54 protein-coding genes (2 of these 54 cut by a window edge) are annotated in these 55,744 nt (G+C 73.5%); 35 read left to right on the plus strand and 19 right to left on the minus strand.

All coding sequences use genetic code 11. The annotated features are described in order from the left end of the window. The 9 genes from SCK26_RS29070 to SCK26_RS29110 form a co-directional block, all read left to right on the plus strand. Window positions 1-1,119, plus strand: partial view of a tetratricopeptide repeat protein gene (locus SCK26_RS29070; protein WP_318204296.1) — the 3' portion only. Its footprint begins 960 nt before the window's first position; 1,119 of the gene's 2,079 nt are visible here — the last part of the coding sequence; its start codon lies off the left edge, out of view; its stop codon occupies window positions 1,117-1,119. Between the two features lie 144 nt (window positions 1,120-1,263). Next, a complete protein-coding gene (gene ald / locus SCK26_RS29075) occupies window positions 1,264-2,379 on the plus strand; it encodes an alanine dehydrogenase (RefSeq protein WP_318206121.1) in 1,116 nt (371 codons plus the stop codon). Between the two features lie 426 nt (window positions 2,380-2,805). After that, complete coding sequence (locus tag SCK26_RS29080) at window positions 2,806-3,939, plus strand: ParA family protein (protein WP_318204297.1); 1,134 nt, start codon at window positions 2,806-2,808, stop codon at window positions 3,937-3,939. Further along, window positions 3,924-4,472, plus strand: a complete 549-nt coding sequence (locus SCK26_RS29085; protein ID WP_318204298.1) for a hypothetical protein — start codon at window positions 3,924-3,926, stop codon at window positions 4,470-4,472. The genes SCK26_RS29080 and SCK26_RS29085 overlap by 16 nt, the downstream gene beginning before the upstream one ends. Before the next feature lie 18 nt (window positions 4,473-4,490). Then, window positions 4,491-5,600, plus strand: a complete 1,110-nt coding sequence (locus tag SCK26_RS29090; RefSeq protein WP_318204299.1) for a segregation and condensation protein A — start codon at window positions 4,491-4,493, stop codon at window positions 5,598-5,600. Beyond that, window positions 5,597-6,247 (plus strand): SMC-Scp complex subunit ScpB, encoded by a 651-nt coding sequence (gene scpB / locus SCK26_RS29095; protein WP_318204300.1) that lies wholly within the window; start codon window positions 5,597-5,599, stop codon window positions 6,245-6,247. Before SCK26_RS29090 ends, scpB begins: the two co-directional genes overlap by 4 nt. Window positions 6,248-6,260: 13 nt before the next feature. Continuing rightward, window positions 6,261-7,322, plus strand: a complete 1,062-nt coding sequence (locus SCK26_RS29100; RefSeq protein WP_318204301.1) for a pseudouridine synthase — start codon at window positions 6,261-6,263, stop codon at window positions 7,320-7,322. 82 nt (window positions 7,323-7,404) lie between these two features. Further along, complete coding sequence (locus tag SCK26_RS29105; RefSeq protein WP_318204302.1) at window positions 7,405-8,412, plus strand: ADP-ribosylglycohydrolase family protein; 1,008 nt, start codon at window positions 7,405-7,407, stop codon at window positions 8,410-8,412. A 4-nt stretch (window positions 8,413-8,416) separates the two neighbouring features. After that, entirely contained in the window at window positions 8,417-9,166 is a 750-nt protein-coding gene (locus SCK26_RS29110) for a DNA polymerase beta superfamily protein (RefSeq protein ID WP_318204303.1), read from the plus strand. A gap of 69 nt (window positions 9,167-9,235) precedes the next feature. Here the strand turns inward: SCK26_RS29110 and SCK26_RS29115 are convergent, their stop codons facing one another. Beyond that, window positions 9,236-9,721 carry a Rieske (2Fe-2S) protein gene (locus SCK26_RS29115; protein ID WP_318204304.1) on the minus strand — a complete coding sequence of 162 codons (486 nt, stop codon included), beginning with the start codon at window positions 9,719-9,721 and terminating at the stop codon, window positions 9,236-9,238. Window positions 9,722-9,868: 147 nt separating this feature from the next. Between SCK26_RS29115 and aroH the strand changes: the two genes are divergently transcribed. The 5 genes from aroH to der all read left to right on the plus strand — a co-directional run bounded on the left by aroH (window position 9,869) and on the right by der (window position 14,358). Further along, window positions 9,869-10,231: a chorismate mutase gene (gene aroH, locus SCK26_RS29120; RefSeq protein WP_318204305.1), complete on the plus strand. Its 363-nt coding sequence runs from the start codon at window positions 9,869-9,871 to the stop codon at window positions 10,229-10,231. Further along, the gene (locus SCK26_RS29125; protein WP_318204306.1) at window positions 10,228-11,313 is read left to right on the plus strand and encodes a prephenate dehydrogenase; all 1,086 of its coding nucleotides are present in this window, start codon (window positions 10,228-10,230) and stop codon (window positions 11,311-11,313) included. The genes aroH and SCK26_RS29125 overlap by 4 nt, the downstream gene beginning before the upstream one ends. Before the next feature lie 140 nt (window positions 11,314-11,453). Beyond that, a complete protein-coding gene (gene cmk / locus SCK26_RS29130) occupies window positions 11,454-12,149 on the plus strand; it encodes a (d)CMP kinase (protein WP_318204307.1) in 696 nt (231 codons plus the stop codon). A 62-nt stretch (window positions 12,150-12,211) separates the two neighbouring features. After that, entirely contained in the window at window positions 12,212-12,799 is a 588-nt protein-coding gene (locus tag SCK26_RS29135; protein WP_397956886.1) for a lysophospholipid acyltransferase family protein, read from the plus strand. 77 nt (window positions 12,800-12,876) lie between these two features. Then, window positions 12,877-14,358 carry a ribosome biogenesis GTPase Der gene (der, locus tag SCK26_RS29140; protein ID WP_318204309.1) on the plus strand — a complete coding sequence of 494 codons (1,482 nt, stop codon included), beginning with the start codon at window positions 12,877-12,879 and terminating at the stop codon, window positions 14,356-14,358. 64 nt (window positions 14,359-14,422) lie between these two features. On the opposite strand, the gene SCK26_RS29145 is transcribed toward der, so the two are convergent. Next, entirely contained in the window at window positions 14,423-14,821 is a 399-nt protein-coding gene (locus tag SCK26_RS29145) for a hypothetical protein (protein ID WP_318204310.1), read from the minus strand. Window positions 14,822-14,898: 77 nt separating this feature from the next. Then, a complete protein-coding gene (locus SCK26_RS29150) occupies window positions 14,899-15,690 on the minus strand; it encodes a hypothetical protein (RefSeq protein ID WP_318204311.1) in 792 nt (263 codons plus the stop codon). A 543-nt stretch (window positions 15,691-16,233) separates the two neighbouring features. Between SCK26_RS29150 and SCK26_RS29155 the strand changes: the two genes are divergently transcribed. Then, window positions 16,234-16,929, plus strand: coding sequence for a transglycosylase family protein (locus tag SCK26_RS29155; RefSeq protein ID WP_318204312.1), 696 nt, complete (start codon window positions 16,234-16,236; stop codon window positions 16,927-16,929). A 73-nt stretch (window positions 16,930-17,002) separates the two neighbouring features. On the opposite strand, the gene ctaD is transcribed toward SCK26_RS29155, so the two are convergent. Continuing rightward, window positions 17,003-18,688 (minus strand): cytochrome c oxidase subunit I, encoded by a 1,686-nt coding sequence (gene ctaD / locus SCK26_RS29160; RefSeq protein ID WP_318204313.1) that lies wholly within the window; start codon window positions 18,686-18,688, stop codon window positions 17,003-17,005. Window positions 18,689-19,116: 428 nt separating this feature from the next. Between ctaD and SCK26_RS29165 the strand changes: the two genes are divergently transcribed. After that, entirely contained in the window at window positions 19,117-19,332 is a 216-nt protein-coding gene (locus SCK26_RS29165) for an I78 family peptidase inhibitor (RefSeq protein WP_318204314.1), read from the plus strand. A gap of 117 nt (window positions 19,333-19,449) precedes the next feature. On the opposite strand, the gene SCK26_RS29170 is transcribed toward SCK26_RS29165, so the two are convergent. Then, on the minus strand, window positions 19,450-20,460 hold the full coding sequence (locus tag SCK26_RS29170) for a phosphatase PAP2 family protein (RefSeq protein WP_318204315.1): 1,011 nt from the start codon (window positions 20,458-20,460) through the stop codon (window positions 19,450-19,452). A gap of 533 nt (window positions 20,461-20,993) precedes the next feature. On the opposite strand from SCK26_RS29170, the gene SCK26_RS29175 reads away from it, so the two are divergent. Both SCK26_RS29175 and SCK26_RS29180 read left to right on the plus strand, forming a co-directional pair. Further along, window positions 20,994-22,619, plus strand: coding sequence for an MFS transporter (locus tag SCK26_RS29175; protein ID WP_318204316.1), 1,626 nt, complete (start codon window positions 20,994-20,996; stop codon window positions 22,617-22,619). Window positions 22,620-22,870: 251 nt separating this feature from the next. Then, a complete protein-coding gene (locus tag SCK26_RS29180; protein WP_318204317.1) occupies window positions 22,871-24,061 on the plus strand; it encodes an acyl-CoA dehydrogenase family protein in 1,191 nt (396 codons plus the stop codon). 36 nt (window positions 24,062-24,097) lie between these two features. Here the strand turns inward: SCK26_RS29180 and SCK26_RS29185 are convergent, their stop codons facing one another. Next, the gene (locus SCK26_RS29185) at window positions 24,098-24,535 is read right to left on the minus strand and encodes a cell division protein SepF (RefSeq protein ID WP_318204318.1); all 438 of its coding nucleotides are present in this window, start codon (window positions 24,533-24,535) and stop codon (window positions 24,098-24,100) included. 287 nt (window positions 24,536-24,822) lie between these two features. Continuing rightward, window positions 24,823-25,770 (minus strand): ABC transporter substrate-binding protein, encoded by a 948-nt coding sequence (locus tag SCK26_RS29190; protein ID WP_318204319.1) that lies wholly within the window; start codon window positions 25,768-25,770, stop codon window positions 24,823-24,825. Window positions 25,771-26,182: 412 nt separating this feature from the next. On the opposite strand from SCK26_RS29190, the gene SCK26_RS29195 reads away from it, so the two are divergent. The 11 genes from SCK26_RS29195 to SCK26_RS29245 all read left to right on the plus strand — a co-directional run bounded on the left by SCK26_RS29195 (window position 26,183) and on the right by SCK26_RS29245 (window position 40,537). Beyond that, complete coding sequence (locus SCK26_RS29195) at window positions 26,183-27,040, plus strand: amino acid ABC transporter permease (protein ID WP_318204320.1); 858 nt, start codon at window positions 26,183-26,185, stop codon at window positions 27,038-27,040. Next, window positions 27,037-28,830, plus strand: coding sequence for an FAD/NAD(P)-binding protein (locus SCK26_RS29200; protein ID WP_318204321.1), 1,794 nt, complete (start codon window positions 27,037-27,039; stop codon window positions 28,828-28,830). Before SCK26_RS29195 ends, SCK26_RS29200 begins: the two co-directional genes overlap by 4 nt. Continuing rightward, window positions 28,827-29,588 carry an amino acid ABC transporter ATP-binding protein gene (locus tag SCK26_RS29205; protein ID WP_318204322.1) on the plus strand — a complete coding sequence of 254 codons (762 nt, stop codon included), beginning with the start codon at window positions 28,827-28,829 and terminating at the stop codon, window positions 29,586-29,588. Before SCK26_RS29200 ends, SCK26_RS29205 begins: the two co-directional genes overlap by 4 nt. A gap of 226 nt (window positions 29,589-29,814) precedes the next feature. After that, entirely contained in the window at window positions 29,815-30,933 is a 1,119-nt protein-coding gene (locus SCK26_RS29210) for an LLM class flavin-dependent oxidoreductase (protein ID WP_318204323.1), read from the plus strand. Then, complete coding sequence (locus SCK26_RS29215; RefSeq protein WP_318204324.1) at window positions 30,930-32,228, plus strand: NtaA/DmoA family FMN-dependent monooxygenase; 1,299 nt, start codon at window positions 30,930-30,932, stop codon at window positions 32,226-32,228. Before SCK26_RS29210 ends, SCK26_RS29215 begins: the two co-directional genes overlap by 4 nt. Window position 32,229: 1 nt before the next feature. Then, window positions 32,230-33,012 (plus strand): DUF1684 domain-containing protein, encoded by a 783-nt coding sequence (locus tag SCK26_RS29220; protein WP_318204325.1) that lies wholly within the window; start codon window positions 32,230-32,232, stop codon window positions 33,010-33,012. 239 nt (window positions 33,013-33,251) lie between these two features. Then, the gene (locus SCK26_RS29225; protein ID WP_318204326.1) at window positions 33,252-34,154 is read left to right on the plus strand and encodes a S1 family peptidase; all 903 of its coding nucleotides are present in this window, start codon (window positions 33,252-33,254) and stop codon (window positions 34,152-34,154) included. A gap of 202 nt (window positions 34,155-34,356) precedes the next feature. Then, entirely contained in the window at window positions 34,357-37,866 is a 3,510-nt protein-coding gene (locus tag SCK26_RS29230) for a DNA polymerase III subunit alpha (protein ID WP_318204327.1), read from the plus strand. Further along, on the plus strand, window positions 37,863-38,831 hold the full coding sequence (locus SCK26_RS29235; RefSeq protein WP_318204328.1) for a DNA polymerase thumb domain-containing protein: 969 nt from the start codon (window positions 37,863-37,865) through the stop codon (window positions 38,829-38,831). Before SCK26_RS29230 ends, SCK26_RS29235 begins: the two co-directional genes overlap by 4 nt. Window positions 38,832-38,993: 162 nt before the next feature. Beyond that, window positions 38,994-39,860: an esterase/lipase family protein gene (locus SCK26_RS29240; protein ID WP_318204329.1), complete on the plus strand. Its 867-nt coding sequence runs from the start codon at window positions 38,994-38,996 to the stop codon at window positions 39,858-39,860. A gap of 206 nt (window positions 39,861-40,066) precedes the next feature. Beyond that, on the plus strand, window positions 40,067-40,537 hold the full coding sequence (locus SCK26_RS29245; RefSeq protein ID WP_318204330.1) for a GNAT family N-acetyltransferase: 471 nt from the start codon (window positions 40,067-40,069) through the stop codon (window positions 40,535-40,537). Between the two features lie 13 nt (window positions 40,538-40,550). Here the strand turns inward: SCK26_RS29245 and SCK26_RS29250 are convergent, their stop codons facing one another. Next, window positions 40,551-40,688 (minus strand): hypothetical protein, encoded by a 138-nt coding sequence (locus SCK26_RS29250; protein ID WP_318204331.1) that lies wholly within the window; start codon window positions 40,686-40,688, stop codon window positions 40,551-40,553. A 139-nt stretch (window positions 40,689-40,827) separates the two neighbouring features. Between SCK26_RS29250 and SCK26_RS29255 the strand changes: the two genes are divergently transcribed. After that, on the plus strand, window positions 40,828-41,448 hold the full coding sequence (locus SCK26_RS29255) for a class I SAM-dependent methyltransferase (RefSeq protein ID WP_318204332.1): 621 nt from the start codon (window positions 40,828-40,830) through the stop codon (window positions 41,446-41,448). A 21-nt stretch (window positions 41,449-41,469) separates the two neighbouring features. Here the strand turns inward: SCK26_RS29255 and SCK26_RS29260 are convergent, their stop codons facing one another. Next, window positions 41,470-42,003: a DUF402 domain-containing protein gene (locus SCK26_RS29260; protein ID WP_318204333.1), complete on the minus strand. Its 534-nt coding sequence runs from the start codon at window positions 42,001-42,003 to the stop codon at window positions 41,470-41,472. Next, a complete protein-coding gene (locus SCK26_RS29265) occupies window positions 41,984-42,913 on the minus strand; it encodes a GNAT family N-acetyltransferase (protein ID WP_318204334.1) in 930 nt (309 codons plus the stop codon). Before SCK26_RS29265 ends, SCK26_RS29260 begins: the two co-directional genes overlap by 20 nt. A gap of 72 nt (window positions 42,914-42,985) precedes the next feature. Between SCK26_RS29265 and SCK26_RS29270 the strand changes: the two genes are divergently transcribed. Continuing rightward, entirely contained in the window at window positions 42,986-43,354 is a 369-nt protein-coding gene (locus tag SCK26_RS29270) for a GntR family transcriptional regulator (protein ID WP_318204335.1), read from the plus strand. Here the strand turns inward: SCK26_RS29270 and SCK26_RS29275 are convergent. The 3 genes from SCK26_RS29275 to SCK26_RS29285 all read right to left on the minus strand — a co-directional run bounded on the left by SCK26_RS29275 (window position 43,351) and on the right by SCK26_RS29285 (window position 45,886). Further along, window positions 43,351-44,145, minus strand: a complete 795-nt coding sequence (locus SCK26_RS29275; protein WP_318204336.1) for a DUF72 domain-containing protein — start codon at window positions 44,143-44,145, stop codon at window positions 43,351-43,353. The genes SCK26_RS29270 and SCK26_RS29275 overlap by 4 nt on opposite strands. A 46-nt stretch (window positions 44,146-44,191) precedes the next feature. Further along, window positions 44,192-45,286 (minus strand): DUF5925 domain-containing protein, encoded by a 1,095-nt coding sequence (locus tag SCK26_RS29280; protein WP_318204337.1) that lies wholly within the window; start codon window positions 45,284-45,286, stop codon window positions 44,192-44,194. Between the two features lie 168 nt (window positions 45,287-45,454). After that, window positions 45,455-45,886, minus strand: coding sequence for a hypothetical protein (locus tag SCK26_RS29285; RefSeq protein WP_318204338.1), 432 nt, complete (start codon window positions 45,884-45,886; stop codon window positions 45,455-45,457). Window positions 45,887-46,181: 295 nt separating this feature from the next. On the opposite strand from SCK26_RS29285, the gene SCK26_RS29290 reads away from it, so the two are divergent. Continuing rightward, window positions 46,182-46,988: an SGNH/GDSL hydrolase family protein gene (locus SCK26_RS29290; protein ID WP_318204339.1), complete on the plus strand. Its 807-nt coding sequence runs from the start codon at window positions 46,182-46,184 to the stop codon at window positions 46,986-46,988. Between the two features lie 74 nt (window positions 46,989-47,062). Here SCK26_RS29290 and SCK26_RS29295 read toward each other — a convergent pair whose 3' ends face one another. After that, a complete protein-coding gene (locus tag SCK26_RS29295) occupies window positions 47,063-48,706 on the minus strand; it encodes a serine/threonine-protein kinase (RefSeq protein WP_318204340.1) in 1,644 nt (547 codons plus the stop codon). Window positions 48,707-49,274: 568 nt separating this feature from the next. On the opposite strand from SCK26_RS29295, the gene SCK26_RS29305 reads away from it, so the two are divergent. Next, on the plus strand, window positions 49,275-49,544 hold the full coding sequence (locus SCK26_RS29305; protein ID WP_318204341.1) for a hypothetical protein: 270 nt from the start codon (window positions 49,275-49,277) through the stop codon (window positions 49,542-49,544). 41 nt (window positions 49,545-49,585) lie between these two features. Here SCK26_RS29305 and SCK26_RS29310 read toward each other — a convergent pair whose 3' ends face one another. Genes SCK26_RS29310 through SCK26_RS29320 form a run of 3 tightly spaced genes read right to left on the minus strand, consistent with a single transcriptional unit; the run spans window position 49,586 to window position 52,561 of the window. After that, window positions 49,586-50,782, minus strand: coding sequence for a CaiB/BaiF CoA-transferase family protein (locus SCK26_RS29310; RefSeq protein WP_318204342.1), 1,197 nt, complete (start codon window positions 50,780-50,782; stop codon window positions 49,586-49,588). A gap of 46 nt (window positions 50,783-50,828) precedes the next feature. Then, window positions 50,829-51,608: an ABC transporter permease gene (locus SCK26_RS29315; protein WP_318204343.1), complete on the minus strand. Its 780-nt coding sequence runs from the start codon at window positions 51,606-51,608 to the stop codon at window positions 50,829-50,831. Further along, complete coding sequence (locus tag SCK26_RS29320) at window positions 51,605-52,561, minus strand: ATP-binding cassette domain-containing protein (RefSeq protein WP_318204344.1); 957 nt, start codon at window positions 52,559-52,561, stop codon at window positions 51,605-51,607. The genes SCK26_RS29315 and SCK26_RS29320 overlap by 4 nt, the downstream gene beginning before the upstream one ends. Window positions 52,562-52,624: 63 nt before the next feature. Here SCK26_RS29320 and SCK26_RS29325 point away from each other — a divergent pair, with 63 nt between their 5' ends. Continuing rightward, a complete protein-coding gene (locus tag SCK26_RS29325) occupies window positions 52,625-53,344 on the plus strand; it encodes a TetR/AcrR family transcriptional regulator (protein ID WP_318204345.1) in 720 nt (239 codons plus the stop codon). Then, window positions 53,341-53,880, plus strand: a complete 540-nt coding sequence (locus tag SCK26_RS29330; protein ID WP_318204346.1) for a nucleotidyltransferase domain-containing protein — start codon at window positions 53,341-53,343, stop codon at window positions 53,878-53,880. The genes SCK26_RS29325 and SCK26_RS29330 overlap by 4 nt, the downstream gene beginning before the upstream one ends. Here the strand turns inward: SCK26_RS29330 and SCK26_RS29335 are convergent. Continuing rightward, window positions 53,877-55,031 carry a type ISP restriction/modification enzyme gene (locus SCK26_RS29335; RefSeq protein WP_318204347.1) on the minus strand — a complete coding sequence of 385 codons (1,155 nt, stop codon included), beginning with the start codon at window positions 55,029-55,031 and terminating at the stop codon, window positions 53,877-53,879. The genes SCK26_RS29330 and SCK26_RS29335 overlap by 4 nt on opposite strands. 24 nt (window positions 55,032-55,055) lie before the next feature. Further along, window positions 55,056-55,744, minus strand: partial view of a GntR family transcriptional regulator gene (locus tag SCK26_RS29340; protein ID WP_318204348.1) — the 3' portion only. Its footprint extends 61 nt past the window's final position; only the last 689 of its 750 coding nucleotides appear in the window; its start codon lies beyond the right edge, outside the window — the gene reads right to left on this strand; the stop codon is at window positions 55,056-55,058.

Here is a 55,744-nt window from a genome sequence, read left to right on the forward strand (position 1 = left end):
CTGCGCGCGGTGGACTCCCCGCTGCCCCAGTACGAGGTCCCCGGCCGGCTGTACCCGCTGCTGCGCGCCCTGGCCGAGAGCCAGGAGCGGCCCGCCGAGCTGCAGCTCGCCCGGGCCCGGATGCTGGAGCGGACGGTGCGGCTGCTCCAGTCCTGCCGGGCGATCACCGAGACGGACAGCCCGCAGGCCCGGGAGAAGCTGAACGGCATGCCGCCCGCGCTGCGCTTCCCGAACCCGCGGGCCGCCGCCGACTGGCTGCGCATCCGGCGGCCCGCGCTGCTGGCGTCGGCGCGCCTGGCGGTGGCCGACGGGGAGCTGGACACCCTCGCCCGCCGGCTGATGTCCCAGCTGGTGCGGGCCATGGCGGCACATGTCGGCACCCAGGCCGCCGCCCCCGACCTGTACGGGGTGCACGGCCTCGTCCTGGACGTCGCCGAGCGGCGCGGGCTGCCCAGGGAGAAGGCGGCGGCGCTGCTGAACCTGGGCGATCTGGACGCGCAGACCGGCCGCACCCGGGAGGCGCTGGCGCGTTACCGGGCCGCGCTGGACGCCGGGCGGGAGGCGAACGACCCGTACGCCACCGGCCGCGCGATGGAATCCGTAGGCGGCGCCTACCAGGAGCTGGGCGATCACGACCGGGCCGCCGACTGGTTCGGCCGGGCGCTGGCCGAGCGGCTGGCTCGCGACGAGGCGCCGGAGGCCGCCCGGCTGTACGGCAGGATCGCCACCGCCCACACCTACGCAGGCCGCTACGGCGAGGCGCTCCGGAACTGGCGGGCCGCCCTGGCCGGCTACCGCAGGAGCGGCGATGTCGCCGCCAGTGCACGGGCGTTGAGCGAGATCGCCCGGGTGCAGGAGTACGCGGGACGGCCCGAGGACTCGCTGCGCACCTGCCAGGAGGCGGTGGAGTGGGCCCGGCGCGCGGAAGACGCCCGGCTCCAGGCCGCGGTGCAGCTGCGGCTGGCCGACACCCTGGACCGCCTGGGCGACCCGGCGGCGGCCCGGCTGCACCGGGCGGCGGCCGAGCGCATGCTGGGTGAGGAGCGACCAGAGGACGACGCAAGGCCGGAACATGACGCTAACGCCTGCGAAATCCGCAGCACATCCAGCGAAGATTGATGCAATGAAAGGCTAGACAGCCGGAACACCTTCATTAGACTGGCTCTGCCGCACACTCCTGCGGCGTCTCCCGGTATGCCCCCGCATGTCTGGGTACGTCTGTATTGCACCCCCATACCCTCTGAGCCAAGGACCGTGATCGACGTGAAGGTCGGCATCCCCCGCGAGGTCAAGAACAACGAGTTCCGGGTGGCGATCACCCCCGCCGGCGTGCACGAGCTGGTGCGCAACGGCCACCAGGTCGTCGTCGAGCGGGGCGCCGGCCTCGGCTCCTCGATCACGGACGAGGAGTACGTCTCCGCCGGTGCCGCCATCCTGGACACCGCGGACGAGGTCTGGGCCGCCGCCGACCTGCTGCTGAAGGTCAAGGAGCCGATCGCGGAGGAGTACCACCGCCTCCGCAAGGACCAGACCCTCTTCACCTACCTGCACCTGGCCGCGTCCAAGGAGTGCACCGACGCGCTGCTGGCGTCCGGCACCACGGCCATCGCCTACGAGACCGTCGAGCTGGCGAACCGCGCCCTGCCGCTGCTCGCCCCGATGTCCGAGGTCGCGGGCCGGCTGGCCCCGCAGGTCGGCGCCTACCACCTGATGCGCGCGGCCGGCGGCCGCGGCGTGCTGCCGGGCGGCGTCCCGGGCGTGACCCCGGCCAAGGCCGTCGTCATCGGCGGCGGTGTCTCCGGCTGGAACGCCACCCAGATCGCCATCGGCATGGGCTTCGAGGTGACCCTGCTCGACCGCGACATCAACAAGCTGCGCGAGGCCGACAAGATCTTCGGCACGAAGGTCAAGGCGATCATGTCCAACTCCTTCGAGCTGGAGAAGGCCGTCCTCGACGCCGACCTCGTCATCGGCGCGGTCCTCATCCCGGGTGCCAAGGCCCCGAAGCTGGTCACCAACGAGATGGTGTCCCGGATGAAGCCGGGAAGTGTCCTTGTCGACATCGCGATCGACCAGGGCGGCTGCTTCGAGGACTCTCGTCCCACCACGCACGCCGAGCCGACCTTCAAGGTGCACAACTCGGTCTTCTACTGCGTCGCCAACATGCCCGGCGCGGTGCCCAACACCTCCACCAACGCGCTCACCAACGCGACGCTGCCGTACATCGTCTCGCTGGCCAACAACGGCTGGGTGGAGGCGCTGCGCCGCGACGCCGCGCTCGCCAAGGGTCTCAACACCCATGACGGCAAGGTCGTTTACAAGGAGGTCGCCGAGGCCCACGGCCTGCCCCACGTCGAGCTGGACTCGCTGCTCGGCTGACCTGCCGCGCGCAGGCGACGACCGGGCGGGTCGTCAAGTCGCCGCCCGCCAAAAGGCGATTCGTCAACACGGCTCGTCAATCACGCACACCCGGCCGGACCTTGCCCGACAAGGTCCGGCCGGATGTGTGTATGGTCACTTTGCGGCTCTCGGTCAACTCGCCTCGAACGTAACGCTTCGACCGATTCGCACACCCGGGAAACCTGCTGTGCGACGGCCGTACGCCCTTGACAGCGACATGTTTCATTGCCGACACATCCTGCCGGGTCCGGCGGATTGTGTTGCTGCGGACCGCCGACACGCCATAGAGTCGCCAACCGTCGGCATGGTGCCACGCTGACCTTGTCTAGAAGTTTCCTGGTCACCAAGGAGGTAAGACGACTTGTGAATGAGTCGACATTTTCTCCCGGGGGTGGTCAACCAGGAATGCCGGTCCGGGGCCAGGGCCCCGCGGGATTCGAGGCTGTCGGCTCCGTAGCTGTGCGCACCTTCGCAGCCCACCAGAGTTCCGGTCCTCGGACGGCCGGGACAGCACACCAGAGCATGGATGGCCATCACGTGAACGCCATGGCCGGCGACGGAAGTGGCGCGCCCCACAACCACTTCGCCGACTACGACGAACTGCCCGAGGGGCACTTCTACGACCCCGACGCCGAGTACGAGCCCGATCCGGAGTACGCGGCCACGCTCGCGCCCGACGCGGCCCGTCAGCGCCGTGAGCGCGTCGGCCCGACCGGACGCCCGCTGCCCTACTTCCCGATCCCGGGCCCGCTGACCGACCACGGCCCCGCGAAGATCATCGCGATGTGCAACCAGAAGGGCGGCGTCGGCAAGACGACGTCGACCATCAACCTGGGTGCCGCGCTCGCGGAGTACGGCCGGCGCGTGCTGCTCGTGGACTTCGACCCGCAGGGCGCGCTGTCGGTGGGTCTCGGCGTCAACCCCATGGAGCTGGACCTCACCGTCTACAACCTGCTCATGGAGCGGGGCATGTCCGCGGACGAGGTCCTGCTGAAGACGGCGGTCCCCAACATGGACCTGCTGCCCTCCAACATCGACCTGTCGGCCGCCGAGGTCCAGCTGGTCTCCGAGGTCGCGCGCGAGTCCACGCTCCAGCGGGCCCTGAAGCCCCTGCTGCCCGACTACGACTACATCGTGATCGACTGCCAGCCCTCGCTCGGCCTGCTCACCGTCAACGCCCTGACGGCCGCTCACAAGGTGATCGTGCCGCTGGAGTGCGAGTTCTTCGCGCTGCGCGGTGTGGCCCTGCTGACCGAGACCATCGAGAAGGTCCAGGAGCGGCTCAACCCCGAGCTGGAGCTCGACGGCATCCTCGCCACGATGTACGACTCGCGCACCGTGCACAGCCGCGAGGTGCTCGCCCGGGTCGTCGAGGCGTTCGACGATCACGTCTACCACACGGTCATCGGGCGCACGGTCCGCTTCCCGGAGACCACGGTCGCCGGCGAGCCGATCACCACGTACGCCTCCAACTCCGTCGGTGCCGCCGCCTACCGCCAGCTCGCCAGGGAGGTGCTCGCCCGGTGTCACGCCGAGTGAGTCTGCCGGGGGCCGACGAACTCTTCCGCACGACAGGAGGGACGGCGCTCCAGCCGTCGACTCCCCGGCGCGCGGCGGGCGGTGAGGCCCGGGTGCCGGCTCCCGCCGGGGAGAGCGACGAGACGGCCGCCGCCGAGGACGTACCGCCGTCGGTGCCCGTCCGTGGCGGGGACGGAGACGGCGCGGAGCACGTGGCGGCGGACGCCGAGCCGGCCGAGACCGGCGAGTCCCGCACCCGCCCGGTGCGCCGCCAGGCGGCGCAGGAGGGCGCGGCCGCCGCGCAGCCGCGCAAGCGCGGGCGGGCGGCGACCCGGCGGCCCAGCGGACGCGAACGGCACGACGAGAAGATCACCGTCTATGTCTCGGCCGAGGAACTGATGGACCTGGAGCACGCCCGCCTGGTGCTCCGCGGCGAGCACGGGCTCGCGGTGGACCGCGGGCGGATCGTCCGCGAGGCGGTGGCCGTGGTCCTGGCCGACCTGGAGTCCCGCGGGGACGCGAGCATCCTCGTACGTCGGCTGCGCGGGCGGTAGCGATAGCCTGCGGGGGCTATGACCTCGAACGGAGCCCCTGCCCCCGGCGCACCGGCCGGCCGCCGGCGTGCGCTGGGGCGGGGACCGGGCACGGCGGCGGCCGGGCAGGGCACCCCGCGAACCGGCCCCGGGGCCGCCGTGAGCGGCCCGGAGGCCACGGCACCCCCGGAGGCCGCGCAAGCCCCTGAGAAGCCCGCAGAGCCCCGCCGGACGCCCGAGGAACCCCGAGAGCCCCGCCGGGAAGCCGCCGAGGCCCGGCAGGAAGTCCCGGAAGCCCCGGAGGTCCGGCGCGAGCCCGAGGAGCCCCGGGAGTCCGCCGACGGCGTCTTCAAGGTCCGGCTGTCGAACTTCGAGGGCCCCTTCGACCTGCTGCTCCAGCTGATCTCCAAGCACAAGCTGGACGTCACCGAAGTCGCGCTGTCGAAGGTCACCGACGAGTTCATGGCGCACATCCGGGCCATGGGACCCGACTGGGACCTGGACCAGACCACGGAGTTCCTCGTCGTCGCGGCCACGCTGCTCGACCTCAAGGCCGCCCGGCTGCTGCCCGCCGCCGAGGTGGAGGACGAGGCCGACCTCGCCCTGCTGGAGGCCCGGGACCTGCTGTTCGCGCGGCTCCTCCAGTACCGCGCGTACAAGCGGATCGCCGACATCTTCAACGAGCGGCTCGACGAGGAGGCCCGGCGGTATCCCCGTACCGTCGGCCTCGAACCGCACCACGCCGAGCTGCTGCCCGAGGTCGTCATCACCATCGGTCCCGAGGGCCTCGCCGGGCTCGCGGTCAAGGCGATGCGGCCGAGGCCCCAACCGCAGGTGTACGTCGACCACATCCACGCCCCGCTGGTCAGCGTGCAGGAGCAGGCCGGGATCGTGGTGGCGCGGCTGCGGGAGCTGGGCGAGGCGGGCTTCCGGGAACTGGTGGCCGACGCCGGGGACACGCTCACCGTCGTGGCCCGGTTCCTGGCGCTGCTGGAGCTGTACCGGGAGAAGGCCGTCGCGCTGGAGCAGGAGGCCGCGCTCGGCGAGCTGACCGTGCGCTGGACCGGCGCGGAGACGGGTCCGGCGCCGCTGGTCACCGACGAGTTCGACCGCCCGCCCGCGCCGGCCGAGGAGGAGAAGCAGCCGTGAACGAGCAGACCGCCCAAGGCCCGGCCGGATCGCGGACCGTGGCCGGCCTCGATCTCAAGCCCGCCCTGGAGGCGATGCTCATGGTCGTGGACGAGCCCGCGACCGAGGAGCACCTGGCGCGGCTCCTGGAGCGGCCCCGGCGGCACATCGCGGACGCACTGCGCGAGCTGGCCGGCGAGTACACCGCGCAGGGCCGCGGCTTCGAGCTGCGGTTCGTCGCGGGCGGCTGGCGTTTCTACACCCGCGCCGCCTACGCGCCCGCCGTCGAGCGGCTCGTCCTGGACGGCCAGACCGCCCGCCTCACCCAGGCGGCGCTGGAGACGCTGGCGGTCGTCGCCTACCGCCAGCCGGTCAGCCGCAGCAGGGTCTCCGCGGTGCGCGGGGTGAACTGCGACGGCGTCATGCGCACCCTGCTCCAGCGCGGTCTGGTCGAGGAGGCGGGCACGGAACCCGAAACAGGTGCGATCCTGTACAGGACGACGAACCACTTCCTGGAGCGGATGGGCCTGCGCGGCCTGGACGAGCTACCGGAGCTGGCGCCCTTCCTCCCCGAGGCGGAGGCGATCGAGGCCGAGTCCCAGGAGGGGGTCCCGTCGTTCGACCCGGACGCGCCCGACGCGTCCGGCGGTCAGGACGCAGACGACTAAGACGGAAACCTTGATGCGAAGCAGCGGCAGCGGCAAGAGCGGCGGGCGCGGTAACTACCGCGGTGCCGGCAACGACAGGGACCAGAAGCAGGGGCAGGGCCGTCCCCGCAAGCCCCGCCCCGAGGAGCGCCGCTACGACGTGGGCCCCGGGGCCACCAAGGACGGCCCCAAGGCCGGGCGCGGCGGCTCGGCGCGCGGTGGTGCCAAGGGCGGCCCGAAGCGGGCCCAGCCGGGCGGCCGCACGGCCCCGGCGCGCTCGCGCGAGTACGAGACGCGGGTCGAGGAGCGCAACCGGGAGCGGTACGCGGGCAAGAAGGACGTCAAGCTGCCCAAGACCTTCCCCGGTGCCGAGCAGGAGGGCGAGCGGCTGCAGAAGGTCCTCGCGCGCGCCGGCTACGGCTCCCGGCGGGCCTGCGAGGAGCTGATCGAGCAGGCCCGGGTCGAGGTGAACGGCGAGATCGTCACCGAGCAGGGCAAGCGGGTGGACCCGGAGAAGGACGAGGTCAAGGTCGACGGCCTGACCGTGGCGACCCAGTCCTACCAGTTCTTCTCGCTGAACAAGCCGGCCGGCGTGGTCTCCACCATGGAGGACCCGGAGGGCCGCCAGTGCCTCGGCGACTACGTCACCAACCGTGAGACCCGGCTCTTCCACGTCGGCCGGCTGGACACCGAGACCGAGGGCGTCATCCTGCTCACCAACCACGGCGAGCTGGCGCACCGCCTCACACACCCGCGCTACGGCGTGAAGAAGACCTACCTCGCGGCCATCGTCGGCCCGATCCCGCGCGACCTGGGCAAGCGCCTGAAGGACGGCATCCAGCTGGAGGACGGCTACGCCCGCGCGGACCACTTCCGCGTGGTCGAGCAGACCGGCAAGAACTACCTGGTCGAGGTGACCCTGCACGAGGGCCGCAAGCACATCGTGCGCCGCATGCTGGCCGAGGCGGGCTTCCCCGTCGAGCGGCTGGTGCGCACCGCCTTCGGCCCGATCACCCTCGGCGACCAGAAGTCGGGCTGGCTGCGCCGGCTGTCGAACACCGAGGTCGGCATGCTGATGAAGGAAGTCGAGCTGTAGGGCGGCCGATCCCCGGAGCGTGCCTTGCGCTGATCACCATCCCCCTTTATTGTCACGGTGACGATAAAGGGGGATGGTGCATATGCCGAAGCAGCCGGCGACCGGAGCACTTCTCGGACTCGCCCTCGGGGACGCACTCGGCTTTCCGACCGAGTTCAACGACGTACCGTCGATTCTCGCCAAGTGCGGGCCCTGGCGGGAGATGGAGCTGCCGAAGCGGGCCTTCGTCTCCGACGACACGCAGATGACCCTCGCCGTCGGCCGCGCCCTGCGGACCGCCGTGGGCCGCGGTGACGTGACGCCTCAGGGGCTGGCGGGGCCGCTGCGGGCGGAGTTCGTGGAGTGGTACCGGTCGCCGGAGAACAACCGCGCGCCCGGCGGCACCTGCCTGCGGGCCTGCGAGCTGCTCACGGCGGAGCACCGGCCCTGGCGGGACGCCAGCCAGATCGGCTCCAAGGGCTGCGGCGCCAACATGCGGGTCGCCCCGATCGGCCTCGCTCCCGGCCTGAGCGACGAACAGCGCGCCGGCGCCGCCCAGTTGCAGGCCGCGCTCACCCACGGCCACCCCACCGCGCTGGCCGCCTCCGACCTCACCGCGCACGCCGTCCACCTGCTCGCCCGCGGCACCGACCCCGCCGGGCTCGTCGGACGGCTGCGCTCCTACGCCCTGCGACGCCGCACGCACTACGACCACACCTGGCTCGGCGACCTGTGGACCCGCTCCCAGGACCCCGGCCCCGAGCACTTCATCGCGCGCGGCTGGGACGAATGCCTGGAGATCCTCGACCGCCTCGCGCGAGCCGCGCGCACCGTCTCCCCGGAGACCGACCCGTGCCTGGCCACCGGCGAGGGCTGGATCGCCGAGGAGGCCATGGCCACCGGGCTGCTGTGCTTCCTGCTCTTCCCCGACGAGCCCGTCACCGCCCTGCGCCGGGCCGCCTGCACCGCCGGCGACTCCGACTCCATCGCCTGCCTCACCGGCGCCTTCGCGGGCGCCTGGCTGGGCGCGGACGCCTGGCCCGCCGACTGGGCCGAGCGGATCGAGTACCGAGGCGACCTGTCGGCCCTGGGCGCGCTCTGGGACGCTTAGGCCCATGCTCGACGATCTCGACATAGACCTGGCTCCGGTGGCCGCGGAACAGCCCGACCCGCTGCTGTTCGCCACCGTCTCCGGAGCCCATCTGTACGGCTTGCCCTCGCAGGACTCCGACGTGGACCTCAGAGGCGCCCACCTGCTTCCCGCCGCCGACCTCGTCGGCCTGCGCGAACCGGAGGAGACCCGCTCGCGGACCTGGGTCCGCTACGGCGTCGAGCTGGACCTCGTCACCCACGACCTGCGCAAGTTCGTCCGGCTGATGCTGCGCCGCAACGGCCATGTGCTGGAGCAGCTGCTCTCCCCGCTGGTCGTGCACACCTGCGAGGCCCACCGGGAGCTGACCGCGCTCGCTCCCGGCGTCCTCACCGGCCACCACGCCCACCACTACCGCGGGACCGCCGCGACGCAGTGGCGGCTGTTCGAGAAGACCGGCGAACTCAAGCCGCTGCTCTACACCTTCCGCGTGCTGCTCACCGGCATCCACCTCATGCGCAGCGGCGAGGTCCAGGCGCATCTGCCCACGCTCCTGGAGCAGGTGGGCGGCCCCGGCTACCTGCCCGAGCTGATCGCCGCCAAGCGGGAGCGGGAGAACGCCCTCGCCGACGTCGACCGCGAGCTGGTCGCGGCCGACGTGGAGCGGCTGCACACCGCACTCGACGAGGCCCAGGCCGGCTCGGCCCTGCCCGACGCGCCCGGCGCCCGCGACGCCCTGCACGACCTGGTGATCCGCCTCCGCCTGGAGGGCTGAGGCGCTCCCGGGAGAAGCGCTCCCCGTCCGAGGTCCCGCGGCCCCGTCCCCGGAGCGGACGCGGGCCGCTCAGGCCAGGTAGACGGCATTTCCGCGGACCGTGACCGGCTCCTCGGCCAGCGGCCGGTTCGCCGGGCCCGCGGCCACCGAACCGTCGGCGATCCGGAACCGGCTGCCGTGGCAGGGGCACAGGATGGTGCCGTCCGTCACCTGGCTCACCGTGCAGCCCTGGTGGGTGCAGACCGCCGAGAACGCCTTGAAGCGGCCCTTCTCGGGCTGGGTGACCACGATCTTTTGGTCCGCGAAGATCTTGCCGCCGCCCTCGGGGATGTCGCCGGTCCGGGCCAGCGGTTGCCCGGCGGGAGCCGCCTCCTTCGCCGCGGGGGACGTCTCCCCGGCGGAACCCTCGGCGGTGGGCGCCGGCGACGACGCCGGTGCCGTGGGCGGCTGCGGCGCGGTGGAGCCGCCGCTTTCCCCGCCGCACCCCACGCAGCCCAGGGCGAGCGCCCCGGCGCCCGTGGTCAGAACCGTGCGCCGTGTCGCTGGCTGGGTCATGTCAGACCTCCGTACAGACGTACAAACCATTGGATAACGGACGTTCCGCATCGTCTCAGCGCACGGGCGGCGCACGCCCGTACCGCGCGGGCTGACTACGCTGGACGGACCAAGAACGAAACACGCACGTCAGCGAGGAGCAGCGCCGTGGCGGTACGAGCGGTCCGGGGAGCCGTCCAACTGGAACGGGACGACGCCGGTCACATGGCGGAGCAGGTCGGCGCGCTGCTCACCGCCGTCCTCGAACGGAACGGGCTGACCGCCGAGGACCTGATTAGCATCTGGTTCACGGCCACCCCCGACCTGCACAGCGACTTCCCGGCCGTCGCCGCCCGCAGGCTCGGCATCACCGACGTCCCGCTCATCTGCGCCCAGGAACTCGACATCGCCGGCGCCATGCCCCGGGTCGTACGGCTCCTCGCCCACATCGAGTCGGACAAGCCCCGCGCCGACATCGCCCACGTCTACCTCGGCGCCGCCGCGGCCCTGCGCAAGGACATCGCCCAGTGAGAACCGCACTCGTCATCGGAACCGGACTGATCGGCACCTCCGCCGCCCTGGCCCTGGCCCGGCGCGGCGTCGCCGTCCACCTCGCCGACCACGACCCCGGGCAGGCCCGCACGGCCGCCGCGCTGGGCGCCGGCACCGACGAGGCGCCCGACGGCCCGGTCGACCTGGCGATCGTCGCCGCCCCGCCCGCCCATGTGGCCAAGGTGCTCGCCGACGCCATGCGCCGCGGCCTGGCGCGCGGCTACCTGGACGTCGCCAGCGTCAAGGGCGGCCCGCGCCGGGAGCTGGAGGAACTCGGCCTGGACCTCACCTCCTACATCGGCACCCACCCGATGTCCGGCCGGGAGAAGTCCGGCCCGCTGGCCGCCACCGCCGACCTCTTCGAGGGCCGCCCCTGGGTGCTCACCCCGACCCGGGACACCGACACCGAGGTGCTGAACCTCGCCCTGGAACTGGTCTCGCACTGCCGGGCCGTGCCGGTCGTCATGGACGCCGACGCCCACGACCGCGCCGTGGCCCTCGTCTCCCACATGCCCCACCTGGTCTCCAGCATGGTCGCCGCGCGCCTGGAGCACGCCGAGGAGTCCGCCGTACGGCTGTGCGGGCAGGGCATCCGGGACGTGACCCGGATCGCCGCCTCCGACCCGCGCATGTGGATCGACATCCTGTCCGCGAACCCCGGTCCGGTCGCCGACCTGCTCTCCGACGTCGCCGCCGACCTGACCAAGACGGTCCGGGCACTGCGCGACCTCGAGTCCGCCGACGAGGCCAGGCGCGGCGAGGGCGGCGCGGGCATCGAGAACCTGCTGCGCCGCGGGAACGCCGGCCAGGTGCGGGTACCCGGCAAGCACGGGTCCGCGCCGCGGACCTACGAGACCGTGGTCGTGCTCATCGACGACCAGCCCGGCCAGCTCGCCCGGATCTTCGCGGACGCCGGCCGCGCCGGGGTCAACATCGAGGACGTCCGCATCGAGCACGCCACCGGACAGCAGGCCGGTCTGGTGCAGCTCATGGTCGAGCCGAGGGCGACGACGGCGCTGAAGGAGGCACTGCGGGAGCGGGGCTGGGCGCTGCGCCAGTAGCGTCCGCGGGGCGCGGCGCGTCCGCCTCCGGGCCCCGCGGCCCGCGTACGTCCGGACGAGTGACCCGCACCCAGTAACCTTGTGCGGGGCGCTCTCGCTCCCCGCACCCCGCCCGCACCGCACCAGGAAGGTGTCCCCCCGTGGAAAACGGCGCCGCCCCGACCGCCAGGCCCGTGATCGTCGCGATCGACGGTCCCTCCGGCACCGGCAAGTCGAGCACGTCGAAGGCCGTCGCCGCGCAGCTCGGCCTCAGCTACCTGGACACCGGCGCCCAGTACCGGGCGATCACCTGGTGGATGGTGACCAACGGCATCGACCTGGAGGACCCGACCGCCATCGCCGCCGTCGCCGGCAAGCCGGAGATCGTCTCCGGCACCGACCCGGCCGCCCCGGCCATCACGGTCGACGGCGTGGACGTGTCCGGCCCGATCCGCACCCAGGAGGTCACCTCCAAGGTCAGCGCGGTCAGCGCGGTGCCCGAGGTGCGCGCCCGGATCACCGAGCTGCAGCGCTCGCTGGCCGCCGCCGCGGAGCACGGCATCGTCGTCGAGGGCCGGGACATCGGTACGACCGTCCTCCCGGACGCCGACCTGAAGATCTTCCTCACCGCCTCCCCGGAGGCCCGCGCGGCCCGCCGCAGCGGCGAGCTGAAGGGCGCCGACGTCCACGCCACCCGCGAGGCGCTGATCAAGCGGGACGCGGCCGACTCCAGCCGCAAGACCTCGCCGCTCGCCAAGGCCGACGACGCCGTCGAGGTGGACACCACCGAGCTGTCCCTCAACCAGGTCATCGAGTGCGTCGTCACCCTGGTCGAGGAGAAGCGGGCCGGGAAGTGACGCCTGCGCCGGTGCCCTCGGAGCGGGGCGCGGAGATCGGCCGGCGGATCGGCGTCGGGCTGATGTACGGCCTGTGGCGGCCGCGGGTGCTCGGCGCCTGGAGGGTGCCGGCCACCGGCCCGGTGATCCTCGCCGTGAACCACTCGCACAACGTCGACGGACCGATGGTGATGGGCGTGGCGCCCCGGCCCACGCACTTCCTGATCAAGAAGGAAGCCTTCATCGGCCCGCTGGACCCCTTCCTGACCGGCATCGGCCAGCTGAAGGTGGACCGCGCCACGGCCGACCGGGGCGCGATCGGCCAGGCCCTCGGCGTGCTGGCGGCCGGGGGAGTGCTGGGCATCTTCCCGGAGGGCACCCGGGGCGAGGGCGACTTCGCCTCGCTGCGCGCCGGGCTCGCCTACTTCGCGGTCCGCAGCGGGGCGCCGATCGTCCCCGTGGCCGTCCTGGGAAGCTCGGAGCGGCCCGGCCGCCTGGTCAAGGCGCTGCCCCCGCTGCGCTCCCGCGTCGACGTCGTCTTCGGCGACCCCTTCGAAGCGGGTGACGGCAGCGGACGGCGGACGCGTGCGGCGCTGGACGCGGCGACCGAGCGGATCCGGAAACAGCTCACCAGCCACCTGGAAAACGCCAGGCGCCTGACCGGGCGCTAGGCGACACTTGAGTAGTGGATCAGCCTCGCGGGGCCGGTCCACCGATCACCACCGATGAACGACGAGGTACGGACTTCATGAACGACGACATCCAGCCCGACGGCTCGGCCGAGCACGAGTACGAGCACGGGGCTCTCGGCGACGCCGAGTACGCGCAGTTCATGGAGCTCGCCGCGGAAGAGGGCTTCGACATCGAGGACGTCGAGGGCGCCATCGAGGCGGCGGGCCACGGTCCGCTGCCCGTGCTCGCCGTCGTCGGCCGTCCCAATGTCGGCAAGTCGACCCTGGTCAACCGGATGATCGGCCGCCGTGAGGCGGTCGTGGAGGACCGGCCGGGCGTCACCCGCGACCGTGTCACCTACGAGGCCGAGTGGGCCGGCCGCCGCTTCAAGGTCGTCGACACCGGCGGCTGGGAGCAGGACGTCCTCGGCATCGACGCCTCCGTGGCGGCCCAGGCCGAGTACGCGATCGAGGCGGCCGACGCGGTCGTGTTCGTCGTGGACGCCAAGGTCGGCGCGACCGACACCGACGAGGCGGTCGTCCGGCTGCTGCGCAAGGCCGGCAAGCCGGTCGTGCTGTGCGCCAACAAGGTCGACGGCCCGAGCGGCGAGGCCGACGCGGCCTATCTGTGGAACCTCGGCCTCGGCGAGCCCCACCCGGTCTCGGCGCTGCACGGCCGCGGCACCGGCGACATGCTCGACGCCGTCCTGGAGGTGCTGCCGGACGCGCCCGAGCAGTCCTTCGGCACCGCGGTCGGCGGCCCCCGCCGGATCGCCCTGATCGGCCGCCCGAACGTCGGCAAGTCCTCGCTGCTGAACAAGGTCGCCGGCGAGGAGCGCGTCGTCGTCAACGAGCTGGCGGGCACCACCCGCGACCCGGTGGACGAGATCATCGAACTCGGCGGCAAGACCTGGAAGTTCGTGGACACCGCCGGCATCCGCAAGCGCGTCCACCTCCAGCAGGGCGCCGACTACTACGCCTCCCTGCGCACGGCGGCGGCCGTGGAGAAGGCCGAGGTGGCGGTCATCCTGATCGACGCCTCGGAGAACATCTCCGTGCAGGACCAGCGGATCGTCACCATGGCCGTCGAGGCGGGCCGCGCGATCGTCGTCGCCTTCAACAAGTGGGACACCCTCGACGAGGAGCGCCGCTACTACCTGGAGCGGGAGATCGAGACCGAGCTGGGCCAGGTGGCCTGGGCGCCCCGGGTGAACGTCTCGGCGCGTACCGGCCGCCACATGGAGAGGCTGGTCCCGGCGATCGAGACGGCTCTCGCCGGCTGGGAGACCCGGGTTCCGACCGGCCGCCTGAACGCCTTCCTCGGCGAGCTGGTCTCGGCCCATCCGCACCCGATCCGGGGCGGCAAGCAGCCGCGCATCCTGTTCGGCACCCAGGCCGGCACCAAGCCGCCGCGGTTCGTGCTCTTCGCCTCCGGCTTCATCGAGGCGGGCTACCGGCGCTTCATCGAGCGCCGCCTGCGCGAGGAGTTCGGCTTCGAGGGCACCCCGATCCACATCTCGGTGCGGGTGCGCGAGAAGCGCGGCGCGAAGAAGAAGTGACAGCGGTACGACAGGACGGGCGGCCCCTGGCTCTCCAGGGGCCGCCCGTCTCGTGTGGGTGCCGTCAGGCGCCGCGGCGCGGTCCCGGAGGCAGGGCGGCGGCCGGGACGTACGGTGCCCGGGCGGAGTCCTGCGGCCGGCCGAGCGTGCCGACCCGCTGCCACTGCGACTGCTGCCGGGCGCTGTAGGCCCCCGCGCTGTAGGCGCTGTAGGAACTGCTGAACGTTCCCGCGCGGTGGCCGCCGTATCCGCCGGTGCCGTCCGGGCCGTCCCCGAAGGCGCTGAACCTCAGCCCCTCCTCGCCGCTGCGGTCGCCCGGCAGCGTGCGGAAGCTCTTGACCCACTCCGCGTAGAGCGCATCGTAGATCGGCGTGGCCGACGGTCCACCGGAGGGTTCCTGCGCCGCCCGGGCGGACGGCACGGAGGAGAAGGACCGACGGGGCGGTGTGTCGTATGCGTGCACGTATGTCCAAACGACCGGAGTCGCAAAGGGATGCGGTCGTACGGCTTCCGTGCAGGCGCGGGGCGGTGCCGCGGACCTCACGTACCGGCGAGAGGAAGCGCCGCGGCGACCAACCGCCCCTGCGCGGCGGCCCTGTCCAGCGCCTCCCGCAGCAGGTCCTCCCGGGGCTGCCGCCCGATGGACCCCACCGGTGCCGCGAACATCAGCACCTGCTGGTGCTTGTTGGCGGCGGCCCGCCAGCCGTCGGTCACCTGGAGCGGCTGGTGCGCCTGCCACCAGGCCACCGGCTGGCCGCCGTCGGGGCCCGGCTGGAGCACCGCGTGCAGCCGGCCCACGGCCAGCAGGACGGACCAGCCGTGCAGCACCGGCGGGGCGCAGGTCAGCTCGGCCACCGGTGTGAAGCCCTGTTCGACGAGCAGCGGGAGGAAGTCGTCGCCGGTCCCGTTCGTGCCCGGCCGGGCGATCGGCGAGGTGGGCTCGACGACGAGCGCGGGGTGCAACTCGCCGTCGACCAGGACCAGTCCGCTGGTCACGCCGAGCACCGCCTGCTCGGGCACGGCCTTCTGGGGCACGTCCCCGGCCGGTCCGCCGTCGACGGCCCCGATGGACCGGACGGCGCCCCGCAGCTGCTCCTCCGTGACCTGGACGACCTGCGAGGGCAGGCAGCCGGCGTGGGCGAAGGCGAGGACGGCGGTCTCGTCGCCGACGAACAGAACGGTGCTGGTGCGCTCCTGCTCGGAGTCGCCCGGGGTGCGGCAGGACGTGCAGTCGTAACTGCCCGGGGCGTTCTCTCCGGCGAGCAGCCGTTCGGCTTCTTCGTCGCCGATCTCGGCGCGTACGGCGTCACTGACGTCGAGCATGCGCGGCACGGGTGGCTCCCTCGGGATGCGGTGCTGGTGTCGGCCGGTTGGCTCCCGGCCGCTGAGCCCCGGGGTTGCGGGCTCATGAAGAAGACAACGGGCGTGCTGTGGTGGGAGTCACGCCTTAGAACGGACCGGTTCGCACCTTCCTCCGCGCACGGTCACCGTGGGTGCGGACGTGCGCACTCAATGTCAACTCCTTGCATGATGAAAGAACTTGGACGGGTGAGCTGGCTCACAGATCGCTTCGGGTGCTGGCGGGAAAATCCGGAAATCGACGCATGTAGTGGGTGACCGGAAATCGCCGCTACCTACGGTAACGGGTAACTGGCCTGGCACGACGGTGAGTTGGTTGATTCCCGCCGCCCGACCTCTCTAGATTCCTCCGCCGTGTGCAACGAGCACCGCTCGGGTACGTCCGCCGGCCGGAGTCAGGCAGAGCACGATCGCCGGCACCGGTCGCGGCGGACGGGGCGGGCGCGAGGGACCGCGGTCGTGCGTGGTCCGGCGCGTTCCGCCCGGGGGAGCCCGGGTTCGTGGAGAGGGAACCATATGTCCGAGTGTGCCGATACCACCCGCCACCCCGCCCGTTCCGAGGGCACCCGCAGAGGCCGCACCACGGCCACCCTCGCGGGAGCCGCCCTGCTGGCCCCCTTGGGCCTGCTGGCCGCGACCGGCAACGCCGCCGCGGCGGACAACGGGGTATGGGACCGCATCGCCCGGTGCGAGAGCGGCGGCAACTGGCACATCAACACCGGCAACGGCTATTACGGCGGGCTCCAGTTCTCCGCCGGCACCTGGCGCGCGTACGGCGGCACCGCCTACGCCCCGACGGCCGACCAGGCCTCCAGGAGCGCGCAGATCGCCGTCGCCACCCGGGTCCAGCAGGCCCAGGGCTGGGGCGCCTGGCCGGTCTGCTCCGCCCGGGCCGGAGCCTCGGGCGGGGCCCCGGCGGCCGCCCGCACCGGCTCCTCCGGTACGACGGCCCACAAGAGCGGCGCGACGACGAAGTCCGCCCCCGCGACGTCCGCCCCCGTGAACTCCGCCCCGGCCCGGGCGCCGCAGCGCCAGGCGGCCGGCACCGGCCGCGGTGCCGCCGGCGGTGACTACACGGTCCGCGCGGGCGACACCCTGAGCACCATCGCCGCCCGGCACGGCACCAGCTGGCAGCGGATCTACGCCGCCAACCGGGCCGTCATCGGCGACGATCCCGATGTGATCGTGCCCGGCCAGCGCCTCGCGCTCTGAGCGCCGGACACGATGCGACGAACGGCCGCCGTCCCAGCCGGGAACGGCGGCCGTCCGCGGCTGCCGCCCGGCCTCACGACGATCGCGCCTGGTGTCCCTTCGGCTCGGGCTGCGGGGCCTCGGCCGCGTACTCCGGGTGGTGCAGGTCGAAGGCCGGGGACTCGCTGCGGATCCGGGGCAGGGTGACGAAGTTGTGCCGGGGCGGCGGACAGGAGGTCGCCCACTCCAGCGAGCGGCCGTAGCCCCACGGGTCGTCGACCTCGACCTTCTCGCCGTACATGGCGGTCCGCCAGACGTTGTAGAGGAACGGCAGCGTGGACAGGCCGAGCAGGAAGGAGCCGATCGAGGAGACCGTGTTCAGCGCGGTGAAGCCGTCGGACGACAGGTAGTCGGCGTACCGGCGCGGCATCCCCTCGGCGCCCAGCCAGTGCTGCACCAGGAAGGTCGTGTGGAAGCCGACGAAGAGCGTCCAGAACTGGATCCTCCCCAGCCGCTCGTCCAGCATCCTGCCGGTGAACTTCGGCCACCAGAAGGAGAAGCCGCCGAAGACCGCGAAGACGACCGTGCCGAAGACCACGTAATGGAAGTGGGCGACGACGAAGTACGAGTCCGTGACGTGGAAGTCCAGCGGCGGCGAGGCCAGGATCACCCCCGTCAGCCCGCCGAGCAGGAACGTCACCAGGAAGCCCGTGGCCCACAGCATCGGCGTCTCGAAGGACAGCGAGCCCTTGATCATCGTGCCGGTCCAGTTGAAGAACTTCACCCCCGTCGGCACCGCGATCAGGAACGACATCAGGGAGAAGAACGGCAGCATCACCGCGCCGGTGGCGAACATGTGGTGCGCCCACACCACCATCGACAGCCCGGTGATCGCCATCGTGGCGCCGACCAGCGTCAGATAGCCGAAGATCGGCTTGCGGCTGAACACCGGGACGATCTCCGTGATGATCCCGAAGAACGGCAGCGCGATGATGTAGACCTCGGGATGGCCGAAGAACCAGAACAGGTGCTGCCACAGCAGCGCCCCGCCGTTCGCCGCCTGGAACACCTGCGAACCGAACCGCCGGTCCGACTCCAGCACCAGCAGCGCCGCCGCCAGCACCGGGAACGCCATCAGGATCAGGATCGACGTGAACAGCGTGTTCCAGGTGAAGATCGGCATCCGGAACATCGTCATGCCCGGCGCGCGCATCCCGATGATCGTGGCGAGGAAGTTGACCGCTCCCAGGATCGTCCCGAACCCGGACAGCGCCAGGCCCATGATCCACAGGTCCGGGCCGACGCCGGGCGAGTGCCGGGCGTCGTTGAGCGGTGCGTAGGCGAACCAGCCGAAGGCGGCCGGCCCGTCCGGCACCAGCAGCGAGCCCAGCACGATCAGCCCGCCGAAGGCGAACAGCCAGTACGACAGCATGTTCAGCCGCGGGAAGGCCACGTCCGCGGCGCCGATCTGCAACGGCATCAGCTCGTTGGCGAAGCCCGCGAAGCTCGGCGTCGCGAACAGCAGCAGCATGACCGTGCCGTGCAGCGTGAACAGCTGGTTGAACTGGTTGTTGTCCATCAGCTGGAGTCCCGGCCGGGCGAGTTCGGCGCGCATCAGCAGCGCCATGACGCCGCCGGCCAGGAAGAACCCGAACGCCGTGATCAGATACAGATGACCGATCTTCTTGTGGTCGGTGGTGGAGAGCCAGTCCACCACCGCCCGGCCGGCCCGGTGCCGCTCCGCCGGACGTGGCGTCACCGCCGCGGTCTCCGTCCCCATCGCTCGCTCGCCCCTTCGCATCGTCGCGCCCGGGGCCGCCCGCCGGCTCGCCCCGGCGCGCGGACGCGGACCCGCGAGCGGCCGTCCTGATGCCCGCCGGGGCCGTGCGCCGCGACGGGCCGGGTCCGGCGGGTTCTGTGCCGGATCCGTGAAATTCCTATGTGGCGTCAGCTGCCGTGGCACCGCACCGGATTGCGCGGGGAATCGCGTCCCGGGTCCGCCCCGATCCCCACGGCGGCACTTTCCGCCGGGTAATTCGAAGGCGCCGTCCGACACGCGTGAATTCCGTTCGGTTACCCCGGAAAGCCGAACGGAAACCCCCTTGCGTGTGACGGACTTCGGACAAAACGCGAGTCCGGAAACCGTGACACAGGTGTGACCGGAGAGGCCGCTTCTCCTGCCCGGCAGGCCCCGGCTAGCGTGGCCGTATGGCACCGATTCCCACTCCGCCAGCGGAGCCCCAGGACAGTCCGGACGCCTACGTCGGCCTGGACGCCGCCCATGCCGAGCGGCTCGCCCGGCAGCGCGGCTGGCCCACGGTACGGTCGCTGCCGCCGGGCGCGGTCATCACCATGGAGTACCGGTCCGGACGGCTGAACTTCGAGGTACGGGACGGCCGGGTGAGCCGGGCCTGGAAGGGGTGAGCCGGACGCCGGTACGGCGAAGGCCCCGCTCCGGGAACAGGAGCGGGGCCTTCGCCGTCGGCGCGGGGAGGTCGTGCGTACCGGACCCCGTCGCCCGGGTCGGTCGCCGGCCGCCCGTCAGGGGCGGGCCGGCTGGGTCGTGCCGCGCGGGAGGCGGTCGGCGCCCGGCGGGCGGCGGCTGCCCGCCGGGGTGACCGGGGTGCGTTCCGAACGGGCCGTGTGCGGCCCGGGCGCCAGGTGCGCCAGGCCCCGGGAGGCGCGGGTCGGCGAGACCGGCTCGCGGACGGGCGCCGGCTCCGCCGGGACGCCGAGCGGCCGGAGCGCGAGGGGCGTGACCGGGGCGGCCGGCTCGGACGCGGGCCGGCCGCGGCGGTCGCGCCAGCGGTCGCGCAGGTCGAACAGCCACAGTTCGGCCCTGGCGACCAGCGGCTCGAACCAGGGCAGGGCGAGCAGGATCAGCAGGCCCGCGGCCCAGCCCAGCAGCACGTCGCTCAGCCAGTGCGTACCGAGGTAGACGGTGGTGAGGCCGACGCCGAGCGAGGTGACCGCGGAGAGGGCCGACAGCCAGCGGCGCGCTCTCGGAGTGGAGGCCAGATAGGCCAGGATGCCCCAGGTGACGACCGCGTTGGCGGTGTGGCCGCTGGGAAATATATCGCCGCCCAGGCCCATCTCGTTCGAGCCGATCACGGTGGCGTAGTGCGGGCCGAGCCGTCCCATGCCGATCTTGGCGGCGCCGACGGTGACGTTCAGCAGCAGCAGTGTGGTGGCGAGGGTGAGCAGCGGGCGCAGGGTGTGCTGCCGCCACGAGCGCCAGCCGAGCCAGGCCGCGACCATCACGGCGGTGGGACCGCGCTGGCCCAGCACCACGTAGTAGTCGAGGAACGCGTGGATCTCCGGCCACTGCTGGTACGGCCGGAAGAACATGACCTGCCAGTCCAGCCGGACGAGCCAGGAGGTGGTCACGACGGCCCACACGATCGCCAGGTAGAAGGCCAGGGTCGCGGAGAACAGCACGACCCGGTGCCGGCTCATCCGCGGCATATCGATGTGGGCCGGGCGTTCCGGCTCCCGGTCCAGTCTGGCGAACACCCGGTCCAGACGCCGGGTGAGGTTTCGTTCGGTACGCACCCAATCGACGTTACAGCGAGTGAGCGGTGTTCCCGGACGAAACAGCGGCTTTGTGATGACGATGTGATGTGGCAAACCTCTCAAGGCCGCCCAGAATTCCCGGGATTCCGCAATCCGGGGAGGCCGACCGGGTCAATTCCTTTGATCATGCCGGGTGTTGTTTATATGGCGCTTATGAATGCGTTAACCCGAACCTGGCGCGGAATTCTCCCGGACGTCATCGGCCCGCCGCCGCCGATCATGACGGACCGGAGCCGTCCGGCCCGAACCCGCCGGTGACCAGGGACGTGCGCGTCCGGACGCGTGCCCGGCGCGTGCCGCGCGCCGCGCGCACGCACGGCGTGCCGTACGCCACACGGGTCGCCTCGCGCGGGTGAGAGGTACGCCACGTGACCCCGTGGCGGGCTCGCGTACGCTGACGAGTCACTCGCGTGGCTCCGCGCGGGCCGGGGCCACCGCTCGCCCCGGCCGTCCGACAGGGAGTCCCCACCCCGTCTCCGCCCCACGCGAGGGATCATCTGGGAGGTACGTACATGTCCGGGACGACCACGGCCGCCGTGCGGCAGCGGCGGCGGGCGGCCGGGGCCGGTGCGGACCGGTGGGTCGTCCTCGTCGTCCTGTGCGCCAGCCTGCTGCTCGTCGCGCTCGACGCCACCGTGCTGCACGTGGCGGTCCCCGCCGTCACCGAGGACCTCCGGCCCGGCGCCGTGGAACTGCTGTGGATCGTCGACGTCTACCCACTGGTCTGTGCCTCGCTGCTGATCCTCTTCGGCACCCTGGGCGACCGGGTCGGCCGCAGACGGGTGCTGCTGCTCGGCTACGGCCTCTTCGGTGTCGCCTCCGCCGTGGCCGCGTTCGCCTGGAGCGCGCCGGCGCTCGTCCTCGCCCGCGCGCTGCTCGGCGTCGGCGGCGCGATGATCATGCCGGCCACGCTGTCGATCCTCCGTCAGGTCTTCCCCGACCGGCGCGAGCGCGCCCTCGCCATCGGCGTCTGGAGCGCGGTGGCGGCGGTCGGCGCGGCGGTCGGACCGCTGCTCGGCGGTTTCCTGCTGGAGCACTTCTGGTGGGGCTCGGTCTTCCTGGTCAACATCCCGCTGATGCTGATCAGCCTTCCGGTGGGCCGGATGCTGCTGCCGGAGTCCCGGGGCACGGCCGACGGACCCTGGGACGTGACCGGCGCGCTGCTCGCGGCGGGCGGGCTCTTCGGTGCCGTCCTCGGAGTGAAGCGGCTCGGCGGCGGCCAGGCGCCGACGAGCCTGGCCACCTGGCTGCCCCTGCTGGCCGGAGCGGCCCTCCTCCTCCTCTTCGTGCGGCGCCAGCGGCGGCACCCGCATCCGCTGGTGGAACTGCGGATGTTCGCCCGGCCCGCGTTCGGCACCTCGGTGGGCTGCATCGTCCTGGCCATGCTCGCGCTGGTCGGCCTGGAGCTGGTCGCCGCCCAGTACCTGCAACTGGTGCTCGGCCTGTCCCCGCTGGAGACCGGCCTCAGGCTGCTGCCGCTGACCGTCGCCGCGATGGCGGCGGGCCTGGCGGGCGCGCGCGTGCTGCGCCGCTTCGGGCCGCGCCGGATGGTGTGCGCCGGGTTCTGCCTGACGGCCGCCGCGGTGCTGACCCTGACCGCGATGGGCGGTACCGACGACCCGCCGCTGCTGCTGGCCGGTTTCGTGCTGCTGGGCTTCGGCCTGGAGACCACTCTCTTCGGCGCGTACGAGTCGATGCTCAGCGAGGCCCCGGCCGGCCGGGCGGGCGGCGCGGCGGCCATCGGCGAGACGTCGTACCAGCTCGGCGCGGGCATCGGCATCGCGCTGCTGGGCAGCGTGATGAACGCGGCCTACGCGCCGGGGCTGCGCGCGGTGCCGGGTGTGCCGCAGGACGCCTCGGACGCGGCGGGCCATAGCCTCGGCGAGGCCTACGAGGTGGCCGGCCGGCTCGGCGGGACCGCCGGGGCCGCGCTGCGCCGGGCGGCGCGGGACTCCTTCGTGCACGGGCTGCACGTGACGCTGCTGGTGAGCGCGGGCCTGTTGCTGCTGGGCGCGGCGCTGGCGCTGCGGCTGCCGCGGGACATGCAGTGCGGCGGGGAACCGGCCGACGGCGAGGCGGGACTGCCGGCACCCCGGGAGGCCGAGCCGTCTCCCGGCAAGCCGAGGGTCACCGCCTGACCCGGCCCCGGACGGCCCGCTCCGCACGCGCGGGTCGCTCGTGCCGGTCCGGCTGTGGACGCGCGGGTCACCCGCACGGGCCCGGTCCGGGACCCGCGGGCCACCGCGCCGCTCCCGCTCCCGCTCCCGGCGCGCGCGAGACCCGCACCGGTCCGCTCTGGACGTGCGGGACACCGCGTCGTAACGTCGGCCGGAGAAGCCGTAACTAGCGCTGCTAGTTTTGTCGCGTTGCCCGTCCCGGAGGATGTCTCATGTCCGCGTCCGCGAAGCTGCCCGCGTTCGATGCCGCCGACCCGCTCGGCATCGACGATCTGCTGGAACCGGAGGACCTGGCGATCCGGGACACGGTCCGCGGCTGGGCGGCCGACCGCGTCCTGCCGTACGTCGCCGACTGGTACGAGAAGGGCGAGCTGCCCGGCATCCGGGACCTCGCCCGCGAACTCGGCTCCCTCGGCGCGCTCGGCATGTCGCTCACCGGATACGGCTGCGCGGGCGCGAGCGCCGTGCAGTACGGCCTGGCCTGCCTGGAGCTGGAGGCGGCCGACTCGGGCATCCGGTCGCTGGTCTCCGTGCAGGGCTCGCTCGCGATGTACGCCATCCACCGGTTCGGCAGCGAGGAGCAGAAGCGGCAGTGGCTGCCGCGCATGGCGGCCGGCGAGGTGATCGGCTGCTTCGGGCTGACCGAGCCCGACCACGGCTCCGACCCCGCCTCGATGCGCACCCACGCCAAGCGCGACGGCGAGGACTGGGTCCTCAGCGGCCGCAAGATGTGGATCACCAACGGCTCGGTCGCCGGGGTGGCCGTGGTCTGGGCGCAGACCGAGGAGGGCATCCGCGGCTTCGTCGTGCCCACCGACAGCCCCGGCTTCTCGGCGCCGGAGATCAAGCACAAGTGGTCCCTGCGCGCCTCGGTCACCAGCGAACTGGTCCTGGACGACGTACGGCTGCCCGGCACCGCCGTGCTGCCGGAGGTCACCGGGCTGCGCGGACCGCTCAGCTGTCTCTCGCACGCCCGCTACGGCATCGTCTGGGGCGCGATGGGCGCCGCGCGCAGCAGCTTCGAGGCGGCCCTGGACTACGCGCGGACCCGGGAGCAGTTCGGGCGGCCCATCGGCGGCTTCCAGCTCACCCAGGCCAAGCTCGCCGACATGGCGGTGGAGCTGCACAAGGGGATTCTGCTCGCCCACCATCTGGGGCGGCGGATGGACGCCGGCCGGCTGCGGCCGGAACAGGTCAGCTTCGGAAAACTCAACAACGTCCGCGAGGCCATCGAGATCTGCCGTACGGCGCGGACGATCCTCGGTGCCAACGGGATCTCCCTGGAGTACCCGGTGATGCGGCACGCGACCAATCTGGAGTCGGTGCTCACGTACGAGGGCACCGTCGAGATGCACCAGCTGGTGCTGGGCAAGGCGCTCACCGGGCTGGACGCCTTCCGGTGAGCCCCCTGGCAGGGCGGGGCCGTGAGCGGCCCTGCCTCAGCTCTGGTTGAAGAAGCCGTCGGAGCGGTGCGCGGACGCCTCGCCGCTGATGATCTCCGTGTCGGCCGGGGTGAGCAGGAACACCCGGTTGGACACGCGGTCGATCGAGCCGCGCAGCCCGAAGATGAGCCCGGCCGCGAAGTCCACGACCCGCTTGGCGTCGCCGGGCTCCATGTTGGTGAGGTTCATGATGACCGGGACGCCGTCCCGGAACAGTTCGCCGATCGCGCGGGCGTCCCGGAAGCTGTCCGGGGTCACCGTGCCGATCCGGCGGCCCTTCTCCTCGGCGGTGTCCGTGGCCACCCGCACGCGCGGGTCGGTGACCCAGGCGGCCCCGGACTCGGTGCCCTCGGAGTAGTCGTCGTCGTAATAGCGCTCGTCATCGTTGTCGTCGACGAGGCCGAGCCATGCACTCGCCTTGCGTACCGATCCCATGGACGCCTCCTCTCACAGCGGTCCTTCTTGCTTTCCGCATCCCTATGGTCATCCATGATGCGGACGGTGCGCCAAGTGGATAGACGCCGCGCGGGGGGTTTGTGACGGTACTGGTGCACAGCCGTTCCGTCGAGAGTCCTTGTGCCCCAAGGGTCGCGGGTCATACCGCTGCTGACTGAGAGTGAAATATGATTGTTCCCGGCGGACGGGTGAGAGGAGGTGCGTCCGGGTGATCCTGACAGGGCCTCAGACGGGCCCCGGCCGGTCGCCGGGGCCCGCCGAAGCCGTCAGTTCTTCTGTTCCGGCGGGCTGATGCGGGACTCCTCGATCGCCGAGCCGGTCGTCCCCCACTTCTTGAGAATCCGCTCGTAGGAGCCGTCGGAGAGCAGCTTGTTGACGGCCGCCCGGAAGGCCGGCGCCAGCTCGGACCCCTTCTTGAAGGCGAAGCCGACGTCCAGGCGGTGGTACTCGTTGAGGAACTTCAGACCATCCTGATGGGCGACGGCGTAGCGCAGGCCGTTGATCGTTGACATCACCACATCGCTGCGGCCCTGCTGGAGCGAGGACCACAGCGCGCTCTGCTCGCCGTAGGTCTGCACCTGGTACGCCTTCTCGCCCGCGTCGGAGCACACGTGCCTGCTCCGCTCCAGCGTGGCCTCGAAGGTGGTGCCGGCGCCCGTCGCCACGTTCAGGCCGCACAGCTGCTTCAGGTCGGTGATCTTCGTCAGCTTGCTGTCCTTGCGGGTGGCGAAGCCCTGGCCGTCGTTGATGTAGGTGACGAAGTCGATGGTCTTGCGGCGCTCGTCGGTGACGCCGAAGTTGCTCGCGCCGAAGTCGTACTTGCCGCTGTCCAGGGCGGGCAGAATCGCGTCGAAGCTCGCCTGCTCCACCTTCAGCTTGATGCCGAGCACCCGGGCCACCGCCCGGGTGAAGTCGACGTCCTGGCCGGTCAGGGTCTTGCCGTCGCTCAGGTAGGCGGTGCCGGGCGGGGTGCCGCCGACGCTGACCGCGACGGTGAGGCCGGTGGTGCCGGCGGGCAGCAGCTTCGCCGCCGCCGGGTCCTCGCGGATGGCGGAGACGACGTCCGTGGTGGGAATCCCGGCGTTCTTGGCCGCTACTCCGGAGGCACCCGCACCGTCCGTGTCACCGGAGCCGGAACCGCAGGCGGTGAGCAGCAGGGCGGCCGAGGTGATGGCGGTAAAGGGTATGACATGCCGAAAAATGGGCGTACGCATCGGTCAGCGGTCTCCTGAGAGCAGGCGGGTGTGCGGAAGGCGCGAGGGGAGGGGAGCGCGTGTGAAGGCGGGGTGAGAGCAAGAGAACGCGAGGAGGCCCGCCGAAACGGCGGGCGCGCGCAGGGGGTCAGCTCAACAGGAAGAGGACCACACGCGACCGAAGTCGATGTGGGAGCGGGTGACCAGCCACTGCTGTGGATGCATGGGCCAAGTGGAACAGGCATCCGGTTCCGCGTCAACTGACTTGAGATGTACGGCTCACAGTATGGACAGCCTTGACAGCGGACGGAAACGCCCCCGTACTCTCGGCACACGGCCCTGCTGAGGGGCTCGGCCGTATCCGCGCCGCGCGGCGCGCCCGTGTGAAGGCATCACCTTCGTTCCGACGATTCACGCGTCACGGAGCCTTCGCATGTCATCCGACACCCTCGCCAAAGTCCCCGCCGCATCCCAGACCCCCGAGCCCGACGACGTCCCGCGGATCGTCCCGCAGCGCCGCTACGGCCAGTGGACGGCCGCCGCCGCCGTCCTCGTGCTGCTCGGGTTCGCCGTCAACTCCGTCCTGCGCAACAAGGCGTTCCAGTGGGACGTCGTCGCCGAGTACTTCACCTCGGACGCCATCCTGCGCGGGCTGTGGCTCACGCTGTGGCTGACCGCCGTGGTGATGGCCCTCGGCTTCGCCCTCGGCACCCTGCTCGCCGCGTTCCGGCTGTCCGCCAACCCGGTGCTGCGCGCGGTCAGCTGGGGCTACGTCTGGCTGTTCCGGTCCATCCCGATCCTGGTGCAGCTGCTGCTGTGGTTCAACATCGGGGCGCTGTACCCGCAGGTGTTCGGCGTGAAGACCGTCAACCTGCTCAGCCCGGTCGCCGTCGCGATCGTCGGCCTCACCCTGCACGAGGCCGCCTACGCCGCCGAGGTCGTCCGCGGCGGCATCCTCTCCGTCGACCGCGGGCAGATCGAGGCCGCCCAGGCGCTCGGTCTCGGCCGCGGGCGGCGCTGGTGGCGAATCGTTCTGCCACAGGCGATGCGCTCCATCGTGCCGCCCGCCGCCAACATGCTGGTCGGCACCCTCAAGGGCACCTCGATCGTCAGCATCATCGCCGTCAACGACCTGCTGTTCTCCGCCCAGTTGGTCTACCACCGCACCTACCAGGTGATCCCGCTGCTGATGGTCGCCACCCTCTGGTACGCCGTGGTCACCTCGCTGCTCGGCATCGGCCAGTACTACGTCGAGAAGCGCTACGCGCGCGGCACGGAGAAGACCCGATGAGGCAGCAGCTGGTGATCGTCGGAGCCGGGCCGCGGGGGACCGGCATCCTCGAGCGCCTCGCCGCCAACGCGCCCGTGCTGTACGCGGGAGAGGGCCTGGACATCCACCTCGTCGACCCGCATCCGCCGGGCGGCGGACGCATATGGCGCGAGGAGCAGTCCCCGCTGCTGTGGATGAACTCGCACGCCGAGGACGTCACCATGTTCACCGACGACACGGTGGTCATGGACGGCCCGGTGCGCCCGGGCCCCACCCTGCACGAGTGGGCCGGGCTGGACGGCCGGGTCTTCCCCGACCGGCGGCTCCAGGGCCGCTATCTGCGCTGGGTGTACGACCGGGCCCGGGCCGCCCTGCCCCCGAACGTCACCGTCCACCACCACCCCCGGCGCGCCCTGAGGATCAGCGGCCCCCGCGAGGGCCGGCAGCAGGTGTGGCTCACGGGGAGCCCGCGCCCGCTCACCGCCGACCTGGTGATCCTCGCGCTGGGACACCTGGACGCCGAACTCGACGGCGAGCAGGCCGCGCTGGCCGCTTACGCCCGGGACCACGGCCTGGTGCACCTGCCGCCCGACTTCACCGCCGACAGCGACCTGTCCGCGCTGAAGGCCGGCGAACCCGTCCTCGTCCGCGGCTTCGGCCTGGCCTTCGTCGACCTGATGGTCCTGCTCACCGAGGGCCGCGGCGGACGGTACGAGGGCGAGCGGTACCTGCCCTCGGGACGGGAGCCGGTGCTCTACGTCGGCTCCCGGCGCGGAGTGCCGTACCACTCGAAGATCGGCTACGACCTCACCGGCGACCGGCCGCCGCTGCCCCGCTTCTTCGGCCCCGCCGAGGTGGACGCCCTGCTGGCCCGCCCCGGCGGCCCGGACTTCCGGCGCGATGTGTGGCCGCTGATCGAGAAGGAGCTGGGCTTCGCCCACTACCACCGGCTGTTCACCGCCCACCCCGGGCGCACGGCGATGGCCTGGCGGGAGTTCGAGGCGCGGTACGCGGCGGCCGACGCTCCCGCCGAACTGCGGGCGCTGGCCGCCGCCGCCGTGCCCGACCCGGCCGACCGGCTCGACCTCGCCGCGCTCGACCGCCCGCTGGACGGGGTCCGCCACGCCTCGCACGACGCCTTCCAGGACGGGCTGCGGGAGTACATCGAGGCGGACCTGCGCCGCCGGCACGATCCCGCCCACAGCCCGGACCTGGCCGTCTTCCTCGGGCTGCTCTCCGTCTACGGGCAACTGGTGCGGCTCGGCGACCTCGGGTCCTGGTGGCACGGGTTCTTCAGCTACCTGGCGTCCGGGCCGCCCGGACCCCGGCTGCGGCAGATGCTCGCGCTGTCCCGGGCCGGGCTGCTCCGGTTCGTCGGGGCCGGCATGACCGTCACCGCCGAGGACGGGGTGTTCCGGGCCGCCAGCCCCACCGTGCCGGGCTTCTCCGTCGCGGCCCGGGCGCTGGTGGAGGCCCGGCTGCCCGAACCCGCCGTCGGCCGCACCCGGGACGGGCTGCTGCGCGAACTGCGCGCCGACGGCGCCGCCGAGACGCCCGAAGGGCTGCTCCGCGTCGACCCCGGCGACGGCCGCATCCTGGACACCGCCGGCCGCCCGCATCCCCGGCGGTTCGCGCTCGGCCCGTACACCGACTCCCGCACGCCCGGCGCGTTCACCCGGCCGCGCACCGGCGGCCCCGCGTTCCGGCAGAACGACGCGACCGCCCGGGCGGCGCTGCTCTTCCTCACCTCCCAGGCGGCACCGGACGCGGTCCCGGACGCCGCCGCACCAGCGAAGGAGCTCACGCGATGAGCGTCATGGTCGACATCCGGTCGGTGTACAAGAGCTTCGGCTCGCTCGAGGTGCTCAAGGGCATCGACCTCCAGGTGCGCGCCGGTGAGGTCACCGTCGTGCTCGGCCCCTCCGGCTCCGGCAAGTCCACCCTGCTGCGCACCATCAACCACCTGGAGAAGGTGGACCGGGGCCAGATCAGCGTGGACGGCGCGCTGATGGGCTACCGGCGGGCCGGGAACAAGCTGCACGAGCTGCCCGAGCGCGAGGTGCTGCGGCAGCGCACCCGGATCGGCTTCGTCTTCCAGAACTTCAACCTCTTCCCCCACCTCACCGTCCTGGAGAACGTCATCGAGGCGCCGGTGTCCGCGCTGAAGCGGCCCCGCAAGGAGGCCGTGGCGAGCGCGCACCGGCTGCTGGAGCGGGTCGGGCTCGCGGACAAGGCGGGCGCCTATCCGCGTCAGCTGTCCGGCGGGCAGCAGCAGCGGGTGGCCATCGCGCGGGCGCTCGCGCTGGAGCCGAGACTGCTGCTGTTCGACGAGCCGACGTCCGCGCTCGATCCCGAACTGGTGGGCGAGGTGCTGGACGTCATCCGGGACCTGGCGGCGCAGGGCACCACGATGATCGTCGTCACCCACGAGATCGCGTTCGCCCGTGAGGTCGCCGACACGGTGGTGTTCATGGCCGACGGACGGATCGTCGAGCAGGGCACTCCGAAGCAGGTGCTGGGCGCGCCGCGCGAGGAGCGGACCCGGACGTTCCTGGCGAAGGTGCTGTGAGGGTGGCTGCCGACGGAGCGGGGCGCGGTCGCGGCGAGGGGCCCGACGGCGGCCGGGGGAGCGGTGGGTCCGGCGCCGCCGGTCCGTGGCGTCGCGGCTGCTCGCCGTCGCGGTGGAGGCGGGAGCCGGGACGGGGGCCGGAGCGGGGACGGAAAGGACGGCCGCGGCAAGGGACGCGGCGGAGACAGGACGTACGGGAGCGGCCCGTGGTGGGGAGGGAGCCGGCATGAGGGGGCTGTTGCATCTTGCCGCCGCGCTCGATCAGCCGGGGGTGTTCGACGGCGGGGCGTTCACCGGGCCGGCGCGGCTCGCCGAGCGCGGCGGGCTGGACTTCGTGACGCTGGACGACTCCTTCGGCCGGCCCGGTCCCGACGCGCTCGCCGTGCTGTGCCGGGTGGCGCCGGCGACCCGGCGGATCGGACTGGTGCCGACGGTCACCACCACCCACACCGATCCCTTCCGGGTGCAGGCCGCCGTGGCCACCCTGGACTGGGTCAGCCGGGGCCGGGCCGGCTGGCGGATCGACGTGTCCGCCACCGAGGACGAAGCCCGGCTGTTCGGCCGCCGGCCCGCGGCGTCCGCCGACGCCCTGTGGCGGGAGGCGGGCGAGACCGCCGACGCGGCCGCGCGGCTGTGGGACAGCTGGGAGGACGGCGCGGAGATCCGGGACGTGGCCACCGGCCGCTTCCTGGACGGGGACCGGGTGCACCGCGTCGACTACACCGGGAGCGCCTTCTCGGTCCGCGGCCCCTCGACCATGCCCCGGCCGCCGCAGGGCCACCCCATCCGCGTGGTCGACGCCACCGACGGCGACGCCCGCACGGTCGCCGCCCGCCACGCCGACGTGGCCCTGGTCCGGGCGGCCTCCCCCGCCCAGGCCGCGGACTTACGGGACCGGCTGCGGGAGCAGGCGGCCGCGTTCGGGCGGGACCCGGACGCGCTGCGCGTGCTGGTGAGCCTGCTGGTGGACCTCGGCGACGGCGAGTACGCGGCCGAGCCCGGATGGGGCGCGCCCCTGTTCGAGCGAGGCCGGGCACTCGGGGGCGGCGGCGGGCCGCGCCCGACCGCGCGCGGCCCGCTGTACCGGGGCGGCCCGGTGGACCTCGCGGAGCTGGTGACCGCCTGGCACGCCGAGGGCGTCACCGACGGCTTCCACTTCGTCCCGGTCGAACCGCGCCGCGATCTGGAGCGGCTGGTCAACGGCACGGTGGCGCTGCTCCAGCACCGCGGCCTGTTCCGCACCTTCTACCCGGGCAGCACCCTGCGCGAGCACCTGGGCCTGGCCCGGCCCGCCAACCGGTACGCCGCGTCCCGGGCGACGGCCGCGGCCCGGGGAGCGTCATGACCGCGGGACAGCTGCACCTGGCGGCCGTGCCACCGGGCGCCGACCCGGCCGGCCCGGGCGCCGGTGATCCGGCCGGCGTGGGGACCGGCGCCCTGTGGACCGGTGCGGGCGCCGGCTCGCGGGTCGCGTTCGCCTCCTTCGAACGGCTCGCCGGCGCCGCCGAGCGCGGCTTGTTCGACTTCCTCCTGCTGGACGAGGAGCCGCCGCTGCCCGAGCACCGGGGGCGGCCGCACGAACTGGACCCGGTGGGCGGGCCGGAACCGGTCGCCGTGCTCGCCGCGCTCGCCGGGGTCACCACCCGGCTCGGCCTCGCCGCCACGGTCGACGCCGCCGCCGCGGAGCCGTACGACCTCGCCCGCAGGCTGGCCACCCTGGACCACGTGAGCGAGGGCCGGGCGGGCTGGCGGGTGGCGGCCGGCGCGGGCCACCGCTTCGGCGGCCCTCCCGACCCCTACGGCCGTGCCGCCGAACTCGTCCTGGCGGCAGGGCGGTTGTGGGACTCCTGGAGCCCCGGCGGAGCGCCCCGGCCGTTCGTCCACCGGGGCCGGCACTTCGACATCGCGGGCGAGTTCGGACTGCCCCGCTCGCCGCAGGGCCACCCCGTGGTGATCCGGTCCGGGGAGTCCGAGCGGGCCCGGGAGCTGGCCGCGGCCTCGGCCGACGTGCTCCTCGTCCGGCACGCCCCGCCGGGACCGGCCCGCGCCCGCTACGCCGACGTCAAACGGCGGCTCGCGGCGTACGGCCGTGGTCCCGGAGACCTGAAGGTGATGTCCCGGATCACCGTCGTCCTCGGCGACACCGCGGCCGCGGCACAGGAGCGGGCCGCCGGGATCCGGCGGCAGCTGATCGGTCCGCGCCACGCGCTGTACGCGGTGGAGCGGATCTGGGGAACGGACCTGTCCGGCTACGACCCCGACGGCCCGTTGCCCCGGTCCGAGCCCCGCGCCCGGGACCGCCGTACGCGCGCGCTCGCCGCGCGCTGGCGGGCGCTGGCCGAGGAGAAGGGGCTCTCCCTGCGGGAGACCGTGATCGAGGCGAGCGGCCGGCAGTCCTTCGTGGGCACGCCCGGCACGGTCGCCGCCGACCTGCACCGGTACGCCGAGGAGGGGGCCGCCGACGGCTTCCTCCTGGTCCCGCAGCTCCCGGCCGGCGGCCTGGAGGAGTTCGTGGACCGGGTGGTGCCGCTGCTCCAGGAGCGCTCCGCCTTCCGCACGGAATACCGGGGCCGCACGCTCCGCTCCCATCTCGGGGTGCCGGGAGGGACGACAGATGAGACAGAGGAAAGGAACCGATGAGATGACGACGGACGCGTCCGACGCCTGGAAGCAGTGGCACGAGGACCGGGTGGAGAGCGTCTCGGCGCCCTACGGCCCGCTCGCGCTGACCGCGACGCACTGGCTGGAGGACCATCCGGATGGTCGACTTCCGGACATTCCCGGGAAGTGGGTGGCGCAGGAGGACGGGGTGGTGCTCACCGCCACCGAGGCCGACGGCCTGACCGTGGCCGGCCGGCCCTTCGCGGGCGGGACCAGGCTGGCCGCCGACAGCGGCCCGGAGTCCGGGTCGCGGGTCGCGCTGGGGGAGAAACGGCTGGTCGTTTTGGTGCGCGAGGGAGTGTGGGGGGTGCGGGTGTTCGATCCGGACTCCGCCGCCCGGCGGGCCTTCCGCGGCATCGAGGCCGGCCCCTACGACCCCCGCTGGTCGGTGCCGGGCCGGTTCACGCCGTACGACGGCACGCGCACCATCCGGCTCGGCAACGCCGACGGCCGCGAGCGCGGCTTCGACCTCGCCGGCGAGCTGGCGTTCTCGCTGGCCGGCCGGGAGCGGACGCTGAAGGTCGCGCAGCGGGCGGACGGCGGACTGTGGGCGGTGTTCGCGGACGCCACCAGCGGCGACACCAGCTTCCGGTTCCGCTTCCTCTTCCCGGCGGCGCCGGACGCCGAGGGGCGCACGACCGTCGACTTCAACCGCGCACAGCTCCCGCCGTGCGCCTTCGCCGGCCACTTCATCTGCCCGCTGCCGGCCCCCGGCAACACGCTGGACGTGGCGGTCGAGGCGGGGGAGCGCCGGCTGAGCTGAGCCCTGGTGCGCCGGCCCGGGACGTCCGGGCCGGCCGGGTGCCGTCCTCGGGGCGTTCGGGTGGTTCCGGGCCGACGGCCGAAAGGCACCCTTGTGCCGACCGGCCGTTCGGCCGAATACTCCACCCCAGCGCTTGTCAGGGGCATGTACATCACAACCCGGTCGGGCTCGCTCCTGGCTGCGCCTCACGGGCCCCGACCCCACGCGGGCCCCCGACTTCCCTTGGAGGGGAACGACAAGTGAGGATCAAGCGCACCACTCCCCGCGGTGGCACCGCGAGACGGATCCAGCTGACGGCCGTGGCCGCGGGCTTCCTTGCCGCGGCGGCGTTCGCCGCCCCCACCGCGAACGCCAGTGACGCTCACGCCTTCAGCGCCACCCAGCTCACCAAGGCGAGCGACTCCGTCCGCCAGGCCGACGTCCCCGGCACGGCCTGGGCGGTGGACGCCAAGACCAACCGCGTCGTCGTCACCGTCGACAGCACGGTGTCCCAGGCCGAGATCGCCAAGATCAAGAAGCAGGCCGGCGGCGACGCGGACGCCCTGGTGATCAAGCACACGCCGGGCACGTTCAACAAGCTGATCTCCGGCGGCGACGCCATCTACGCGAGCAGCTGGCGCTGCTCGCTGGGCTTCAACGTCCAGGACTCCAGCGGCAACTACTACTTCCTGACCGCCGGGCACTGCACCGACGGCGCGGGCACCTGGTGGTCGAACTCCTCCCACACCACCACGCTCGGCACCACGGCCGGCTCCAGCTTCCCCGGCAACGACTACGGTCTCGTGCGCTACACCAACAGCTCGGTGACCAAGTCGGGTGCCGTGGGCAGCCAGGACATCACCAGCGCGGCCACGCCGTCGGTGGGCACGACCGTCTACCGGCGCGGGTCCACGACCGGTACGCACAGCGGCCGGGTCACCGCCCTCAACGCCACGGTCAACTACGGCGGCGGCGACATCGTCTCCGGCCTGATCCAGACCACCGTGTGCGCCGAGCCCGGCGACTCCGGCGGCCCGCTGTACGGCGGCACCACGGCCTACGGCCTGACCTCGGGCGGCAGCGGCGACTGCACCTCCGGCGGCACGACGTTCTTCCAGCCGGTCACCGAGGCGCTGAGCGCCTACGGCGTGCACGTCTTCTGACGCGCTCCCCATTACCGGCCCCGGCCCCCGCGCACCCCGGTGTGCGGGGGCTTCGCCGTGCCGTCACTGCGGGTGTTTGCGCAGGTCGGAGGGGCTCGAACGGGTATCGTACAGATGTTCGGGAATGGAGGTATGGTGGGAAGAGCAGTAGGGAACTGATGTTCGAGAACCGTTTCGGGGCTCATGTGTGCGGGAGGTGGGTGTGCCGGGCTTCGCGCATCTGCACACCGTCTCCGGGTTCTCCCTGAGGTACGGGGCGTCCCACCCGGAGCGGCTGGCCGAGCGCGCCGCGGAGCGCGGCATGGACGCCCTCGCCCTGACCGACCGCGACACCCTCGCCGGAACCGTGCGCTTCGCCAAGGCCTGCGCCACAGCGGGCGTCCGCCCGCTGTTCGGGGTGAACCTGGCGGTGGCGGCGCGGGAGGCCGTACGCCGCGACAAGCGGCGCAGCCCGGTGCGCGGCGGCGCCTTCGTGGACGAGTCGGACCCCCGGGTGACCTTCCTCGCCCGGGACGGCGCCCGCGGCTGGGCCGACCTGTGCCGGCTCGTCACCGCGGCGCACGCGGGCGGGGGGAACCCGCTGCTGCCGTGGGCCGGCAACCGGGGCGACGCACTGGTGGTGCTGCTCGGGCCGGACTCGGACGTGGGCCGGGCGCTCGCCGCCGGCCGGCCCGACCGGGCGGCGGCCCTGCTGGCCCCGTGGCGCGAGGTCTACGGCGACGCGCTGCGGCTGGAGACCGTCTGGCACGGCCGCACCGGCACCGGCCCCGGCTCGCTGCGGCTGGCGGCCCGTACCGTCGGGTTCGCCGCCGAGCAGGGGGTGCGGCCGGTGCTCAGCAACGCCGTCCGGTACGCCGACCCCGGGCAGGGGCCGGTGGCCGACGTGCTGGACGCGGCCCGGCGCCTGGTGCCGATCGACCCCCGCGGGGAGCTGGACTCCGGCGAGGCCTGGCTGAAGGACGGGCCGGCCATGCTGGACACCGCCGAACGGATCGTGGAGGCGGCCGGGTACCGGCGGCAGACCGCCCGCCGGCTGCTGGAGCAGACCCTGGCCACCGCCGCCGAGTGCCGGGTCGACCCCGAGGACGACCTGGGCATGGGCAGCGTGCACTTTCCCGAGCCGCACCTCGTCGGCGCCGGCCGGCGCACCGCCCAGCGGGCCCTCGCCTCACGGGCCGCGGCGGGCATGCTGCGGCTCGGCCACGGCGGCCGGCGCGCGTACTGGGAGCGGATGCACCACGAGCTGGACATCATCGCCCACCACGGCTTCGCCTCCTACTTCCTGACGGTCGCCCAGGTGGTCGACGACATCCGGGCGATGGGCATCCGGGTGGCCGCCCGCGGCTCCGGGGCCGGGTCGCTCGTCAACCACCTGCTCGGGATCGCGCACGCCGACCCGGTCGAGCACGGGCTGCTGATGGAACGCTTCCTGTCCAAGGAGCGGGTGGTGCTGCCGGACATCGACATCGACGTGGAGTCCGCGCGGCGGCTGGAGGTCTACCGGGCGATCATCGGCCGGTTCGGCGGCGAGCGGGTGGCGACCGTCGCCATGCCGGAGACCTACCGGGTCCGGCACGCCGTCCGGGACGTGGGTGCCGCGCTGTCCATGGACCCGGCCGAGATCGACCGGATCGCCAAGTCCTTCCCGCACATCCGGGCGCGCGACGCCCGCGCGGCCCTGGCGGAACTGCCCGAACTGCGGCGGCTCGCGGGGGAGAAGGAGAAGTACGGCAGGCTGTGGGAACTGGTCGAGGCGCTGGACGCGCTGCCGCGCGGGATCGCCATGCACCCGTGCGGGGTGCTGCTGTCCGACGCCTCCCTGCTCGCCCGTACGCCGGTGGTGCCGACCAGCGGCGAGGGGCTGCCCATGGCCCAGTTCGACAAGGAGGACGTGGAGGACCTCGGGCTGCTCAAGCTGGACGTCCTGGGCGTGCGGATGCAGTCGGCGATGGCGCACGCGGTCGCCGAGGTGGAGCGGGCGAGCGGGGAGCGGATCGACCTGGACGCGGTGGAGCCGGGCGACCCGGAGACCTACCGGCTGATCCGGTCCGCCGAGACGCTGGGCTGCTTCCAGATCGAGTCGCCCGGCCAGCGGGACCTGGTGGGACGGCTCCAGCCGAGCACCTTCCACGACCTGGTCGTCGACATCTCGCTGTTCCGGCCCGGTCCGGTCGCCGCCGACATGGTGCGGCCCTTCATCGAGGCGCGGCACGGACGGGCGCCGGTGCGCTACCCGCACCCGGACCTGGCGGAGCCGCTGAAGGGGACGTACGGGGTCGTCGTCTTCCACGAGCAGGTCATCGACATCGTCGCCGTCATGACCGGCTGCGGGCGGGGCGAGGCCGACCGGGTGCGGCGCGGGCTGTCCGACCCGGAGACGCAGGGCCGGATCCGGGTGTGGTTCGCCCGGCGGGCGGCGGCCCGGGGGTACGACGCGGAGACGATCGGGCGGACCTGGGAGATCGTGGAGGCCTTCGGGTCGTACGGCTTCTGCAAGGCGCACGCCGTCGCCTTCGCCGTGCCCACCTACCAGTCGGCGTGGCTGAAGGCCCATCACCCGGCCGCCTTCTACGCCGGGCTGCTCACCCACGACCCCGGCATGTACCCGAAGCGGCTGCTGCTGGCCGACGCCCGGCGGCGCGGGGTGCCGATCCTGCCGCTGGACGTGAACGTCTCCGGCGTCGCCCATCGGATCGAACTGGTGTCCGAGTCGCCGGCGGTGTGGGGGCTGCGGCTCGCGCTGTGCGACGTCCACGGCATCGGCGAGGCCGAGGCGCGGCGGATCGAGGACGGGCAGCCGTACTCCTCGCTGGTGGACTTCTGGGAGCGGGCCCGGCCGAGCCGGCCGCTGGCCCAGCGGCTCGCCCAGGTCGGCGCGCTGGACGCCTTCGGCGCCAACCGGCGCGATCTGCAACTGCACCTGTCCGAGCTGCACCGGGGCGCCCGGAGCGGCGGCGGTGGCCAGCTCCCGCTGGCCGGCGGCCGGAAGACCGCGCCGGCCGGGCTGCCGGACCTGACCTCGGCGGAGAGGCTCAGCGCCGAGCTGGGCGTGCTGTCCATGGACGCCTCGCGCAATCTCATGGACGACCACCGGGAGTTCCTGACGGAGCTGGGCGTGGTTTCCGCGCGCCGGCTGCGCGAGGCCCGGCACGGCGAGACCGTGCTGGTCGCGGGCGCCAAAGCGGCCACCCAGACCCCGCCCGTCCGCTCCGGCAAGCGGGTCGTCTTCTCCACCCTGGACGACGGCACGGGGCTGGTGGACCTGGCCTTCTTCGACGACTCCCACGAGGCCTGCGCCCACACCGTCTTCCACTCCTGGCTGCTGCTGGTGCGCGGGGTGGTGCAGCGGCGCGGCCCGCGCAGCCTCAGCGTGGTCGGCTCCGCCGCCTGGAACCTCGCCGACCTGGTGGAGGTGCGGCGCGCGGAGGGGCTCGACGGGGTCGCGGCCCGGCTGGCCGCACCGCCCGGCCCGGACGGGCCGCCGGCAGGAGACGACGGCGGTCCGCTCCGGGCCCGGGTCGCCGGGTCCGAGGGGCGGCCCGCGCCGGCCGGCTCCGCGGCCCCGGACCCGATGGCGGACCGGACGATCCGCATGCCCACGGGGTACGAGATGCACCCCTGGGCCGATCTGCGGCCCGCGGGCGAGGGCACCGCGCAAGGGCCCGCGGCGATAAGGAAGTTGTGGCACCAGAGCCCGGGGAGTGCGGGATGACCATCCTCTGCGTACGTTTCCAGCTGCCGCCGGTGTACGAGGCGGCCCTGCCGGGGCTGCTCGGGCTGCTGGAGGAGTTCACCCCGGTCGTGCAGGCGCTGCCGCCGGACGGGGCGCTGGCCGATCTGCGCGGCGCGGAGCGGTACTTCGGGCGCGACGCGGTGGAACTGGCCTCGGTGATCCGGGTGCGGGCCCTCGCCCGGTACGGCGTCGACTGCGCGATCGGCGCCGGTCCGGGCCCGATGCTGGCCCGGATGGCGCTGCGCGAGGCCCGGCCCGGCGTGACCCGCGCGGTGCCGGCGGACGCCGTCGCCGAGTTCCTCGCCGGCCGGCCCGTCGCCGCGCTGCCCGGAGTCGGCGCGGCGACCGCCCGCACCCTGGGCGAGTACGGCCTGGACACCCTGGGGCGGGTCGCCGCCGCGCCGCTGTCCACGCTCCAGCGGCTGATCGGGGCGCGGGCGGGCCGGGAACTGCGGGAGCGGGCGAGCGGCATCGACCGCGGCCGGGTCGTCCCGAACGGCGTCTCGCGCTCGCTGATGACGGAGCGGGCCTTCTCGCTCGACGAGCTGGACCCCGGCCGGCACCGCAAGGCACTGCTGTCGGCCGCCGAGGAGATCGGCGCCCGGCTGCGCGCGGTGGAGAAGGTCTGCCGCACCCTGACCCTCACCGTGCGCTACGCCGACCGCTCCGCCACCACCCGCAGCCGCGTCCTGAAGGAGCCGACCGCGCACTCGGCGGCCCTGACGAGGACGGCCTACGGCATGTACGAGGCGCTGGGTCTGCAACGCGCCCGGGTCCGCGCGCTCGTCCTGCGCGCCGAGGACCTGACCCCCGCCGACCAGGCCGCCCACCAGCTCACCTTCGACCCCGTGGACGAAAAGGCCCGCCGCCTGGAAGAGGCTGCGGACCGCGCCCGGGCGAGGTTCGGCCCGCACGCGGTCGTACCGGGCACCCTGGCGGCCTGATCCGCCGCGCGCTCCCCGATTGGTTAGCACTGCAAGTTTTTACCGCCGCGTAACTTCACAGCCGGACTACTCGTCCGTAACTTGACGAGTGAACAGCATCCCGTGATCCGGATCACAGGGACAGGCCGTGCACCTCCCCTTGAGCCGCAAGGAGATCACACGATGCTGCCCTGGAAGCGAGCGCTCAGACCGCTCGCCGCGCTTCTGCTCGCCGTCGCCGCCGTCGCCGTACCGGCCGCCACCGCCAGCGCCTCCGACGCCGGTGCTCCCGGCAGCGGGTGGAACGACTACTCGTGCAGGCCCTCCGCCGCGCACCCCCGGCCCGTCGTCCTCGTCCACGGAACCTTCGGCAACTCGGTCGACAACTGGCTCGGCCTCGCCCCGTACCTCACGAGCCGCGGATACTGCGTCTACTCCCTGGACTACGGCCAGCTTCCCGGCGTCCCCCTCTTCCACGGTCTCGGCCCCATCGACAAGTCGGCCGGGCAGCTGTCCGCCTTCGTCGACAAGGTGCTCGCCGCCACCGGAGCCGCCGAGGCCGACCTGGTCGGCCACTCCCAGGGCGGCATGATGCCCCGCTACTACCTGAAGTTCCTCGGCGGAGCGGCCAAGGTGCACGCCCTCGTCGGCCTCGCCCCCGACAACCACGGCACCGACCTGGACGGCCTCACCCACCTGCTCCCGTACTTCCCCGGTGCCGAGGACCTGCTCGACGCCGCCACGCCCGGCCTCGCCGACCAGATCGCCGGCTCCGCCTTCCTCACCAAGCTGAACGCGGGCGGCGACACCGTTCCCGGCGTGCGCTACACCGTCATCGCCACCCGGTACGACGAGGTGGTCACCCCCTGGCGCACCCAGTACCTCGGCGGCTCCGGCGTCCGCAACGTCCTGCTCCAGGACCTCTGCCCGCTCGACCTGTCCGAGCACCTCGCGATCGGCCTGTCCGACCGGATCGCCTTCCACGAGGTGGCCAACGCCCTCGACCCGGCCCACGCCACCGCCACCACCTGCGCCTCGGCCCTGAGCTGAGCCGCCGCCGGGGCCTGTCCGGCCTGAGCCGCCGCACAGGCCCCGGAGTCTCGCCGCCGTCCGTCGCGCGCCGCCGCACCGGCCGAGGGCGATCCGAAGCTAGCCCGGGAACGCGGCCGGATCGCCCGGCGAGGGCCGTGGGAGGAGATTCTTATGGTGCGCTTAAGGAAGTGCTCAGGCTCCGCTCAGGCCGATAGCGTGCGCCCATGATCGACAAGGAAGACGGCGGCACGGAGGAACGGGTCCGCCCGGCCGGCGCACCGGACGTACCCGCCGTGCGGGCGGTGACGGACGCGGCCTACCGCCCCTACATCGAGCGCATCAACGTCGTGCCCCAGCCCATGGAGGCCGACCACGCCGCGGACGTGGCCGCGGGAAAGGTGTTCGTCACCGGGGAGCCGGTCGTCGGGCTGGTGGTGGTCGAGGCGTTCGCCGACCACCTCTTCCTGGACAGCGTCGCCGTCCATCCCGCCGCCCACGGCACGGGCGTCGGACGCCGGCTGCTGCGCTTCGTCGACGCACGCGCGCGAGAACTCGGCCTGGACGAGATCAGGCTCTACACGAACGCGATGATGTGGGAGAACCAGAAGATCTATCCGCGCTACGGCTACGAGGTCGTGGCCCGCCGCGTCGACGGCCCCTACGACCGGATCCACTACCGCAAGCGGCTGGGCTGAGACGCCCTCCGGGTCAGCTGTCGGGCCACCAGGTGCGCGCGATGTCCTTGCGCACCTCCGGCCGTCCCGCCGGGGTCTCCTCCGCCTCCTCGCGTATCCGGCGGCTGTCCGTCCTCTTCAGGGGCTTCTTCTGCACGGTCATGCGGCGCATCGCTGCCTCCTTCGGCGCCTACCCGGGTTCCGCGTTGTCACGGAGGTAGACGTTTCGGGCGAGAGTTCCTTGTCGGTACCGGTTTGTCAGTGGTGGCTGTCACGTTCGCGGTGTCAGTGGCGTGTGTCACTCTCCGGGGATGACGAGCGATAACACGCACAGGGGTGCTGGTGCCCCGGAAGCGGACTGGGATGCGCTGGCCGCCGGTTTCGACGACGAACCCGACCACGGACTGCGCGACCCCTCGGTGCGCGCGGCCTGGGCCGACCGGCTGCGCGCCTGGCTCCCCGGCCACCCCGCCGACCTCCTCGACCTCGGCTGCGGCACCGGCAGCCTGTCACTCCTCGCCGTCGAACAGGGACACCGGGTCACGGGCGTCGACCGGTCCCCGGCGATGGTGGAGCGGGCCCGCGCCAAGCTCGCCGGACGCCCCGCCGAGATCCTGTGCGGGGACGCCTCGGCCCCGCCGGTGGGGGAGCGGAGCTTCGACGCGGTCCTCGTCCGCCATGTGCTGTGGGCCCTGCCGGACCCCGCCGGCGCGCTCGGGCACTGGCGGGGCCTGCTGCGGCCCGGAGGCCGGTTCGTGCTGGTCGAGGGCGTCTGGGGCACCCACAGTCCGGTCGGCATGGCCGCCGGACGGCTCACCGCCCTGCTGGAGCCGCTGACCCGGCGGGTGCGCGTGGAGCCGCTGTCCGCGCACGCGGCGCTGTGGGGCAAGGAGGTCGACGACGAGCGGTACGCGGTGGTGGCCACCGTGTGACCCGCCGGGGGCCGGGCCGGCTCAGGCCAGCAACTCCGCGAAGCCGCCGGGGCGGAGCGCCAGCGCCTCCAACTCGTCCAGGGCGGCCACCGCGGCGGCCGCGGCCCGCGGGTCCGTCCCGGCGAGCCCGCTCGCGGCGAACTCGTCCTCGTCCAGGCGCCGCACCTCCCGCCCGTCCGCGGAGCGCCACAGATCCAGGTCGAGATCCTCCACGACCAGCTCCGCCCCGGCAGCGGTGTCCGCGTTCGAGCGGGAGGGGGGGAGCACCGCCGGGCGCGTGACGTCGCAGTACCAGCCCTTGACGGAGCCGTCCGCCGCCCGGACCTCCTTCACCGCGTACCACCGGCCGCGCCAGTAGTACTCGGTGAACACATCGCCCGGCTCGAACCGCACGAACCCGAAGTCCCGCACTCCCGAGCCCGCCCAGGAGGCGCGGACGACGATCCGCTCGCCGTCGTCCCGCAGCAGCTCCGCCGGATAACGGATCTTCGTCCGGCCCGCCTTGACCAGGACGACCTCCCACCGGGCCGGCACCTCAGCCGAGTTCGCGGACATACCGCACCTCCCGCGCGCACTTCTCGTACCCGAACCACGTGTTGATCGCGAGCATGGGACCGTTGCCGGTGTCGTTGCCCGTGAACGCCTCGGTGAGACCGGCGGCACGGGCCCGGTACAGGGAGTGGGCCTTGACGAGCTTGGCCAGGCCGCGGCCGCGATGGGAGCGGACGGTGCCGGTCATCGCCGTGGAGTACCGCGTGCCGCCGTCGGTGTAGGCCACGCTGAAGGCGACCGGCCGGCCGCCGGCGCAGGCCACCACCGTCAGCTCCCGGTTCAGCAGCGGATGGTGCCAGACCTCCGCCACCCACGCGTCGTAGTCCGAGAACTCCGTGTCCACGTCGCCCGGTTCGTCGCGCACCGTCTCCGCGTCCAGTTCGAACAGCGGCCGGGGATCGGCCGCGAAGCCGGCGGCCGTCCGCAGTTCGACGCCGGCCGGGGTCCCGGGGAGCGGCGGCAGGTTGCCGTGCGCCAGGTCGAGCCGGAGGAAGTGGGCGCTGCGGCTCCGCCGGTAGCCGCGCCGCTCGGCGAAGGCGTGGTTGGCCGGCTCGTCCAGGGCCCAGGCCAGCAGCCGGGTCGCGCCCAGGTCCGCCAGGTACTCCTCGGCGGCCCGCGCCAGCAGCCGGCCGGCCCCGCGCCCGGTCCGGTCCGGGCGGACGTAGACGTTCAGGACGCCCTGGCCCGGCTCGGGGCTGTCGTGGACCAGATGGACCTGCGCCGTGCCGATGATCTCGCCGTCCTCCTCCGCGACGAGCGGCCGGAAGCGGGCCCCGGGGTGGACATGGGCGGCCGTGTGCCGCACCGACTCCGGGGTGAACAGGATGTACGGCAGCGCGAGGCGGCGCACCCGGGCGAAGCCCTCCGCCTCGGCGGGGACGTCGGGGCACAGGTCACGCACGAGGACTGTCATGGGAACGCACCGTACGAGGGTCCCGTGCCGGGCTGCCTCCCATTTTCCGGCGGGTGCGGGACAATCGGCCCCGTGAGCCTGAAGATCCGCATCGATGACAGCGCGCCCCCGTACGAGCAGGTGCGGGCGCACATCTCCGAACAGGCGCGGTCCGGGGCGCTCCCGGTGGGATACCGGCTGCCGACCGTGCGGGGGCTGGCCGAGTCCCTCGGGCTCGCGGTGAACACGGTCGCCAAGGCGTACCGGGCGCTGGAGAACGACGGCGTGATCGAGACGCGGGGACGCAACGGCACGTTCGTGGCGGCCGCGGGCTCGGCCGCGAACCGGCAGGCCTCCCTCGCCGCGCAGGCCTACGCCGAGCGGGCGCGGCGGCTGGGGCTGGGGGAGGAGGAGGCGCTGGACGCCGTACGGGACGCCCTGCGGGCGGCTTACGGGGATTAGGGGAGCGGCGGTGGCAGAGGCCGGGCGGATCTCGCCGGCTCCGGGGTGCGCGTCACCGGCAGACCCGCCCGGCGCGCCGCTGCCGCGAACACCACCGCGTCCCGTACGGCCGCCCCGCCGGGGTCGTTGTTGAAGTACGCGTACACGTCCGCCCCGTCGGGCCAGGTCGTCGCGACGCGGTCGACCCAGGTCTCCAGGCTGCGGCGGCCGTAGCGCGGCCACGGCCGGGCGCGGCCCTGGTGGAAGCGGACGTAGCCCCAGCCGGCGGTGCGCCACAGCGGGACGACCGGGCGGGCCAGGACGTCGGCCCAGCACAGGGCCGCGCCATGGGACACCAGCACCTCGCGCACCTCGGCCGTCCACCAGGACGCGTGCCGGGGTTCGACCGCCACCCGCGTACCGGGCGGGAAGCAGGCCAGGCAGGCGTCCAGCAGGGCCGGGTCGGCGCGCAGGGTCGGCGGGAGCTGGAGCAGGACCGGGCCCAGGCGGTCGCCGAGACCCGCCGCGTGGGCCAGCAGCCGGTGCACCGGCTCCCCGGGGTCCTTCAGCCGCTTGATGTGGGTCAGGAACCGGCTGGCCTTGACCGCGACCACGAAGTCCGGCGGCACCCGCTCCCGCCAGCCGGCGAAGGTGTCGTACGCCGGCAGCCGGTAGAACGCGTTGTTCAGCTCCACGGTCGCGAACAGCCGGGTGTACTCCTCCAGCCACAGCCGCGCCGGCACCCCGGCCGGATAGACGAGGTCCCGCCAGTCCTTGTACTGCCACCCCGACGTGCCGACATACAGGGTCATACACCCATGAAAGCACCCGCCGTGACGGCGCTCACCCGAACGGTGCTCACAGGTACAGCCCCGCGTCCGCTCCCTCCCGGGCCCCCGGCACCGACGCCGGCGCGGTGCCCCGGCGCAGCGCGTACAGCTCGGCCAGGGTCGCGCCCTCCCGGCCGACGCCCTGCTCGGTGCCGAGCCAGTCCACCGCCTCCCGGCGGGTCAGCGGGCCCACCTCGATCCGGGCCAGGCAGCGGCCGGGACGGACCACGGCGGGGTGCAGCCGCTCCAGGTCCTCGTTGGTGGTGACGCCGACCAGGACGTTGCGGCCCTGGCCGAGCAGGCCGTCGGTGAGGTTCAGCAGCCGGGACAGGGCCTGGCCCGCCATGTGCCGGGCCTCGCCGCGGATCAGCTCGTCGCAGTCCTCCAGCAGCAGCAGGCGCCAGCGGCCCTTGCCCGCGCTGTCGTCCTCGCCGATCGCGATGTCCATCAGATAGCCGACGTCGGAGAAGAGCCGCTCGGGGTCCAGGACGCAGTCGACCTGGCACCAGTCCCGCCAGGAACGGGCCAGGGTGCGCAGCGCGGACGTCTTGCCGGTGCCCGGCGGGCCGTGGAGCAGCAGCAGCCGGCCGGCGATGTCCTCGGGCGTCGTCCGCATCAGCCGGTCCATGGCGTCCGCCACCGGCGCGGTGTAGTTGGCCCGGACCTCCTCCCAGGTGCCCGCGGAGATCTGCCGGGTGGTGCGGTGCGGGCCGCGCCGCGGGGAGACGTACCAGAACCCCATCGTCACGTTCTCCGGCTGCGGTTCGGGCTCGTCGGCCGCGCCGTCCGTGGCCTGGCCGAGGACCCGCTCGGCCAGTTCCGCGCTGGTCGCGGTGACCGTCACGTCCGCGCCCCGGTTCCAGCGGGAGACCAGCAGCGTCCAGCCGTCCCCCTCGGCGAGGGTCGCGCTGCGGTCGTCGTCGCGGGCCATCCGCAGCACCCGGGCGCCCTCCGGCAGCAGGTTGGCTCCCGAGCGGACGCGGTCGATGTTCACGGCGTGCGAGTACGGCTGCTCGCCCGTCGCGAAGCGGCCGAGGAACAGCGCGTCGACGACGTCGGAGGGCGAGTCGGAATCGTCGACGTGGAGCCGGATCGGCAGGGCGTCGTGTGGGTTCGCGGACATGCCCGCCATGATCCGGCACGGATGCCCCGCCCGCACGGTATTTCCGGCCCAACGCTCCGGTGAAGGCGGAACGCTCCGCCGGCGGCCCGGCACTTGCCTGACGGCCCGGCACTTCCCTGGAGACCCGGCGCCGCGCCGGAAGAGGCGCGGCGCCCCGGGAGGCCGCGGTCAGTCGCGCGGGCGCCCTCGGCGGGCGCGGTCCCTGAGCAGCGCGACCAGCAGGACCAGCAGGCTGAACCCGGTCACCGCGACCACCCCGCCCCCGGCCGACCAGCGGTGCGCGGCCACCATGCCCTGGGCGACCAGCAGGTCGACGACGATCGCACCCGCGAGGGCGGTGACCGCCCGGCCGAGCGGATCCGGCCCGCGCCGCGCGGCGGCGATCGCCCCGGCCGGCGCGGCGAGCAGGAAGAACAGCGTGCACGGGGCGCGCAGAGGTGATCCGGAGTCGATCAGCGCGAGCAGCGCGCCGGCCGCCACCACGGCGGTCGCGGCCCCGGCGAGCAGCGGCGCCGGACCCCTTCCCGGTCCCGGCCGTGTGCCGTCGGTGTCCGTTCCGGTGCCGTCTGAAGAAGGTGCCTCGATACGTATGGTCCGCATTGGCGACTTCGCCCCCCGACGCGCCTGATGCCGGGCTTCAATGTCGCGCAGCCGCCGACGGGGCGTCAAGACGACGGCCGGCGCGGAACGGGCGTTCCCGCCGGGCCCGGTGTGCCGCGGCCGGCAACGGAGTTGGCGAGGCGTCTACAGATATGGCATGTACATGCAATGCATGAGCCGTGAATGTCTCTGGTCGATCTCGTTGAGACGGCGACAGTTTTGGCATGAACACTTCCTGTCAACACGCGTAGCTGCTACCAACGTTGAGGCAGAGATCCTGCTAGAGGGAGGCTCCATGAGACGTTCCCGCCTTACCGGACTCGTTACCTCGCTCCTCCTCGCCATCGGTCTCGGTGCCACCGGGGCCGCTTCGGCGCAGGCGTCCCCGACCGCCGCGGCCGGCGGCTACGTAGCCCTCGGCGACTCCTACTCCTCCGGAGTGGGCGCCGGCAGCTACATCAGCTCCAGCGGCGACTGCGACCGCAGCACCAAGGCGTACCCCTACCTGTGGAACGCCGCCCACAGCCCCTCTTCGTTCGCCTTCAACGCCTGCTCGGGCGCCACGACGGACGACGTGCTCGCGAACCAGCTCGGCTCGCTCGACTCCTCCACCTCGCTGGTGTCCGTCACGGCCGGCGGCAACGACGCGGGCTTCGCCGACGTCATGACGACCTGTGTGCTCCAGTCCGACAGCTCCTGCCTGTCCCGGATCAACACCGCCAAGGCGTACGTCGCCAACACGCTCCCCGGCAAGCTGGACACCCTCTACAACGCGATCAGGGCCAAGGCCCCGGCCGCCCGGGTGGTCGTCATCGGCTACCCCCGCTTCTACCTGCTCGGCCAGTCCTGCCTCGGCCTCTCCGAGACCAAGCGGGCCGCCGTCAACGACGCGGCCGACTACATCGACACCACCATCAAGGCCCGTGCCACCGCCCACAGCTTCGTCTTCGGCGACGTCCGCACCACCTTCTCCGGCCACGAGATCTGCTCCGGCTCCGCCTGGCTGCACAGCGTCGACTGGCTCGACATCGGCCAGTCCTACCACCCGACCGCGGCCGGCCACTCCGGCGGCTACCTGCCGGTGTTCACGAACAACGCGTAACGTCCACGGTCAACGCATCACCCGAACGGGCTCGCCCTGCGGAGTGAATTTCCGGACCCTTTCCGGGACTTCGCTCAGGGCGAGCCCGTAGCCGATTCCGACTTCGACGCGGACGCGGACGCGGACGCGGACGCGGAGGGGGAGGCGGAGGCGGAGGCGGAGGACGGGGGCCCGCCCGGGGGCGTCTCCGTCGCCGTCCGCGCGCAGTCCACCGAGAACGGGACCGTGTCCGAGGCGGCCTTCACCGGCTCGCGCACCTTCACCCCGACCCGGTCCCCGGCCGACGCGCCGCCCTTGTACACCGTGAGCGTCACCCGGACCTGCCGCGTCCTTCCGCCGCCCGCCGGGAACGACAGCGTGCGCCACCCAGGGTCCGACACCGAGCCGCGCGTCGTCACCCACCGGTACTCCACCCGCGCCGGCAGCCGCTCCACCGTGAACGTCGCCGTGAAGGCGGGCGCCCGCCCGCCCGGCGGCGGACAGGCCCCGGAGTACTCCGTGCGCTCCCCGGCCACCGCGACCCCCACCGACTGCTCCGGACGGCCCCCGGCGGACGTGCCCGCTGCCGTGGCCGAGGAGGTACCGCCGCCGTGCGGGGCCGATGTCGCCGCGCCGCCGCCCGACGGAGCGCCCCGGCTCCCCTGACCGTCGCCGTCGCGCTGCGTCAGCACATACGCCAGCCCCGCCAGCGCCAGCACCGCGACCAGCGCGCCCGCCACCAGGACCGCGCCGGCCCGCCCGGTCCGCCCCGGCGGAACGGACGGCTGTGTGGCGGACGGCTGCGGAACGGCGGACGGCCCCGGTGCCGGACACCGTTCCTCCTCGCCGGGCCCGGCGAGGAGCGTCGCCGCGGTGGACGGCGGCACGGGCCGGGCAGGCGCCTCGGGAGTGCCGCCCGCCGCGACGATCCGCAGCTCGTGCTCCGCCCGCTCCGCGGCCGTGCGCTCCGCGGGGTCCTTGCGCAGCAGCCCCTCGACGACCGCCGCCAGCGGTCCGGCCCCGAGCGGCGGCGGCAGCTCCTCGTCCACCACGGCCCGCAGGGTGCTCAGCGCGGTGTTCTGGCGGAACGGCGAGACGCCCTCGACCGCCGTGTACAGCAGCACGCCGAGCGACCAGAGATCCGCCTCCGGCCCCGGTGTGCGGCCGAGCGCCCGCTCCGGCGACAGGTATTCGGGGGAGCCGATCACCTCGCCGGTCATCGTCAGCGCCGAGCTGCCCTCCAGCGACGCGATCCCGAAGTCGGTCAGGACCACCCGGCCGTCGTTGGCCAGCAGCACGTTGGCCGGCTTCACATCCCGGTGCAGCACTCCGACGGCGTGCGCGGCGCGCAGCGCGGACAGCACCTCGGCGCCGACACGCGCGGCCTCCGCCGGCGGCAGCGGGCCCTTTGCCGCCAGCCGGTCGGCGAGCGACAGCCCGCGCACCAGCTCCATCACGATCCACGGCCGGCCGGCCTCCAGCGCCACGTCGTACACCGTGACCACGCCCCGGTGCGCGACCCGGGCCGCCGCCCACGCCTCGCGCTCCAGCCGCGCGTACATCCGCTCCACGTCGGGACCGGGCAGCGTCCCCGGCGCCCGCACCTCTTTGACGGCCACCTCGCGGCGCAGCACCTCGTCCCGGGCCCGCCACACCGTGCCCATGCCGCCCTCGCCCAGCGCGGACAGCAGGCGGTAGCGACCCGCGATCACACGTTCACGGCCCGGTTCTGCGGACACGGGCGCCCCCCACGGCCTCTCGCGCGACTTCCCAGCAAACCCCGCCAGGCGGACCACGGAAGCGGCCCCCTCGGGCACACTCTTCCCACGCTCGGCACCGATACCACCGGGTATGCCGGCTGAACACCGCAACTCCCGGCGCCAGAGGCCGCGATCCCGGCGGCCACGTTCACGGTGCGGGCACACCGCGCCCACGACCGGCCGGCCGCCGAGCGGGTCCGCGCGCGTGAGATCGCACACGTTCCGTCCGCCCCGGACGTCCGCGCGGCAAGCCGTCGTCACCCTCGGGCTTGGCGACGTGCGACACGCCCTTGATCGCCAAGGGCCCCGGCGCCGCCGCGACGTCACTCGCCGTGACCATCGGGCCCGACGGCGGTTCAGCACGCCCCACCGGCCGCCCGCTTGTCCAACTCACCCTGAAATCGGTCGGATTCGGAGAGTAGTCAACGAGGGATGGTCAACCCCCTTACAGGGAAGGTGAATCCTGTGGGCGAGATACCCGGGTGCCCCAGTGGGGCGATAGGGTTAGCGTGCCCGGGCCGGGTGACTCGTACGGGTGGGGAGTGACATGGAACAGATAACAGTGCGCAGCAGGGCCAGGGTCCCTGCGATCACCTGCGGGAGCAGCGCGACCAGTTCGCGCCTGGACCGCCATCTGTCGGTGCTGGCGGGACCCGCCATACCGCAGCGGGAGACGGTCGAGGCGACCTCGCTGATGCGTGAGCTGACGGCACGCGACTCCGTGCACACGCGCAGCGACCGGGGTGCGCGGGTCAGCCGCGTCTCCCTCTTCGCGCCGCTGCGCCGGCTGCGCCGTTCGCTGTTCGGCGGTCACTGACCGCGCCGCAGGGCCCCCGCCTTCGCGCAGGGGCGCCGCGCTCAGGCCGCCACGCCGTCCCGGCGCAGCGCTGCGACCTCGTCGTCCGTCATCCCCACGGCACGCAGCAGCGCTTCGGTGTGCTGCCCGAGCGCGGGCACCTCGCCCATCCGCGCCTCGTCCCCGCCCGGCAGTGTGATGGGCGGCAGCAGCGCCTTCAGCGGGCCGGCCGGCGTTCCCACCCGGCGCCATCGCCGCCGGGCCGCCAGCTGCGGGTGCTCCGCCAGCTCCCGCACATCCCGCAGCCGGGCGCAGGCGATGCCCGCCCGCTCCAGCCGGGCCAGCGCCTCCTCGGCGTCCAGCGCCCGCAGCGCCTCCGCCACCAGCGCGTCGGTCCGCTCCCGGTGCGCCACCCTGGCCGCGTTCGTCGCGTACGCCGGGTCCGCGCCCAGTTCCGGGCGGCCGAGGACCTGTTCGGCCAGCCGCCGCCATTCCCGGTCGTTCTGCACCGACAGCAGCACCCGCCCGCCGTCCGCCGTCGGATAGGCGTCGTACGGCGCGATCACGGCGTGCGCCAGCCCGGTGCGGGCGGGCGGCTCGCCGCCGTGCATCGTGTGGTGCAGCGGATGTCCCAGCCACTCGGCGAGCGCCTCCAGCATCGACACCTCCACCGGCCCGCCCCGCCCGGTCGTGCCGCGCCGCACCAGCGCGGCCAGCACACCGGAGAACGCGTACATGGCCGCCGCGATGTCCGCCGCCGGGATGCCCGCCTTCACCGGCTGCTGCGGCGTCCCGGTCACCGACACCAGGCCCGCCTCGCACTGCACGAGCATGTCGTAGGCCCGCTTGTCCGCGTACGGCCCCGAGCCGCCGTAGCCGGAGATGTCCACGGCGATCAGCCGCGGGTGCGCGGCGCACAGCGTGGCCGCGTCCAGGCCGAGCCGGGCCGCCGCGCCGTGCGCGAGGTTCTGCACGAACACGTCCGCGTCCGCGACCAGCCGCCGTACGACCTCCAGGCCGCGCGGGTCCTTCAGGTCCAGCGCGATGGACTCCTTGCCGCGGTTGCACCACACGAAGTGCGAGGCGAGACCGCGGGCCGCCGTGTCGTAGCCGCGCGCGAAGTCGCCGCCGTCGATCCGCTCCACCTTGACGACCCGGGCGCCCAGGTCGGCGAGCTGCCGGGTCGCGAAGGGCGCGGACACGGCCTGTTCGACGGCGACGACGGTGATGCCCTCGAGAGGGAGCGGGAGATGATCCATGGGGTGGATGATCTCCTCCGTCCGGCGCTTTGTCAGCAGCGCGCGGTCACCCGGTCCGCGCGTACCGGGCCACCGCGAGCGGCAGGAACACGGCGGTGAGGAACAGGCACCAGGCGAGCGAACCGGCCACCGGGTGGGCCACCGGCCAGGCGGCGCCCTGAGGGACGGGCGCGTTGCCGAAGAGGTCCCGCAGGGCCGTGGTCACCGCGCTGATCGGGTTCCACTCGGCGAGCGTGCGCAGCCAGTCCGGCAGGTTGCCGGTCGGGATGTACGCGTTCGAGAGCAGCGGCAGCACGAAGGAGGACGCGCCGAGCTGTCCGGCCGCCTCCTCGCTGCGGGTCATGAGGCCGAGGAAGATCCCGGCGCAGGTGCAGGCGAACCGGAAGAGCAGCAGCAGCCCGACGGCCCCGGCCGCGCCGGCCGCCGACCCCTCGATCCGCCAGCCCACCGCGAGTCCGGTCAGCAGCAGCGGCAGCGTCCCGAGCGTCGTGACGGCCAGGTCGGCGACGGCCTGCCCGAGCGGGACGGCGGCCCGGCTCACCGGCATCGCGCGCAGCCGGTCCGCCACGCCCCGGTGGGTGTCCTGGGCCGCCTGGAACATGCCGGTCATCAGCCCGCCGGCGGCGGTCGCGACGAGCAGTCCGGGCACCAGGAAGGAGCGGTACTCACGGCCGGGCACGGCAAGGGCGCTGCCGAACACATAGCCGAAGAACAGCAGCATGTTGACCGGCATCAGCTGGGTCAGGACCGCCAGCCCCGGGTTGTTGCGGACCCGGCGCAGCTGCCGGCCCGCCATCGCCAGCCCGTCGTACGCGAGCGCGCTCACGCGGCGGCCTCCTCGTCGCGGGCGGACTCACCGGTGAGCCGCAGGAAGACGTCGTCGAGGGTGGGCGGCCGGATGGACGCGTCCAGCAACGGCACACCGGCCGCGTCCAGGGCGCGCACCAGCCGGGGCAGGGTCAGCGTCGGGTCGGTGGTGACCGCGCCGACCGCGTTGCGGTCCCGGTCGAGCACGGGTTCCCGGCCGGTCAGCCGGTCGAGCACGGCCGCCGCCCGGGTCAGCGCCCCGGCGTCGGCGACCACCGCCTCCGCGTGCGACCCGATGACCGCCTTGAGCGCGGCGGGCGAACCGGTGTGGGCGACCCGGCCCCGGTCCATCAGGACGATGTCGTCGGCGAGTTGGTCCGCCTCCTCCAGGTACTGCGTGGTCAGCAGCACGGTCGTGCCGTCCGCCTTCAGCTCGCGCACGGCCTGCCGGATCCGGGCGCGGCCGGCCGGGTCGAGCCCGGTGCCGGGCTCGTCCAGGAAGAGCACGGCGGGACGGCGGACCAGGCTCGCGGCGAGGTCGAGCCGGCGCCGCATGCCTCCGGAATAGGTGGACGCCCTCCGGTCCGCCGCCTCGGCCAGGCCGAAGCGGTCCAGCAGTTCGTCGGCGCGGCCGGCCGGCCCGCGCACCCGGTGCAGCCGGGCGAACAGCCGCAGGTTCTCCCGGCCGGTGAGGTCGCCGTCGACCGAGGCGTACTGCCCGGTGACCCCGATCCGGCGCCGTACGGCGGCCGCCTCCCGCACCGGATCGTGCCCGGCGACGCGGGCCGAGCCGCCGTCCGGGCGCAGCAGCGTGGTCAGCAGCCGCACCGCCGTCGTCTTCCCGGCCCCGTTCGGGCCGAGCAGTCCGCAGACCGTGCCCTCGGCGACGGCCAGATCCAGCCCGCGCAGGGCCCGTACCGCGCCGAAGCGCTTCTCCAGACCCTCACTAAGTACAGCGTACGTAGTAGTCATGCCGGGACCATAGCGCACTACGTACGCCGTACGTAACTAGGATGGTGCCGAGGTGATCGATCGATGGCAGTCCGACGGGCCGTACCCGAGGTGATCTGGGCGCGCCCCGGGCGGGCCGGCCGGGGCCCGAAACCGGCGTACACGCGCGACGACATCGCCGCCGCCGCCGTCCGGATCGCCGACGAACGGGGGCTCGACGCGGTGTCGATGCGGCACGTCGCCGCCGAACTGGGCTGCGGCACCATGTCGCTCTACAACTACGTCCCCCGCAAGGAGGACCTGTACGAGCTGATGGTGGACGCGGCCGGCGGCGAGCACGAGCCGTGGGAGCCGAGCGGCGACTGGCGGGCCGACATGCGCCGCGTGGCCCGGCAGACGCGCGAGCTGATGCGCCGGCACCCGTGGCTGCCGCGCCTGATGTCCCCCGTCTACGGCTTCAGCCCGAACGCCCTGCGCTACCTGGAACACTGCCTGGCCTGCCTGGACCCGCTGGAGGAGCGGTACGGCACCAAGCTGGAGCTGATCGCCATGCTGAACGGCATGGTCACGACCTACGTCCGCAACGAACTCGACACCGCCGAGCGGGTCCGTGCCCTGCCGTGGTCCGAGGACGAGGAGAACGCGGCCCGCATCGCCTACCTGGGCGGCCGGCTCGCCACCGGCGCGTACCCGCGCATGGCGGCGGCGTTCACCGAGGACGCCGGGCCCATCGACCCGGAGGCGGTGTTCGAACGGGCGGTGGACCGGGTCATCGACGCGTTCGCGTCGCGCCGGGAGCCGTGAGGGACCAGGAGCGTGCCCGGCGCCAACTCGCCCTGGTGGCCGAGGTGCTGGAGGCGGCCCGGGACGCCTGCGTCCCGCTCTGGCTGCGCGGCGGCTGGGCCATGGACTTCTTCCTCGGCTGGGTCACCCGCGACCACGGCGACATCGACTGGTTCGCCTGGGCACGGGACGCCCCGGCCCTCGCCGGAATCCTCTCCCGGCTCGGCCACACACCGGTGCCGGGGCCGCCCGCGGATCTCCAGCTCGACTACGTCAAGGACGGCCTGGACAGCAGCTTCACCCTGATCGACCGGGACGCGCGGGGACGGGTCACGGTGGCCGGCTGCCCCTGGGCCGGCACGCCCTGGCCGGACGGGCTGCTCGGCACCGAGCCCGGCCGGATCGGAGCGCTCCGGGCACCCATCGTCGACCCGCGCGTCCAGATCGAGATCAAGCGCATGATGCCGGTCTGGGACCCCTCCCGGCCCCGCCGCGCCAAGGACGCCGAGGACATCGCCCGGCTTGAGGCCGCCCTGCGCACCCGTACGGCGGGCTAGAGCAGCGCGAACTGCCCCTCCGGGCCCTCCTCCTGGTGGCCCAGCACCGAGGCGGGACGGCGGGCGGACCCGGGAACCGGCAGCACGCCCGCCCGCCGCAGCTCACCCGCCGTCACCGCCGGCACCGGCCGCAACCCGGCACGCGCCGTCCGCGTCCGCGCCAGCAGCGTCAGCACCGTGATCAGCTCCAGCAGCTCCGAGGTCCAGCTCTGCGGCCAGGTCGCCGGACGGATCGCGGCGAGCGTGCCCGGCTCGGCCGGACCGGTACGGGCCGCGAACCAGGACTCCAGGACCCGGACCCCGGCCACCTCGAACTCCCAGGCCTCGGCCGGGACGGGCGAGATCCGGCCCTCGTCCAGGTGCAGGGCCTCCTCGCCGGGGTCGTAGCGCAGCGTCTGCGGACGGCCCGGCAGGGGCGCGCGGACGTACGGCCGACGGCCGCCCGGCAGCCTCGGCCGCTCCCCGTCCCGGCACATCAGCCACAGCGCCCGGCGGCCCCACTCCACTCCGGCCGCCCACAGGCCGCGGTCGTCGGTGAGCGGCACGGTGAGGTCCGGCCGGACGGCCGCCACGGTCCACGCCAGCACGTCCGCCGCCGAGGCGCGCGCGCCCAGGCGGGCCGACAGGTGCTCCACCAGGCCCGGAGCCAGGTTCGGTTCGGTGCCGCCGGGCCGGCGGTACAGCGGGCGGACGCGGCCGGGGCGCACGGTCGGCAGGAGCGCGGTCGCCAGCAGCGGCAGGTCCGCGTCACCCGTCTCCACCGTGAACACCTGCCGCGCGTCCGCCACCCGCCACAGCTCCGGGCGGGCCGCGTCGATCAGCCGGTGGTCCGGGATCAGCCACCGCTCGTCGAACGGCGCGGCCAGCACCCGCACGGGCTCCGCACAGGCACCCTCGGCCCGCGCCAGCCGCCGCGTACCCGTGGACTGACCGGGCAACTGACCCACGGCCGAGGTGAGCGTACGGGCCCGGGTCGGCTCGAACAGCGCCTCCCGCTGTGCCCCCTCGGCCTTCAGCAGGGCGTCCCAGCGGGCCCGCAGCGAGCGGGGATCGGCGGCCACCGGCCAGGCACGGCCCGGCCGCAACGGTGCGACGGACCACGGCATGAGGTCCGCCAGCAGCGGAGCGTCGTCATGCGTCACGGTGGGCATCGTACGGCCTGGGCCGCCTTGGGATCAGGTGGCGTCGAGCGTGACCGTGAACGAGAACCGGTCCCCCCGGTAATGGATCACGGCCACGTCCAGCACCCGTCCCGCGCTGTCGTACGTCACCCCGGTGTAGTGCAGGATCGGGCTGAGCAACGGCACGTCGAGCAGCCGCGCCGTCTCCGGATCGGCGAGCCGCGCCTGCACGGTGTCGGTGATCCGGCCGATGTCGGCCTTCACCACGTCCCGGAGCACCTTGGTCATCGGCCAGCGCACCAGGTCGCCCGGATCGATCCGCTCCGCGAGGTCGGGCCGGATGTGGTTGACGGCGTGGTTGGTCGGCTCACCGGTCTTCTCGTCGCTGCGCAGCCGGTGGTACGCCGCCACCTCCGCGAGGTCCGGGAAGTACTCGGCGAGCGCGGCCGGCACCGGTACCCGGCCGTGCTCCAGCAGCTCGGTCGTCATCCCGGACTGCTGGGCCACGATCGCGTCCACCGAGCCCAGCAGCCGCACCGGCGCCCCGCGCCGCACCCCGGGCTCGATGAACGTGCCGCGCCGCCGGTGCCGGCTGATCAGCCCCTCGTCCTCCAGCTCCTTCAGCGCCTGCCGCATGGTCAGCACGCTCACGCCGTAGTGCTCCGCCAGCCGCTCCTCGGTGGGCAGCCGCAGCGGCTCCTCGGGGGAGCGGCCCAGTATCGAGGCGCGCAGCGACTGCGACA

It is taken from the genome of Streptomyces sp. SCL15-4, from assembly GCF_033366695.1.
GTDB lineage: Bacteria > Actinomycetota > Actinomycetes > Streptomycetales > Streptomycetaceae > Streptomyces.

Excerpts from the sequence above, each read along its gene's own strand:
- SCK26_RS29255 (WP_318204332.1), top strand. The coding sequence starts at position 40,828 with ATGACGAGCGATAACACGCACAGGGGTGCTGGTGCCCCGGAAGCGGAC.
- SCK26_RS29190 (WP_318204319.1), bottom strand. The coding sequence starts at position 25,770 with ATGCGTACGCCCATTTTTCGGCATGTCATACCCTTTACCGCCATCACC.
- SCK26_RS29265 (WP_318204334.1), bottom strand. The coding sequence starts at position 42,913 with ATGACAGTCCTCGTGCGTGACCTGTGCCCCGACGTCCCCGCCGAGGCG.
- SCK26_RS29290 (WP_318204339.1), top strand. The coding sequence starts at position 46,182 with ATGAGACGTTCCCGCCTTACCGGACTCGTTACCTCGCTCCTCCTCGCC.
- SCK26_RS29320 (WP_318204344.1), bottom strand. The coding sequence starts at position 52,561 with ATGACTACTACGTACGCTGTACTTAGTGAGGGTCTGGAGAAGCGCTTC.
- ctaD (WP_318204313.1), bottom strand. The coding sequence starts at position 18,688 with ATGGGGACGGAGACCGCGGCGGTGACGCCACGTCCGGCGGAGCGGCAC.
- SCK26_RS29135 (WP_397956886.1), top strand. The coding sequence starts at position 12,212 with ATGTACGGCCTGTGGCGGCCGCGGGTGCTCGGCGCCTGGAGGGTGCCG.
- SCK26_RS29195 (WP_318204320.1), top strand. The coding sequence starts at position 26,183 with ATGTCATCCGACACCCTCGCCAAAGTCCCCGCCGCATCCCAGACCCCC.
- SCK26_RS29165 (WP_318204314.1), top strand. The coding sequence starts at position 19,117 with ATGGCACCGATTCCCACTCCGCCAGCGGAGCCCCAGGACAGTCCGGAC.
- SCK26_RS29205 (WP_318204322.1), top strand. The coding sequence starts at position 28,827 with ATGAGCGTCATGGTCGACATCCGGTCGGTGTACAAGAGCTTCGGCTCG.
- SCK26_RS29215 (WP_318204324.1), top strand. The coding sequence starts at position 30,930 with ATGACCGCGGGACAGCTGCACCTGGCGGCCGTGCCACCGGGCGCCGAC.
- SCK26_RS29090 (WP_318204299.1), top strand. The coding sequence starts at position 4,491 with ATGACCTCGAACGGAGCCCCTGCCCCCGGCGCACCGGCCGGCCGCCGG.
- SCK26_RS29235 (WP_318204328.1), top strand. The coding sequence starts at position 37,863 with ATGACCATCCTCTGCGTACGTTTCCAGCTGCCGCCGGTGTACGAGGCG.
- SCK26_RS29185 (WP_318204318.1), bottom strand. The coding sequence starts at position 24,535 with ATGGGATCGGTACGCAAGGCGAGTGCATGGCTCGGCCTCGTCGACGAC.
- SCK26_RS29175 (WP_318204316.1), top strand. The coding sequence starts at position 20,994 with ATGTCCGGGACGACCACGGCCGCCGTGCGGCAGCGGCGGCGGGCGGCC.
- SCK26_RS29105 (WP_318204302.1), top strand. The coding sequence starts at position 7,405 with ATGCCGAAGCAGCCGGCGACCGGAGCACTTCTCGGACTCGCCCTCGGG.
- SCK26_RS29245 (WP_318204330.1), top strand. The coding sequence starts at position 40,067 with ATGATCGACAAGGAAGACGGCGGCACGGAGGAACGGGTCCGCCCGGCC.
- SCK26_RS29210 (WP_318204323.1), top strand. The coding sequence starts at position 29,815 with ATGAGGGGGCTGTTGCATCTTGCCGCCGCGCTCGATCAGCCGGGGGTG.
- SCK26_RS29335 (WP_318204347.1), bottom strand. The coding sequence starts at position 55,031 with ATGCCCACCGTGACGCATGACGACGCTCCGCTGCTGGCGGACCTCATG.
- SCK26_RS29280 (WP_318204337.1), bottom strand. The coding sequence starts at position 45,286 with ATGTCCGCGAACCCACACGACGCCCTGCCGATCCGGCTCCACGTCGAC.
- SCK26_RS29180 (WP_318204317.1), top strand. The coding sequence starts at position 22,871 with ATGTCCGCGTCCGCGAAGCTGCCCGCGTTCGATGCCGCCGACCCGCTC.
- SCK26_RS29110 (WP_318204303.1), top strand. The coding sequence starts at position 8,417 with ATGCTCGACGATCTCGACATAGACCTGGCTCCGGTGGCCGCGGAACAG.
- SCK26_RS29115 (WP_318204304.1), bottom strand. The coding sequence starts at position 9,721 with ATGACCCAGCCAGCGACACGGCGCACGGTTCTGACCACGGGCGCCGGG.
- SCK26_RS29250 (WP_318204331.1), bottom strand. The coding sequence starts at position 40,688 with ATGCGCCGCATGACCGTGCAGAAGAAGCCCCTGAAGAGGACGGACAGC.
- SCK26_RS29200 (WP_318204321.1), top strand. The coding sequence starts at position 27,037 with ATGAGGCAGCAGCTGGTGATCGTCGGAGCCGGGCCGCGGGGGACCGGC.
- SCK26_RS29220 (WP_318204325.1), top strand. The coding sequence starts at position 32,230 with ATGACGACGGACGCGTCCGACGCCTGGAAGCAGTGGCACGAGGACCGG.
- der (WP_318204309.1), top strand. The coding sequence starts at position 12,877 with ATGAACGACGACATCCAGCCCGACGGCTCGGCCGAGCACGAGTACGAG.
- SCK26_RS29325 (WP_318204345.1), top strand. The coding sequence starts at position 52,625 with ATGGCAGTCCGACGGGCCGTACCCGAGGTGATCTGGGCGCGCCCCGGG.
- SCK26_RS29285 (WP_318204338.1), bottom strand. The coding sequence starts at position 45,886 with ATGCGGACCATACGTATCGAGGCACCTTCTTCAGACGGCACCGGAACG.
- SCK26_RS29305 (WP_318204341.1), top strand. The coding sequence starts at position 49,275 with ATGGAACAGATAACAGTGCGCAGCAGGGCCAGGGTCCCTGCGATCACC.
- SCK26_RS29240 (WP_318204329.1), top strand. The coding sequence starts at position 38,994 with ATGCTGCCCTGGAAGCGAGCGCTCAGACCGCTCGCCGCGCTTCTGCTC.
- SCK26_RS29100 (WP_318204301.1), top strand. The coding sequence starts at position 6,261 with ATGCGAAGCAGCGGCAGCGGCAAGAGCGGCGGGCGCGGTAACTACCGC.
- SCK26_RS29275 (WP_318204336.1), bottom strand. The coding sequence starts at position 44,145 with ATGACCCTGTATGTCGGCACGTCGGGGTGGCAGTACAAGGACTGGCGG.
- SCK26_RS29260 (WP_318204333.1), bottom strand. The coding sequence starts at position 42,003 with ATGTCCGCGAACTCGGCTGAGGTGCCGGCCCGGTGGGAGGTCGTCCTG.
- SCK26_RS29155 (WP_318204312.1), top strand. The coding sequence starts at position 16,234 with ATGTCCGAGTGTGCCGATACCACCCGCCACCCCGCCCGTTCCGAGGGC.
- SCK26_RS29080 (WP_318204297.1), top strand. The coding sequence starts at position 2,806 with ATGCCGGTCCGGGGCCAGGGCCCCGCGGGATTCGAGGCTGTCGGCTCC.
- SCK26_RS29310 (WP_318204342.1), bottom strand. The coding sequence starts at position 50,782 with ATGGATCATCTCCCGCTCCCTCTCGAGGGCATCACCGTCGTCGCCGTC.